At 66.0% G+C, this 56,962-nt stretch carries 54 protein-coding genes and 1 tRNA gene (1 of these 55 cut by a window edge); 27 read left to right on the top strand and 28 right to left on the bottom strand.

All coding sequences use genetic code 11. The features are described from left to right. Positions 1–274: 274 nt before the first annotated feature. From VFB33_00005 to VFB33_00075, 15 genes are all read right to left on the bottom strand, one after another. Positions 275–1,822: a helicase-related protein gene (locus tag VFB33_00005; protein HZO80049.1), complete on the bottom strand. Its 1,548-nt coding sequence runs from the start codon at positions 1,820–1,822 to the stop codon at positions 275–277. Beyond that, the gene (locus tag VFB33_00010) at positions 1,815–3,329 is read right to left on the bottom strand and encodes a hypothetical protein (GenBank protein ID HZO80050.1); all 1,515 of its coding nucleotides are present in this window, start codon (positions 3,327–3,329) and stop codon (positions 1,815–1,817) included. The genes VFB33_00005 and VFB33_00010 overlap by 8 nt, the downstream gene beginning before the upstream one ends. Positions 3,330–3,331: 2 nt before the next feature. After that, positions 3,332–4,255 carry a hypothetical protein gene (locus tag VFB33_00015; protein ID HZO80051.1) on the bottom strand — a complete coding sequence of 308 codons (924 nt, stop codon included), beginning with the start codon at positions 4,253–4,255 and terminating at the stop codon, positions 3,332–3,334. Between the two features lie 17 nt (positions 4,256–4,272). Next, positions 4,273–4,992 carry a hypothetical protein gene (locus VFB33_00020; GenBank protein ID HZO80052.1) on the bottom strand — a complete coding sequence of 240 codons (720 nt, stop codon included), beginning with the start codon at positions 4,990–4,992 and terminating at the stop codon, positions 4,273–4,275. A gap of 200 nt (positions 4,993–5,192) precedes the next feature. After that, positions 5,193–5,573: a VOC family protein gene (locus VFB33_00025; protein HZO80053.1), complete on the bottom strand. Its 381-nt coding sequence runs from the start codon at positions 5,571–5,573 to the stop codon at positions 5,193–5,195. Positions 5,574–5,637: 64 nt separating this feature from the next. Next, the gene (locus VFB33_00030; GenBank protein HZO80054.1) at positions 5,638–6,384 is read right to left on the bottom strand and encodes a carboxypeptidase regulatory-like domain-containing protein; all 747 of its coding nucleotides are present in this window, start codon (positions 6,382–6,384) and stop codon (positions 5,638–5,640) included. A gap of 106 nt (positions 6,385–6,490) precedes the next feature. Beyond that, entirely contained in the window at positions 6,491–7,108 is a 618-nt protein-coding gene (locus VFB33_00035; GenBank protein HZO80055.1) for a methyltransferase domain-containing protein, read from the bottom strand. 99 nt (positions 7,109–7,207) lie between these two features. Continuing rightward, complete coding sequence (locus VFB33_00040) at positions 7,208–7,402, bottom strand: helix-turn-helix domain-containing protein (protein ID HZO80056.1); 195 nt, start codon at positions 7,400–7,402, stop codon at positions 7,208–7,210. Between the two features lie 168 nt (positions 7,403–7,570). Beyond that, a complete protein-coding gene (secD, locus tag VFB33_00045) occupies positions 7,571–9,238 on the bottom strand; it encodes a protein translocase subunit SecD (GenBank protein HZO80057.1) in 1,668 nt (555 codons plus the stop codon). 45 nt (positions 9,239–9,283) lie between these two features. Next, complete coding sequence (yajC, locus tag VFB33_00050) at positions 9,284–9,649, bottom strand: preprotein translocase subunit YajC (protein ID HZO80058.1); 366 nt, start codon at positions 9,647–9,649, stop codon at positions 9,284–9,286. Positions 9,650–9,652: 3 nt separating this feature from the next. Further along, on the bottom strand, positions 9,653–10,801 hold the full coding sequence (gene tgt / locus VFB33_00055; protein HZO80059.1) for a tRNA guanosine(34) transglycosylase Tgt: 1,149 nt from the start codon (positions 10,799–10,801) through the stop codon (positions 9,653–9,655). After that, positions 10,798–11,817: a tRNA preQ1(34) S-adenosylmethionine ribosyltransferase-isomerase QueA gene (gene queA / locus VFB33_00060; GenBank protein HZO80060.1), complete on the bottom strand. Its 1,020-nt coding sequence runs from the start codon at positions 11,815–11,817 to the stop codon at positions 10,798–10,800. The genes tgt and queA overlap by 4 nt, the downstream gene beginning before the upstream one ends. Before the next feature lie 176 nt (positions 11,818–11,993). Beyond that, complete coding sequence (locus tag VFB33_00065; GenBank protein HZO80061.1) at positions 11,994–12,974, bottom strand: NAD(P)H-quinone oxidoreductase; 981 nt, start codon at positions 12,972–12,974, stop codon at positions 11,994–11,996. Between the two features lie 103 nt (positions 12,975–13,077). After that, on the bottom strand, positions 13,078–14,133 hold the full coding sequence (locus VFB33_00070; GenBank protein HZO80062.1) for a zinc-dependent alcohol dehydrogenase family protein: 1,056 nt from the start codon (positions 14,131–14,133) through the stop codon (positions 13,078–13,080). 177 nt (positions 14,134–14,310) lie between these two features. Beyond that, the gene (locus VFB33_00075; protein ID HZO80063.1) at positions 14,311–15,309 is read right to left on the bottom strand and encodes an LLM class flavin-dependent oxidoreductase; all 999 of its coding nucleotides are present in this window, start codon (positions 15,307–15,309) and stop codon (positions 14,311–14,313) included. A gap of 192 nt (positions 15,310–15,501) precedes the next feature. On the opposite strand from VFB33_00075, the gene VFB33_00080 reads away from it, so the two are divergent. After that, a complete protein-coding gene (locus VFB33_00080) occupies positions 15,502–16,266 on the top strand; it encodes a tyrosine-protein phosphatase (protein HZO80064.1) in 765 nt (254 codons plus the stop codon). Positions 16,267–16,381: 115 nt separating this feature from the next. On the opposite strand, the gene VFB33_00085 is transcribed toward VFB33_00080, so the two are convergent. From VFB33_00085 to VFB33_00105, 5 genes are all read right to left on the bottom strand, one after another. Further along, positions 16,382–16,921, bottom strand: a complete 540-nt coding sequence (locus VFB33_00085) for an HPF/RaiA family ribosome-associated protein (protein HZO80065.1) — start codon at positions 16,919–16,921, stop codon at positions 16,382–16,384. Between the two features lie 28 nt (positions 16,922–16,949). After that, on the bottom strand, positions 16,950–18,569 hold the full coding sequence (groL, locus tag VFB33_00090) for a chaperonin GroEL (GenBank protein HZO80066.1): 1,620 nt from the start codon (positions 18,567–18,569) through the stop codon (positions 16,950–16,952). 15 nt (positions 18,570–18,584) lie between these two features. Further along, positions 18,585–18,836, bottom strand: a complete 252-nt coding sequence (locus VFB33_00095; GenBank protein ID HZO80067.1) for a hypothetical protein — start codon at positions 18,834–18,836, stop codon at positions 18,585–18,587. Positions 18,837–18,876: 40 nt separating this feature from the next. Continuing rightward, positions 18,877–19,179, bottom strand: a complete 303-nt coding sequence (locus tag VFB33_00100; protein HZO80068.1) for a GYD domain-containing protein — start codon at positions 19,177–19,179, stop codon at positions 18,877–18,879. A 62-nt stretch (positions 19,180–19,241) separates the two neighbouring features. Continuing rightward, the gene (locus VFB33_00105; GenBank protein HZO80069.1) at positions 19,242–19,685 is read right to left on the bottom strand and encodes an Hsp20/alpha crystallin family protein; all 444 of its coding nucleotides are present in this window, start codon (positions 19,683–19,685) and stop codon (positions 19,242–19,244) included. A 250-nt stretch (positions 19,686–19,935) separates the two neighbouring features. On the opposite strand from VFB33_00105, the gene VFB33_00110 reads away from it, so the two are divergent. Together VFB33_00110 and VFB33_00115 are read left to right on the top strand one after the other, a co-directional pair. Continuing rightward, a complete protein-coding gene (locus tag VFB33_00110) occupies positions 19,936–20,505 on the top strand; it encodes a TraR/DksA family transcriptional regulator (protein ID HZO80070.1) in 570 nt (189 codons plus the stop codon). 32 nt (positions 20,506–20,537) lie between these two features. Then, on the top strand, positions 20,538–20,828 hold the full coding sequence (locus tag VFB33_00115) for a hypothetical protein (GenBank protein ID HZO80071.1): 291 nt from the start codon (positions 20,538–20,540) through the stop codon (positions 20,826–20,828). A 7-nt stretch (positions 20,829–20,835) separates the two neighbouring features. On the opposite strand, the gene VFB33_00120 is transcribed toward VFB33_00115, so the two are convergent. Genes VFB33_00120 through VFB33_00130 form a run of 3 tightly spaced genes read right to left on the bottom strand, consistent with a single transcriptional unit; the run spans position 20,836 to position 25,296 of the window. Then, on the bottom strand, positions 20,836–23,226 hold the full coding sequence (locus VFB33_00120; protein HZO80072.1) for an exo-beta-N-acetylmuramidase NamZ domain-containing protein: 2,391 nt from the start codon (positions 23,224–23,226) through the stop codon (positions 20,836–20,838). A 20-nt stretch (positions 23,227–23,246) separates the two neighbouring features. Next, a complete protein-coding gene (locus tag VFB33_00125; GenBank protein HZO80073.1) occupies positions 23,247–24,530 on the bottom strand; it encodes a putative glycoside hydrolase in 1,284 nt (427 codons plus the stop codon). Positions 24,531–24,552: 22 nt separating this feature from the next. Continuing rightward, positions 24,553–25,296: a polysaccharide deacetylase family protein gene (locus tag VFB33_00130; GenBank protein ID HZO80074.1), complete on the bottom strand. Its 744-nt coding sequence runs from the start codon at positions 25,294–25,296 to the stop codon at positions 24,553–24,555. 332 nt (positions 25,297–25,628) lie between these two features. Here VFB33_00130 and VFB33_00135 point away from each other — a divergent pair, with 332 nt between their 5' ends. From VFB33_00135 to VFB33_00165, 7 genes are all read left to right on the top strand, one after another. Next, positions 25,629–26,138, top strand: coding sequence for a hemerythrin domain-containing protein (locus VFB33_00135; GenBank protein ID HZO80075.1), 510 nt, complete (start codon positions 25,629–25,631; stop codon positions 26,136–26,138). 71 nt (positions 26,139–26,209) lie between these two features. Beyond that, on the top strand, positions 26,210–28,000 hold the full coding sequence (gene acsA, locus VFB33_00140; protein HZO80076.1) for an acetate--CoA ligase: 1,791 nt from the start codon (positions 26,210–26,212) through the stop codon (positions 27,998–28,000). Then, entirely contained in the window at positions 27,997–29,049 is a 1,053-nt protein-coding gene (pdhA, locus tag VFB33_00145; GenBank protein HZO80077.1) for a pyruvate dehydrogenase (acetyl-transferring) E1 component subunit alpha, read from the top strand. The genes acsA and pdhA overlap by 4 nt, the downstream gene beginning before the upstream one ends. After that, on the top strand, positions 29,046–30,056 hold the full coding sequence (locus VFB33_00150) for an alpha-ketoacid dehydrogenase subunit beta (GenBank protein ID HZO80078.1): 1,011 nt from the start codon (positions 29,046–29,048) through the stop codon (positions 30,054–30,056). Before pdhA ends, VFB33_00150 begins: the two co-directional genes overlap by 4 nt. Further along, a complete protein-coding gene (locus tag VFB33_00155) occupies positions 30,049–31,386 on the top strand; it encodes a dihydrolipoamide acetyltransferase family protein (GenBank protein HZO80079.1) in 1,338 nt (445 codons plus the stop codon). The genes VFB33_00150 and VFB33_00155 overlap by 8 nt, the downstream gene beginning before the upstream one ends. After that, positions 31,383–31,634 (top strand): phosphopantetheine-binding protein, encoded by a 252-nt coding sequence (locus VFB33_00160; protein ID HZO80080.1) that lies wholly within the window; start codon positions 31,383–31,385, stop codon positions 31,632–31,634. The genes VFB33_00155 and VFB33_00160 overlap by 4 nt, the downstream gene beginning before the upstream one ends. Positions 31,635–31,970: 336 nt before the next feature. Continuing rightward, positions 31,971–32,282 (top strand): hypothetical protein, encoded by a 312-nt coding sequence (locus VFB33_00165; protein ID HZO80081.1) that lies wholly within the window; start codon positions 31,971–31,973, stop codon positions 32,280–32,282. A gap of 362 nt (positions 32,283–32,644) precedes the next feature. On the opposite strand, the gene VFB33_00170 is transcribed toward VFB33_00165, so the two are convergent. Beyond that, the gene (locus tag VFB33_00170; protein HZO80082.1) at positions 32,645–34,936 is read right to left on the bottom strand and encodes a cbb3-type cytochrome c oxidase subunit I; all 2,292 of its coding nucleotides are present in this window, start codon (positions 34,934–34,936) and stop codon (positions 32,645–32,647) included. A 218-nt stretch (positions 34,937–35,154) separates the two neighbouring features. Between VFB33_00170 and VFB33_00175 the strand changes: the two genes are divergently transcribed. From VFB33_00175 to VFB33_00195, 5 genes are read left to right on the top strand one after another with little or no spacing between them, the layout of a single operon-like run. Beyond that, positions 35,155–36,183, top strand: coding sequence for an LLM class flavin-dependent oxidoreductase (locus VFB33_00175; GenBank protein HZO80083.1), 1,029 nt, complete (start codon positions 35,155–35,157; stop codon positions 36,181–36,183). Between the two features lie 45 nt (positions 36,184–36,228). Next, on the top strand, positions 36,229–37,032 hold the full coding sequence (locus VFB33_00180; GenBank protein HZO80084.1) for a 5-oxoprolinase subunit PxpA: 804 nt from the start codon (positions 36,229–36,231) through the stop codon (positions 37,030–37,032). Between the two features lie 9 nt (positions 37,033–37,041). Continuing rightward, positions 37,042–38,388 carry a glutamate-1-semialdehyde 2,1-aminomutase gene (locus VFB33_00185; protein ID HZO80085.1) on the top strand — a complete coding sequence of 449 codons (1,347 nt, stop codon included), beginning with the start codon at positions 37,042–37,044 and terminating at the stop codon, positions 38,386–38,388. 18 nt (positions 38,389–38,406) lie between these two features. After that, entirely contained in the window at positions 38,407–39,288 is an 882-nt protein-coding gene (locus tag VFB33_00190) for an allophanate hydrolase subunit 1 (protein HZO80086.1), read from the top strand. After that, positions 39,273–40,277: a biotin-dependent carboxyltransferase family protein gene (locus tag VFB33_00195; protein HZO80087.1), complete on the top strand. Its 1,005-nt coding sequence runs from the start codon at positions 39,273–39,275 to the stop codon at positions 40,275–40,277. The genes VFB33_00190 and VFB33_00195 overlap by 16 nt, the downstream gene beginning before the upstream one ends. 21 nt (positions 40,278–40,298) lie before the next feature. On the opposite strand, the gene lptB is transcribed toward VFB33_00195, so the two are convergent. Both lptB and VFB33_00205 read right to left on the bottom strand, forming a co-directional pair. After that, positions 40,299–41,108, bottom strand: coding sequence for an LPS export ABC transporter ATP-binding protein (lptB, locus tag VFB33_00200; protein HZO80088.1), 810 nt, complete (start codon positions 41,106–41,108; stop codon positions 40,299–40,301). A 142-nt stretch (positions 41,109–41,250) separates the two neighbouring features. Then, entirely contained in the window at positions 41,251–41,871 is a 621-nt protein-coding gene (locus VFB33_00205; protein HZO80089.1) for a septal ring lytic transglycosylase RlpA family protein, read from the bottom strand. 149 nt (positions 41,872–42,020) lie between these two features. Here VFB33_00205 and VFB33_00210 point away from each other — a divergent pair, with 149 nt between their 5' ends. Both VFB33_00210 and VFB33_00215 read left to right on the top strand, forming a co-directional pair. Next, positions 42,021–44,090, top strand: coding sequence for an NAD(+) synthase (locus tag VFB33_00210; protein HZO80090.1), 2,070 nt, complete (start codon positions 42,021–42,023; stop codon positions 44,088–44,090). 10 nt (positions 44,091–44,100) lie between these two features. After that, a complete protein-coding gene (locus tag VFB33_00215) occupies positions 44,101–44,610 on the top strand; it encodes a c-type cytochrome (GenBank protein ID HZO80091.1) in 510 nt (169 codons plus the stop codon). A gap of 45 nt (positions 44,611–44,655) precedes the next feature. On the opposite strand, the gene VFB33_00220 is transcribed toward VFB33_00215, so the two are convergent. Together VFB33_00220 and VFB33_00225 are read right to left on the bottom strand one after the other, a co-directional pair. Continuing rightward, positions 44,656–44,967: a hypothetical protein gene (locus VFB33_00220; protein ID HZO80092.1), complete on the bottom strand. Its 312-nt coding sequence runs from the start codon at positions 44,965–44,967 to the stop codon at positions 44,656–44,658. Positions 44,968–45,110: 143 nt separating this feature from the next. Continuing rightward, a tRNA-Arg gene (locus tag VFB33_00225) sits at positions 45,111–45,187 on the bottom strand. Between the two features lie 154 nt (positions 45,188–45,341). Here VFB33_00225 and VFB33_00230 point away from each other — a divergent pair. The 10 genes from VFB33_00230 to VFB33_00275 all read left to right on the top strand — a co-directional run. Next, positions 45,342–45,557 carry a hypothetical protein gene (locus VFB33_00230; protein ID HZO80093.1) on the top strand — a complete coding sequence of 72 codons (216 nt, stop codon included), beginning with the start codon at positions 45,342–45,344 and terminating at the stop codon, positions 45,555–45,557. Positions 45,558–45,701: 144 nt separating this feature from the next. After that, on the top strand, positions 45,702–46,721 hold the full coding sequence (locus tag VFB33_00235; protein HZO80094.1) for an LLM class flavin-dependent oxidoreductase: 1,020 nt from the start codon (positions 45,702–45,704) through the stop codon (positions 46,719–46,721). Positions 46,722–47,040: 319 nt separating this feature from the next. Next, positions 47,041–47,232 (top strand): hypothetical protein, encoded by a 192-nt coding sequence (locus tag VFB33_00240; protein ID HZO80095.1) that lies wholly within the window; start codon positions 47,041–47,043, stop codon positions 47,230–47,232. A 410-nt stretch (positions 47,233–47,642) separates the two neighbouring features. Continuing rightward, a complete protein-coding gene (locus VFB33_00245) occupies positions 47,643–48,140 on the top strand; it encodes a hypothetical protein (protein ID HZO80096.1) in 498 nt (165 codons plus the stop codon). Between the two features lie 146 nt (positions 48,141–48,286). Further along, positions 48,287–48,943 (top strand): helix-turn-helix domain-containing protein, encoded by a 657-nt coding sequence (locus tag VFB33_00250; protein HZO80097.1) that lies wholly within the window; start codon positions 48,287–48,289, stop codon positions 48,941–48,943. 1 nt (position 48,944) lies between these two features. Beyond that, on the top strand, positions 48,945–49,742 hold the full coding sequence (locus VFB33_00255) for an HAD-IB family hydrolase (protein HZO80098.1): 798 nt from the start codon (positions 48,945–48,947) through the stop codon (positions 49,740–49,742). Further along, a complete protein-coding gene (locus VFB33_00260; protein ID HZO80099.1) occupies positions 49,723–51,363 on the top strand; it encodes a lactate racemase domain-containing protein in 1,641 nt (546 codons plus the stop codon). The genes VFB33_00255 and VFB33_00260 overlap by 20 nt, the downstream gene beginning before the upstream one ends. Beyond that, positions 51,353–55,834, top strand: a complete 4,482-nt coding sequence (locus VFB33_00265; GenBank protein ID HZO80100.1) for an AMP-binding protein — start codon at positions 51,353–51,355, stop codon at positions 55,832–55,834. The genes VFB33_00260 and VFB33_00265 overlap by 11 nt, the downstream gene beginning before the upstream one ends. A gap of 8 nt (positions 55,835–55,842) precedes the next feature. After that, positions 55,843–56,784 (top strand): hypothetical protein, encoded by a 942-nt coding sequence (locus tag VFB33_00270; GenBank protein ID HZO80101.1) that lies wholly within the window; start codon positions 55,843–55,845, stop codon positions 56,782–56,784. A 12-nt stretch (positions 56,785–56,796) separates the two neighbouring features. Further along, a protein-coding gene (locus VFB33_00275) for a dual specificity protein phosphatase family protein (GenBank protein ID HZO80102.1) crosses the window boundary here: on the top strand, positions 56,797–56,962 show its 5' portion. The gene runs 449 nt beyond the window's last position; the window shows 166 of its 615 coding nt (coding positions 1–166); its start codon is at positions 56,797–56,799; the stop codon falls past the right edge of the window.

Consider the following 56,962-nt stretch of genomic DNA (forward strand, 5'->3'; position numbering starts at 1 on the left):
GGGAAAGCCCGCAGCGGGCAAAATACTGGAGATACTCAATTGAATCTGTGGAGTGTCAAAAACGCCGGCCAGACCGGCCTTGACCGGGCCACGCACCCGTTTTCTCTACTTCGACCTGGTACGCTTTTGCGGGGCATCTCATTCGCGTGACGGACTCTACCTCAAAACGCGGGGATCTTCGGGGGGCAGGCCACTGCACCGAGCCGAATGTCGACTAAAATCGAATAGCCAACAGGTCGCTCCCTCAAACCTTACGTGGCAGATAGCCGCCCCATCACCGGAGCGCTTCAACTAGATGAAGACTTGGGCCGCTCCCAATCAGTGAGCGGGCGAGTTTGGCGGGTGGTGCGGAAGTTGGCCATAGTTTCTCGTCGGCTAAGAAGTGTATCCGGCGCAACAGCCGATTTACGCGCTCTTCTTCAACGCTGCCGGGAACGATGACATGGGCTACTCGAACGTTCGAGTTGAAGCCCAGCCTTCCTTTGCGACGCGTCAGCCGCCCGACTCGCTGGAACAAGCGAAGCGGCGACCAAGGCAGCTCGTAGTGTACGAGCAACTTGCACGCCCACTGCAGGTCGACGCCCTCTGAAAGGACATCTGTGGCCACAAGAATATATGGAGGCGTTGCTCGCCTGTTAAAGTCATCCGTCACCGAATCGACGTCTTCTGCATCGACATTAGTCTTGGCGGTGTCATCGCCAAGTCGCTTGTTAAGTGTTTCGACCAAACCCAACGCTACGCCGCGGTGCGCACAGAAGACCAGCCCTTTGGATTTTCGAGTAAGCACCAGACCTTCCTTCGTAGGAGCCACCACGCCTTCGCACTCGAGCACCTTCAGCAGTCTAGCCAAACGCGGATGCTCGGAAAGATAGCACCATGCGGGCCGGCGCCTTTTGCCGTTGCTAACGACGTGGATAATCTTGTACGGCATTCCGAAGCTCTTACGCCGGCCTGCTTGTGCGCGGCTCAATCGGTGCATTTGCTTGTGGGGGTCCCATATAGTCCGCACCAGCCCAACCGCCCGTGCGTACTCAAGGGACCATTGGTCGTCATTGATTCCGCTATGAACGAGACGCAACTCGTCGTTCGTAGGACCGGCAACCGTTTGGTTGGCACCGCGTGGCAGCTTCCAGTGGAACCGGCCAGCTGCGAGCTTCCTCAACTTGATGCGCGCCGCAATCTCGAAGAACTGGCCATCGATTTCTTCGCGGCGACCCATGAAGCCTTGGATGATCGTCAGAGCTCGCTTAATCGCAATCGCGATGCGTTCGCGGAACAATTCCTCGTCGTAGGGCTCTGAATCAATCGCTTCTTCCTCCTCAAGGACCGGATTCACCGGGGTGGCGGACACAAAGAACAGGTCCTTTATTATTTGATGACCGCCCACATACCATGGGCGACGGCTCGGTTCTTTGGCGACCCAACGCTCGCACTGTTCGATGATCTTATGGGTGGAGCGGTGCCATTCGTCGAGAACCACGTAATGCCAACGACCCTTCTGTTGCCTGGCCAACAATCGGTAGGTTCGATAAGTTGGGATTCTGATTCCCTCACGGGTTAAAACACGATGAAGTCGCCTGAACGACATGCTCCGGATCTGCTCTTCGTTTAGGTCCTGAACAAGTCCACGATCACCGGCGAGCAGCAATAATTCTCGCAGCCAAACTTTTTGAATGTGGTGGTTTGGCCCGACGATTAGTGTGCGCTTTAATCGAGAATTGCACGCAGCCACGCGCCACCCGGTCCCGTGAAGTATCTTCCTGAGGACGAGTTGGGTCTTGCCAGCGCCCATCGGCAGAGAGACAAGATAGGCGTTACGCACCGTCAAGCCGCCGGAGTTTCGGAGCCAGGTCTATACACCAAGACGGGATAGCGGTCGCCGCGAGGTTTGGGCTGAGTCCAGCGAGCCAGGCTTGCCACTCAAGCTCTTGATGGCCGAGTTTCGGATTGTCGTAAGAAGTTCTCCTCGCCGCCCGCACGTCGGTGTAGGTTGGTATAGTTGTTTTCGAGATCTTTCTTTTGCCGTTGACCTTTTCCAGAGCCTTTCGAAACTCAACCAATCGATCCGAGTTCATTTCTAGAATGGCCCAAAGGCTTGCACAGTCGAGCTCTCTGACCCAAACGTCTTTGCCCTGGCGACACCCACGCACCTCAACTGGTGGCGCTAACAGGTGCTCAGCGAGCCGCAGTTGATTTGTGTGAGATTGGAAGCGCAGGCGCTCCGCAGCACGGACCCTGAGCGGCGCGGGACGGGGTTCTGTTTTCGACACAACGACAACTTGGCGAGCGCCGGCGAGTGAGCCCTTGAGGCGAATTTCCGCCCGCCCATCCACCATGACGATATCCGCCGTGGCAGGCCCGTCGATCGCTAGCTGCCGACGTTCGCTCCAGTTTTCCATCAGGTCATCGTCCTCGTCTGGGTCGCCCGGCTGCTCCGGTGCACGAAGAGTTCGATAATCCTCACGCGGAAATCCCCGAAGCAGCGTCGATAATTTCAGTCTACCGCGACGCACGACTACAACGGTTTCGTGATTAAGAAATTTCCCGATGCCCAGAGCTTGACCAGTCAAGTTCGTCGATCCGAGGACGAGCAGCCCTTGTGTTTCTATCAACTTGGCGTGGATGCTCGTTCCATCGCGGCGAGCGCCCGTCCAGACTTTCGGAACCTGTTCGCGGGCTATCGTTGTTGGGCACAGCGTTTTGATGGCAGTCTCTGATACGAAGGGTGCAGCACAGCCGATGGGTTCCTGGCCGTCGAGAAGTTCTTTGAGCACATCGATCACCAGCAAGCGACGGTTCTGAAGTTTCGCCGGCGCGCCATTACGAGCATCCAAGACAAAGCTTCCGCACTCCAGCCTCTGTCGGATCAGCCCGCGCTTTTTAAATAGCAAGTTGCTTTTCATCCAGCCGATCTGATTGAGCGGAATCGACGAGTTGGGCCACCACGGAAACGTCTCGAAAGTCTGGTAACGCTTGTCGAGGTGATAGCGTGTTACGTTGAGCGATGGAGCCGCAAGTGTCTGGCAGCGAAGTGGACGACGCTTAACCGCAAGCCAAATCTTGCTGTGGAATACCGGACAACTGTTCGCGACCGGCCGGTGTCCCGTGATCTCAACCGCGACGATTAGCGAGTTCGGGTAGTGCTGGCGCAAGAACCCGGGCGCGTGATGCTTCATGACATCGTGAAGGACCACGATCCGCTGATGCGCGGGGACCCGATGAGTGCGTAATAGTTCGGCCAAGACCTGCTCGTCCAGGGAGAACGTCGTGAAGAGGAGCGCATCGCAACCAGCTGTTGCTTTAAAGAACGACTCAATGGGCAACGGCACAGCTATTTCGTCCCGGCAGGTGTGTGTGCGATGTATAGGTTGTAAAATACATGGAACCCGAGGCCAGCTAGGACGATCCCATTCTCCGCGCGCGTTCGGCGATGCAACTGCTCAAGTGCAGGCTTCTCAACGGAAGCCTGCACCAACGGGAGAAAGCGCCGGTACGGTTTGAAATCGCGCGATGGTTGCGCCAATACGCGTGACAAGAGTTTCGCCCAATCTGTAACCGGGATGAAGGATGGAATCCCTTCCACGCGAGACGCAATGCCATATACGCAGCGCAAGAACGCGTAGCAAAATGCTCCGCGCCGGAGCATACTGTCGTATTTTGTACGCTTCAAAAGCGCGGTGAGCGCTCGGTCAACAACGCTTGAATCGTCCTGATTCTTTGAAAGGTGGTCGAGAAGCTTCGCGAACTCCCTACCCGGTCGGGCCATTGAAACGCGCAATGCTTTTCGCCATTCAGTGGCATGATCTGTGAAGAACTTAGGACTTCCGCGATATCGCAGGCGCGTTCGCAGTAGGGCCTGTAAGTTTGACAACTTTTTCTCTTGCGCAGAGATCACCTTTTTGTACAAGCTGCGGTACGCATTGAAGGTGCTGATCCTGGTCGGACCAAACTCCCGCGTATATAGTCCTTGTTTCTGATAGTCGCGTTGCCGCCGGTGGATTGCTCTCAGCTTCTTTTCCACTACCGCTTTGTTGCGCTCGTCACGAAGTTCGTGCGCGACCAACAGATACGGCCAGAAGCGAACACCTGTTTGCACTGTAGGAAATATACTACCGCTGAGTTCAAGTACGCCGATCGCTTTGCGCATCTCGGCAGGGTCATACTTCCCGAACATCGATCGCCCGCGCGCTGGTCGCAGCTCCGGACAATTGAGAGAGTTCGCGCTGCCGAAATTATCTACGCTGATGCCGGACATCGGCGGTCCCCTTCTGCTTAAGAATTCACTGCGCCTTTCGGATGGGTTTTCGTTTCCGTGAAAAGATCGTCCAGCGATCGCGCGACCCTATAGCGCGCCGGGTTGTCGCCGACCGCCAGCGCCTTGAAATGCGCTTTGCCGCATTCGATCTTGGCGCCTTCCGTGCTGCGAAGATCGTCTTTGAACAGGCTACCCTTGGTTTCCACCACTAGATAGAGACGCTCCATGCCGTCCTGCTCGATGAGAACCGCCCAGTCGGGATTGTAGCTGCCTAGCGGTGTGGGGACTTTGAACCATCCGGGGAGCTTCGCATAGAGCTTCACCGCTTCGTTTTTCTCCAAGTCCTCGGCGAAGCCGCGCTCGATCCCTTCGGAGTCGTAAACGACGCGCTCGTGAACTGATTTTGTTGCCACCATGCTCTGCTTCAGGTAGCCGCTCAGCTCTTCTTGCGCGAACAGCTCCTGCGCATAGTATTCCTGATCACCGATGCGCTGGTACTTGATGCCGTCCACAAGCGCGAGGCGCTTTGCGCGATTGATCGCTTCGGCCGCCAGCTCGATGAATTGTTGCGGATTGCGCTTGAAGTCGTCCAGCCGCTCGCTCTTGATCAGGATGTATGCGATGCTCTTGCGGGTCAGTTGCGTCCGGTCCTGCAAGTCCGTGAGAAGGTCGGGCAGCTCGATGTCGGCCTCATCCAGCCGGGTAGCTCGGACTTGAACTTCAGAAGAACCAGCCACTCTTGCCCGCCCCCCCTGATGTCGCAAGAAGCGAGTGAGATTAGCGATGGGGAAAATGCGCTCTGATAAAATAGCGCAAAGTCGGCGCTAAAAGAAGGCGAAGATCCATTCCCTCATGACACCGCCTCAATAGGCTGTGCTGCGCCGAAATATACAGACGCGCCCGCATAAACGCGCCGCCGCTCGTTGCGACGCCGCGTCTACGGCTTGCGGTCGAAGATGAAGAGCGGGACCTGGTTGGCGACTTTGGGGTCGATCGCGAGGATGCGCCGACCGGCTTCGACGCGCAGCGCCGGCGGCCGGATTCCCGCCTTGCCCAGCGCCGCTGCGACCCGCTCGACGTCTTCCGCTTCCAGCCATATCGCGGCCAGCCCCTCGCCGGTGGCGGCAATCGTCGCCGCGGCGGCCGGGTCCGCAAGCAGCCGAATCTCCGCGTCGCCAATCTTCAGCGTCGCGGCTTCGCCGCTTGAGCCGTCCTTGAGTTCAAAGCCGAAATTGCGCTGGTAGATCGAAACCGCGTCGGCGAGGTCGGCGGTCGCGACCTCGAGCCTGTCGAAGCGTTTGAGCAATTCCTTTTCCACCGGTTGTTGTCTTGGCGCCGCGCTGTCGCCGTCATCTGCGAAATCGCTCGGCGCCGTCGCAGCTCTATTTCTTGTCGAGGCCCATCGTGAAGTCAATGCTGACCGTCTTGCCCGGCTCGACGATGACCTTGTGCGTCCGGGTGCCGAGCTTCTCCTGCCACGCGGTGAGCGTGTACGTGCCGGGCGGCACGTCCTTGATCGTGAAACTGCCGTCGGCGCCGGTCACCGCGTAGTACGGATTGCCCGCGACGAACCAGTATCCGTGCATCCAGCCGTGCGCGTCGCAGCTGACGTGGACAATCTCGGGTTCGTTCAAGGTGACCGCGATGATCTTCTTGAAACCCGGCTGCGCCATGTCGAGCGGCGGGTTGCGCCGCGATTCGGTGCGGACGCTGTGCAAAATGCCGTCGGAGTTAACGACGTCGACCGTGCTGCGGGCCGGAAAAGCGAGCACATGCGGCACGTACTCGCATCCCTTCTGGTCGAACTTGACGCCTTTTTGCGGGGTCAGCGGAGCGCCCTTTTCGATGTCCGAGATGCTCACGACGGCGTTGGCAATCCCGCCCGCGGCGTCCACAACCAGGCTCTCGTCGTAGTGCTGCACGGCGCCGCATACGTCGCGGTCCTTGCTGATTTCGACCGGCGCGCGCGCGGGAGGCGCGCCGTCGAAGCTGACCTTGCCGGTGATCGTGCCGCCATCCTTGACGGCTTCGGCCCGGTAGGCGCGGGCCGGCGCCGCCGTCACGGCAATCCAGGCCGGCGCCGCCGTCGCGGCGCACATCAGGGCTGCGAGGAAAATACGGAATCTCATGGAGAATTAGACGGCGCGGGCGGCGAAACTATTGAGCATAACTGCGCGGCGCCGACCGCTTCTGCCGCGGCGTATGTGGCTGGCGACGCCGAAAGCGCGTGCCGGCTCAACCGAGCTTGGTCGCGATCACCAGCCGATGGACCGACAGTTTGGACAGGCGCTCGTTGCGCTCGACTCGGATGTTCTCGCCCTTGATGACGTCGCTCACGCGCAGCCGCGTCGTCCACCCAAGATGCTTGGTCACCGGATTGGCGAGCCAGACCAGCGAGTACAGCAGCGGGTTCTCGCTCGCGAAATGATTGACGTGCACGATCTTGCCGCCGGGCTTACACACCCGCACCATCTCGCGCATCATCCGCAGCGGATCGGGCACCACCGTCATCACGTGGAAGCTGAGCACCCAGTCGAAGTTGTTGTCGGGGAAATCGAGGTTGAGCGCGTCGCCCTGGCGGACCTCGATATGGTTCCATCCCTGCTCGCGGGTCTTCTTGACCGCCTGCGCGAGCATGTCGGCCGAAGGATCGATCCCGACGACGTGGACGTAGGCGGGATAGGCTTCGAGCGAGATGCCAGTGCCCACGCCGACCTCGAGTAGCTGTTGGTCGGGGCGCAGGTTGAGCGACTCGATTACCTCGTGTTCGTGATCGACGAAGACGCGGCCGAACGTGTGGTCGTAAAAACGCGCCAGATCGGAATAGACCCGGCTCTCATGCGGTTCGCCCATCAGTCACACCTCGCAGTTGTCCGCGGTGTGAACCCGGGCCGACCCGGCGCGGCGCGCGCGGTTCACCACCTCCCCCACCCCAGCGTCCCGTCCTGACCGTCAAGCGGCCGCGTTGATGCCCCGCGCCTGGCGCTTGAACGAAGCGATATCGCGTTTGCGGAAACGCCATTGCCGGCCCTTCTTGAAGGCCGGCAGGATACTGCGGCGCGCGAACTCGTTGACGGTGTCGGGGCTGAGATCCAACAGGAAGGCCACTTCCCTGGAGTTGAGGAGCACGTCGTCTTTGTCGGCCATGGTCGTGCCGTTGGAACGCGATAAGCTCGCGGTTTGTAATACGGGCGCTTCCGTCAAGTCAAGGCGATTGTGACAAAACGCATCAGCCGCCGCTACGCCTGGGCGGAGCGCATGCCAATGCGGGTGATTTTTCCGCATTCTCACGTCGGTTAACGCCTCAAACTGCTATTAAACGCTAATAGTATTCAGTTTGCGCATCGCGATTCGGTAATCGTACCACGCGCGTGTCACGACAAAGCAGGAAAATACGCCCGTCAGTACGCCCACGCACAACGTCACCGCGAATCCTTTGACCGGGCCTGTGCCAAACTGGAAGAGAATCAGGCCGGCGACGAAAGTCGAGATGTTGGAGTCGCGGATCGCCGACCAGGCGCGCTCGTATCCGATTCGGACCGCCTCACGCGGCGTCTTGCCCGCCCGCAACTCTTCGCGCATCCGTTCGTTGACCAGGACGTTGGCGTCCACCGACATGCCCAGCGTCAGCACGATGCCCGCGATGCCGGGCAGGGTCAGCGTCGCCTGCATCGCCGCCATCACGCAGATCAGCAGCAGGATATTGAGCGAAAGGCCGAAGTCGGCGAGCACGCCCGCGCCGCTGTAATAGACCGCCATGAAGATCAGCACCGCCGCCGCGCCGACCACGAAGGACAACTCGCCCTCGCGGATCGAGTCGCGCCCCAGCGAAGGGCCGACCGTGCGCTCCTCGGCGATCTCCACCGGCGCGGGCAGCGCGCCCGAGCGCAGGACGATCGCCAACTCGTGCGCGTCGTCATAGGTGAAGTTACCGGTGATCTGGACGTGGCCGCCGGGTATTGGCTCCTTTATTACAGGGTCGGAGTAAACCACGTTGTCGAGGATAATCGCGAGCCTGCGGCCGACGTTGGCCGAGGTTATCGCCCCGAAGATCGTCGCGCCGCGCTGGTCGAGGTCGACCGTCACGTAGGGCCCCTCAAGCTGGCCGCCCGGACGCACGCGAGCGTCGGTTATCGTGTCGCCGGTCAGCAGCACCGGTGTCTCGACCAGGTACGGCACACGTCCGCCGCGGCTGGCCGGCCCGTAAAGGATCTCATCACCCGGCGGCGGCCCGTCGCGCAGCGCATCTGAGATCGAGTGGCTGTCGTCGATGAGCTTGAACTCGAGCACGCCGGTCTTGCCGATCAGCTCCTTGGCGCGCTCGGGGTCCTGGATGCCGGGGAGCTGGATAAGAATCTCGTCGTCGCCTTCCTTGGCGACCGTGGTTTCGCGCACCCCGAGCTGGTCGATCCGGTTGCGGATGGTCTCCAGCGCCTGCTCCATCGCCTGATTGCGCACCTGCGCAAGCTCCATCGGCCGGTACATCATCTTGTACGTCGGTCCGGTCTCGCCCGCGCCGGGGACGTAGCTCACGACCATGTCGGGAAAGATGCGCTGAGCAATGTCGAGGAAAGCGCTGCGCTCATCGGCGCTCGGCAGCGTGACGAGCAGCGCGCCCGAGGCGTCCTGGGCGATCTTCTTGACGTCGAGCTTGTTTTTCTTGAGCTCGAGCTTGAGGTCGTCGCCGGCGCGGCGCAGTTGATTCTTGACCGCGTCGTCGAGCTTGACCTGCAAAAGCAGATGGGTGCCGCCCTGAAGGTCGAGCCCGAGCTGTATCTTCGGCGTCGGGATCGCGTTGACCCACCAGTCGGGCAAGGGAACCTGGAGGCTGGGCAGCAGGATCAGCACCGCCAGCAGGGTCAGCGCTCCCCCCAAATACAGCCGGGTGAGTCCGCTGCCGCCGGTGAAGTGCAGCCACAGGAAGGCTACCGCCACCGCGAGCAGCACGATTATCGGGATGAAATCGGCGTTTGCGTTCTGCACGTTAACTCCGCGAAAGCTCCGATGCGGGTGCGCGCCGGGGCCGGCCTATTCCGCCTTCTCCCGCTTGCCGGCCGAAGGCGTCTTGCCGTAGTTGGAGAGCGCGGCGATCTGGGCGCGCTCGACCCGCACCCGGACGTTGGGCGCTATCTCCAAAGTCACAATCCGGTCGCCGATTTCGTGGATCCGTCCGAGCATCCCGCCCGAAGTCACAACTTCGTCGTTGCGCTTGAGCTTGGCGAGCATGTCGCGATGCTCGGCGGCCTTCTTGGTCTGCGGCCGGATGAAGAACCAGTAAAAGGCAACGATCAGCAGGGCAAACGGCACCGCCGGGCCGTACAGAAGCTGATCGACGAGCGTCGCCTGCCCGCCCGCGCCGGCGTCCGCCGCCCACGCTATTCCTTCCCACAGCATCGCTTACTCTTTCTGCGCGCGATCCGCGCCGCTGGCAAGCCGCCCGAGCGTCGCGGCGGCATATTCGCGCCATTTGCCGGCGGCGATCGCGGCCCGCATCCCCGCCATCAGGCGGGCGTAAAAGTACAGATTATGTTCCGTCAGTGCGCGCGCCGCCAGAATCTCACCCGAGACATACAAATGGCGCAAGTAGGCGCGGCTGAGCCGCGCACACGTCCGGCATCCACACTCCTCGTCGAGCGGTCGCCGGTCGCGCGCATAAGCCGCCTGCTTGATCGAGATCCGACCCACGGCGGTGAAGGCGCCGCCATTGCGCGCGTTGCGTGTCGGCAACACGCAGTCGAACAAATCGTAGCCCATTCCTACCGCCGCGATAAGGTCCTCCGGCGTGCCCACGCCCATCAGGTAGCGCGGGCACTTCGCCGGCAAAAGCTCGGCGCTGAGCGCCGCCATCTCGCGCATCTGCTCGCGCGGCTCGCCCACCGCCAGCCCGCCCGCGGCGAAGCCGTCGAAGGCCAGCGCGGTTATCCGCGCCGCGCTTTGCCGCCGCAAGTCGGGATAGACGCTGCCCTGGATTATCCCGAACAACGCCTGGCTCGGGCTGCGGCGAGCCCCAACGCATCGCTCGGCCCATCGCGCGGTCAGCTCGAGCGATGAGCCGGCTCGCTCGTAATCGGCGGGATACGGCGTGCATTCGTCCAGCGCCATCATCAGATCGGCCCCCAGCCGCTCCTGGATTTCGACCGCGCGCTCGGGCGTGAGCATCACCTCGCTGCCGTCCAGATGCGAGCGGAAGCGGATTCCCGCCTCGCTTATCGAATTGAGCCGCGCAAGGCTCATCGCCTGGAAGCCGCCGGAGTCGGTGAGTACCGCGCCCGCAAAGCCCATGAAGCGCCCCACCCCGCCCAGCTCGGCGATCAACTCCTCGCCCGGGCGCACCGCCAGATGGTAGGTGTTGGCGAGCACCAGCCGATAGCCGAGTTGCCACAGCTCGTCGGGCGCCATCGCCTTGACCGCCGCGCGGGTCCCGACCGGCATGAAAGCGGGCGTGGCTACCTCGCCGTGCGCGGTGCGCATCAGGCCCACGCGCGCGGCGCCGTCGCGCGCGACGACTTCGAAGCTGAAGTGCGCCCGGTTTTCTCTGCCGCTCACAGGATCAACATCGCGTCGCCGTAGCTCAGGAAGCGGTAGCGACGGCGGATCGCCTGCTCGTAGGCGTCGAGGATAACCTCGCGCCCTGCGAACGCCATCACCATCGCGAGCACGGTGGAGCGCGGCATGTGAAAGTTGGTGATCATCGCGTTGACGACACGGAAACGGAAGCCCGGCGCGATAAACAGCCCGGTCCAGCCCTCGGCGTCGCCAGTGATTCCCCACGACTCCAGCGCGCGCACGCTGCTGGTGCCGACCGCGATTACCCGTCCGCCGGTACGCCGCGCCAGGGCCAGCGCCTCGAGCGCCGCGGGCGAAATCGTGTACCACTCGGCCTCCATCGTATGCGCCTCGACCTGGGGCTCGCGCAGCGGCGTGAAGGTCCCGGGGCCGATATGGAGCGTCACGAACGCGTTGCGGATTCCGGCGGCCGCGAGGTCGGCCAAAAGCTCGCGCGTGAAATGCAGTCCGGCGGTGGGCGCGGCAACGGCGCCCGGCCGCGCGGCGTAGATCGTCTGGTAGTCCTCGCGGTCTGCGGGGCGCGGCGGGCGCTGGATATAGTGCGGCAGTGCGGGCACGCCCGCGGCTTCGAGGATCGTTTCGATCGGCACGGAGTTGTCGCTCGCCACCAGCGGGCGGCCCGAGCGCACGAAGCCGACGACGCGCAACGCGTGTCCGTCGTCAAGCTCAAGCCGCGTCCCCTCGCGCAGTCCGCGATGGGTCCGCGCAAGCGCCATCCATGCGCCGCGCGGCTGCTCGACCGGGCGGACGATCAGGAGCTCGACCGCGCCGCCGGACGGCTTACGTGCAAACAGCCGCGCTGGGAAGACCCGCGTGTCGTTGAGGACCAGCAGATCGCCGTCGCGCAGAAAGTCACGAAGCTTGTAGAAGCGCGCATGCTCAAGGGTGCCGGCGCGGCGGTCGAGCACCAGCAGACGCGCCTCGGCACGCCGCTCCAAGGGCTCCTGCGCGATCAGCTCGGGCGGCAGATGGTAGTCGAGTTCGCTAAGACGCATCCGGCGGCGGGGCAGCAAATCAGGCGCTCGCCCGCCTTCAAGAATAGCATTTCCGCGCTCTGCCCAAATTATCCTGGCCGCAGCTCCCACTGAACCTTCGCGCAACGTCCACGGGCCTCTCCCAACGCGGGTGAGACATGGAAGTTTCCCTGCCGCAACTGCGGGCGCTGCGCCGACTAGGCGATGCGCAGAACTATCTTGCCGAAGTGCTCGCTCGCCGCCATCATGCGATGCGCCTCGCCGGCCTGCGCCATCGGCACCACCTGGTAGATCGGCGGACGCAAGCGTCCGGCTTCGAGCGCCGCGCCAAAGCGCGCGAGCAGCGCCGCCACAATCCGCGCCTTCTCCCCGGCTGGACGGCTGCGCAGGGTCGAGCCCATGATCTTGAGATGGCGGCGCAAAACGGGATTTAGATCGATCTCGCCGCGCGCGCCTTTCATCAGGCCGATCAACACCAGCCGGCCGCCGGGCGCGAGCGCCTCGAGATTCTGCCCGAGGTATGCAGCGCCGATATGGTCGAGCAGGACGTCAACGCCGCGGCCGTTGGTTGCAGCCTTGACCGCTGGCGCAAACGGCCCCGACTTGTAATTGATCGCAACGTCGGCGCCGAGCTGCCGGCACCGCTCGCACTTGGCGTCGCTGCCCGCGGTCACAATTGAACGGATGCCCGCCTCCTTGCACAGCAGGATCGCCGCCGTGCCGACGCCGCTGCCGCCGCCATGCACGAGCACCGACTCGCCGGGCTGCACCTCGGCGAGCATGAAGATGTTGAGAAAAGCGGTGAGAAAAACCTCGGGGAAGGCGGCGGCCTCTTCGTCGCTCATCCCCGCCGGCACACGCATCGCGGAACCGGCGTCAACCACCGCGTGCTCGGCGTAGCCGCCGCCCGCAAGCAGCGCCATCGCCCGCTCGCCGACGCGCCATCCGCTGACCCCAGCGCCGAGCGCGGCGACTTCACCCGCGCATTCGAGGCCCAAAATGTCCGAGGCGCCGGGCGGCGGCGGATAGAAGCCCTGGCGCTGCATCAGGTCGGCGCGGTTGACTCCGGCGCACCTGACCCGGATTAGCAACTCGCCCGCACCGGGTCTTGGGTCGGCAGCTTCGCCGACCTTGAGCACGCTTTCGTCGCCGGGCTTGTCGAAGATCACCGCCTTCATCGTGCAGCCGCCTTTCCGCCGCGCGCCCCGCGGGGGCGCGCGCAAAACGCGAAGAGGGCCCGCGTCGGACCCTCTCCGCAGCAAATCGCTTATCCCGGTCGCGTCAGATCTTGTAGTCGATGATCGTCACACCGACGTTCTGGAAGTTGGTCATCTCCTCGAGGATTTTCGAGGCGCCCCCCAGGTCTACGGTGCCGGTAATCATCGACTTGGGGTTAAGCTTCTTCGCCTCGACCAACTGGAGCATTCCGGGATAGTGCGACGCCTGCATCCCCAGTGTTCCGATCAGTTGCAGCTCCATCAGCACCACCTTGTCGATCGGGACCGCGACTTCGCCCTTCTCGGCCTGGGTGGTGAGGCCAATCTGGAGATGGCGTCCCTGCTTGCGCAGGCTGTTGATGGAGTTGCGGCAGGTGGCGGCGACGCCCAGCGCGTCAACTGAGACGTGCGCCCCGCCCTTGGTGATGTCCATGATCGCCATCGCCGGGTCGCCGGCCTTGGCGTTAACGATGTGGCTTGCGCCGACCGACTTGGCCAGCTCGAGCTTGCGTCCGTCAAGATCGACCGCGATCACCTGCGCGCCGATCGCGGCCGCGATGTGGACTGCCGCAAGCCCGATCCCGCCGCAGCCGTGCACGGCGACCCATTCGCCCGGCCGCACCTGCGCGCGATCGACAATTCCGTGGTAGGAGGTCATGAACCGGCAACCCATCGAGGCGCCTTCGAGAAAGCCAACGCTGTCGGGCATGGGCACCAAGTTGAGATCAGCGAATGGGACGCCGACGTATTGGCCGTAGCCGCCCCAGTACGTCACGCCGGGAACGAACGGGGTGTTGCAGATATTGGAGTTGCCGTTGCGGCAGAACTCGCAGGTGCCGTCGCCCTGGCTGAACGGCACCAGTACGCGGTCGCCCTTCTTGAAGTCGCGCACGTCCGGGCCGACTTCCTCGACCACGCCGCAGAACTCGTGGCCCATCACCAGCGGCAGCGCGGGGGTCAACCCGACCCACGACCAGTCGCCCGACCAGATGTGCCAGTCGGAGCGGCAGACGCCTTCGGCGGCGGTTCTGATAATCGCGCCGTTGGGCGGACACTGCGGATCGGGCACGTCCCTGACCACCAGCGGCTTGCGAATCGCTTCCAAAACTGCGGCTTTCATCGAAGTCCTCCTTGCAGACGAATCCGGCGGCCGGCGGCCCGTCGGTCCGATTTCCGTGGGTACAGCCAAGCGCCATGCGCGCCGGCTTATGCGCGCCGCGCGGATCAACCTTTAGCGCCGCGTCCGGTGGCAGGCAAATCGACGCGCGCGCGCTGGTCCGCGTGAGACCGCTGCGGGTTACTGCGCGAGCGCTTCCACAACGCGCGCGTAGCTCGCCAAATCGGGCGCATCGATCTCCACGCGATGGATATCGGCGCCGGCCGCGGCCTCGGCCGCCAGTCGCTCGCGCGCGCCGGCGACGTCGCCGACGTACGTCATCTCGTCGAGCAGCCGGCGCGATACCGCCTCGGCGCCGGCCTTCGAACCGCCGGCGGTCCATGCCTCGCGGATGCGCCGCACGTCGTCGCCGAAGCCAAAGCGAGTGAGTTGCTCGGCGTAAAAGGTGCCCATCCGCGCCGCGTAAAACGAGAGCGTGCCGGCGTAGGCAGCGCGCGCGCGCTCAGGATTGTCGGTCACGTGAATCGTGCCCGGCGCTTTGACCGCGATTGCCCTGGGGTCGCGCCCCGCCTTCGAAATCATCGCGCGAAACGCGGCGATCGTCTCACCGAGACGCCCCAGCGGAACCATCACCGGCAGCCATCCGTCGGCCTGCCGTGCGGTGAACTCGACGCTCTTGCGATTGAGCGACGCGATATAGATCGGGATGTGTTTGCGCGGCGGCTCGAAGCGCAGCGTGAAGCCGCGCGCGAGCTTGAACAGTCTGCCGTTGTAGTTGAGCGGCTGGCCCGCGATGAGCATGTTGATGATGTCCACGTACTCGCGCATCCGGCTGAGCGGCGGATTGAACGGCACGCCGTGGAAATGCTCGATCACCTGCGGTCCGCTGGTGCCGAGCCCGATGATCATCCGCCCGCCGCTCAGCTCGTCGAGCGTCGCGAAATGCTGCGCGAGCGCGCCCGGGGTGCGCGAGTAGGTGTTGACGATCGCGGTGGCGAGTTTCACGCGCGAAGTATGCTCGGCGAGCAGAGTCAGCGTGGTAAAGGCGTCGCGGCCCCACGCCTCGGCGACCCAGATCGAATGCATCCCGGCCTGGTCGGCGGCGCGGGCGCGCTCGATCAGCCCTTTGAAGTCGGGCTTGCCTTGCCAGTTGATACCGGCCGAAATGTTGTAGGCCATCGTCGCTGCACCTCGCGGGCGCCCGCAGTCCAGCCAGGGCGCCGGGCGTGCGGCCACTTTTAGCCTCACCGCGCGCCGCCTGTCGAGCGCAGAAGCCCGGCGAACCCGCGCTTTCAGAGCGCCTGCGAAGCCGCTAGGATTATGGATGGTGGTGTGGACGGTGCGGGGTCTCCGGCCCGCCGCAGATCCGACGTGTCAGCCGACGCTGAAAAGAAATCCGCCGCCAATCGCGACAATCCTCCCTCATCGCGCCGGGTCGTCGTCGATTTCAACCTGCTGCGCCGCTTCGGCGGCCGCAATTTCCGCGATCTCGGCGGCCATCCGGCCGCCGACGGCCGCCGCGTGCGGCGCGCGCGGGTCTATCGCTCGGCGCATCTTTCCGAACTGCCGAACGAAACCCCTATCAAATCCGCGGGCCTGCGCACGGTCGTCACCCTGCAAAGCCGCACCGAGATCTCGATCCTTGGGCCGCCGCACGCCGACCTTTTGCGCTCGGTTCGGTGGGAGCATATCCCGATCGGCGACCGCTGGTTCCAAGAGCGCGAGCCGATAAGCCTGGTCCCCGGCCGCGAGCATCACGCGATCGTTGACAAGTTCCGCGACGACTGGCGCACCTTTTTTAAAATCCTCGCCGAGCGCGATGTTTACCCCCTGCTCTTCCACTGCTCGGCCGGCCGCGACCGCACTGGGGTGGGGGCGGCGATGTTGCTCGAGCTGCTGGGCGTAGCGCGCGGACGGATCGTTACCGACTTTCTCGAAAGCAACTTGGTGTTTCCGAAAATTCCGCTTGCGCCCACGCAACTCGACCCGGTCTTCGAGTTGATCGACGAGGCGGGCGGAATCGAACCGTTCATGTGCGAGGGAATCGGGCTCGACCGCTTCGACCTCGAAGCGATTCGCGCCGACCTGCTCGAAGACGCAAGCGCCGGCGACGAGCGCGATTCCAACGGCGAGTAGCCCCTGTGACAAGCCCTCCGCGGCGCGACGGCGCGTTACGGCCGCGGCCGCTCGCATCAACGCCGCGCCCCGCTCCAATCAACAAGAAGTAGCTGTGCGAAGCGCGCGCGGCGCGCTAGGACTTCCCCACGATCGCGACCGAGCTCGCCTGCGGCCCCTTGTCGCCCATCTCCTCGGCGAACCTGACTTCGGTGCCGACCTTGAGGCGGTCGAAGCCGTCGTTGAGCACGCTGTTGCGGTGGAAATAAATCTCGCGCCCGTCGGCGGTGGTCAGAAAGCCGTAGCCTTCGAGCGGGAAGAGCTGCGAGACGCGCGCGTGCGGCGGCGCCTCGATCGTTTTAACGTCGCGCCGCTGCTTGCGCGCGTAGTCCTGCAATTTGCGCCGCGCGGCGTCGAAGGCCGAACGGATCGCGACCGCAAGATCGTCTTCGGCCTGGCGGTTGACGCTCAGCTCGGCGCCAGGCAGGGTCATATCCACGCGGACCTTGAACGGGCCGCCGCGATGATGGTGGTCGACGGTGCCCTCGACGATCACGTGGCATCCGCTGATCCGTTCGTAAAAGCGCTCGAGCATAGCGACCTTCTCGCGGATCTCGGCCTCCGCGGCCGGGGTCAGCGCGAAATCGCGCGCGGTGATTTGCAATGACCGCTGCATCCTCAATCCCTCATTCTATCGCGCGCGCTCACATCGCGGCCGCGGGCGGCTTTGCTTCCTTGGGTTCCTCCAGTTCGGTCAGCGTCGCCTCGCTGAGCAGAAGCAGGCTCGCCACCGAAACCGCGTTCTCCAGCGCGATCCGCACGACCTTGGTGGGATCGATAATCCCGGCCTCGACCAGGTCAACGAACTCCTTGCGCGCGGCGTCGAAGCCCATGTTGCCCCTGCCCGTGCGCATCTGATGGACCACGACGCCGCCGTCCACGCCGCAGTTCTGCGCGAGCTGGCGGGTCGGTTCCTCTAGCGCACGCCTGAGAATCTGCACTCCGGTGCGCTCGTCGCCGGGCGGGCATCTGCCCTCTTCGGCTTCGAGCGCGTCGATCGCGCGCAGCATTGCGAGACCGCCGCCGGGGATGATGCCCTCGGCCACCGCTGCCTTGGTCGCGCTGATCGCGTCCTCGAAGGCTTCCTTGCGGCTCTTCATCTCGGCCTCCGAAGGCGCGCCGACGCGGATTACCGCCACCCCGCCCGAGAGCTTGGCCAGCCGCTCCTGGAGCTTCTCGCGGTCGTAGTCGGAGGTGGTCTTGTCGATAAGCTGGCGGAGCTGCTGCTTGCGCCCCTCGATCATCGCCTTGTCTCCGAGGCCGCCGATAAGCTTGGTTGATTCGCGATCGACGACCACGCGGCGCGCCTTGCCCAGGTGAGAGAGGTCAATCGATTCGAGCTTCAGCCCGAGCTCCTCGGAAACCACGTGCCCGCCGGTCAGGATCGCGATGTCCTCGAGCATCTCGCGCCGGCGGTCGCCGAAGCCTGGCGCCTTGACCGCCACGCAGCGCAGCGCCCCGCGCAGCTTGTTGACCAGCAGCGTGGCCAACGCCTCGCCCTCGATATCCTCGGCGATCACAAGCAGGGCGCGGCCGGCCTGGACGATCTGCTCGAGCAGCGGCACCAGGTCCTTCATCACCGCGATCTTGCGGTTGGTGATCAGGATCGACGCGTCCTCAAGCACCGCCTCCATCTTGTCCGGGTCGGTGACGAAATAGGGCGAGACGTAGCCGCGGTCGAACTGGAGGCCCTCGACCACGTCGAGGTTGGTTTCGGTGGTCTTGGATTCCTCGACCGAGATCACGCCTTCGCCGCCGACCTTCTCGATCGCGTCAGCGACCAACTCGCCCATCGCGGGCTCGTTATGGGCCGAGATGGTGGCGACCTGGGCCTTTTCGAGCCGGCTTTTGACCGGCCGCGAGAGCGCGCGCAGACTGTCCACCGCGACCTTGGCCGCATGGTCGAGGCCGTGCTTGATATCGATCGCGCTGGCGCCGGCGACCACGTTGCGCACGCCGTCGGCGAAGATTGTTTCGGCCAGGATCGCCGAGGTGCTGGTGCCGTCGCCCACCGCGTCGCCAGTGCGCTCGGCGGCTTGGCGGATCATCTGCGCGCCCAGGTTTTCGATCGCGTCCTTGAGGTTGACCTCTTTGGCGATCGTGACCCCGTCGTTGCACACAAGCGGCGGGCCATACGAACGCTGGATCAGCACGCACTTGGACTTGGGGCCGAGCGTGACCCGGATCGCGTCTGCCAGCGCCCTGGCGCCGCGCAACAGTTTCTCGCGCGCCTCCGAGCTGAAGAGCAACTGCGTGTGTTCCATCGAGGCGTCTCCGCGCTAGCGCAGTTCGCGCTCCTCTATCAGCCGCTCGTAGCAGGCCTCGCAAAGCGGCGTCATTTCGCCCGCCTCTTCGAGCACCGCGACGACCTCGGCGGCTGGCTCTTCGGCCGCCTTGGTGCGCGCAAAGGCGGCCGCGCACGGAGCGCACCGAAAGGCCCGCCCGGCGCGCTTCTCGTAGTCGCGGGCGAGCTCGGCCTGTTCGATGTCGCTTAGGCCGTCGAGCAGCACGAAGTTGGAGTTGGCAGCCATCTGAGTCTCCTGCTCTGATTGCCTGATCCTGACGCCACGCCTAGACCTTCAGCCCCTGCGCCATGCGCAGGAAGCGTTCCCACGGCGTGGCCACCCAGGTCTCGGTCGAGGCGTGGCCGATTGACCTGACGAGCAGCGCCACTTTGGTCGCGGTCTCGGTGTCAGGCGCTTCGAAGATGTCAAGGTAGTCGCATCGCCCGAGCACGGCGTAATTGCCCACCCACTTCACGTTCGGGCATTCCTCGCGGATGCGCTCCTCGACCTTGGCGTTGAGCTTTTCCACCGTCCCATGGCGCGCGAGCGCCTCGGGCGAAAGCCTGGTCAGCATCACGTAAGTTCCCATCGTCGCAACTCCCTGGATTTTTGCGCCGGCCCAGAACCCGAGGCGCTCGCTGCGCGGCCGGTCTAGTGCTTTTCGGCTTCCAGCGGAATTTTCTTGGCGACCGCCTCCTTGGCCATCGGTATCGAGATCTCGACCACGCCGTTCTCGAATTTGGCCTTAACCTTGTCGGTCTCGACACCCTCGGGCAGGGTCATGCGGCGCTCGAAGGCCCCGTAGGAGATCTCGCGGCGGAAGTAGTGCTCTTTCTTGACCTCCTTCTTGTCCTTGCGCTCGCCCTTGATGGTCAGGACATTGCCCAGCACGCTGAGCTCGAGGTCCTTGGGGTCGAGGCCCGGGACGTCCGCGCGGACGATCAGGTTGCCGTCCTTGACGAAACTCTCGACCGGCACCGTCAACTGCTCTTCACCGTTCTCGAAATCCTCGAACAGACGGGGGAAGCGCAACTCGAAGTCACGCGCCCATCGCTCGAGCTCGCGGAACGGTTTCCACGGCATCAGTGCTCCCATTTTCCTTACTCCTTATGTCGGTTTTGCCAGATGGCACGCCGGCCACCGGCCGATCGGACCTAAAGCAAAGAGCGCACCATCAAAAATAATTGATGCTCCGGTAGTTCAAGTGGGTATTCCTGGCTCCCACTGGGGCAGCGATGTCTCAAGAGATGTCGCCGAATGACCCATGCGAGCGTTGCCCAAATCTCCACGATTGATGGCGCGCCTCTTGCGTCGATTATTTCGCGGAAAAGGGGACACGAAGACGATGCCAACAGATTCTGACCGCGAGCGGGTCGAAAAGCTCAAAACCATCCTTGCCAAGGAGAGAAACCGAGCGCTTGCGCGCGTACGCGAGTACCGCCGCGACCAGGACGATGAGGCGATTCCGCCGCCCGCCGACGAGCTCGACGCCGCCCGAAGCCTGGCCGAAGTCGAAACCCATGCCAGCCTGATCGAGCAGGCGGAATTTCGGATCAAGCAGATAGACGACGCGATGCTTCGCCTAGAGCAGGGACGCTACGGCGTATGCGAGGATTGTGGAACCGAAATCGCGCTCAAGCGTCTGGAGGCCCTGCCCTTTGCCACCCGTTGCGTGGATTGTCAGACCAAGCGGAATCGGACGCGCCGCGGCGAGGGCGGCATGATCGAACCGTTCGACCGCCAGTGGGAGATACCGACCGAGGTGGACGAAACCACCGAGGGCTCACGTGACGAGTTCGTTCGCCTGCCCGAAGAGGAGCTGATCGTCCATCGCGAGGAGCCGCTCGGCCCCGAAGAGGGGGAACTCGAAAGGCCCCCCGCGATAACCTCGCGCCGGCCCGGGCGCCGGCGCTAAGAGCTTGTGCGTCCAGCACTTGGAGGATCGTCGTGCGCCTGAACATTCCTGCGAACCTGGCCTTGGCCGCTGCGGCCTGGGTTCTGCTTGCTCCGCCTCACACTAGCGGCACGCATGCTCCGCTCAACCAGTGGTCGCGCGTCGGAACCTACGAGACCCAGGCCGCCTGCGAGCATGAGAAAAAGCTCTGGCGCTCGGGCACGCACCGCATCAAGGAAAATCCCGGCGAGCTACGCGAAGGCGACGTCTACGGCAAGATCGCGCCGGAATCGATGGTGTGCGTGAGCGACGACGACCCCCGGCTCAAGCGGGCGTCGCGCTAGAGCCGCCTCAGTACAGCAGGTATTCCGCGCGGAGCGCGCGAAAGCGTTCGAGCGAGGACTGCCAGCGCTGTTCGATCGCGCGCGGGTCTTCGCCCTCCTTGATCGCGTTCACCACCCATCGCGCGCCGATCATCCCGAGCGTCCGGTCCAGTTGAAATCTATCAGGATAAAGGCGCCTGAGCGCGGCGGCTAGTTCGATCCCCAACTCGGGCGAGTTGAGCCGCTCGCGATCGATGAGCACGATGCGCGCGCCGTGACACTGACGCCCGCGGTAGGGAGGCTGCGCGGGAATAAATTCGGCCGCCGCGAAGCGCACGCCGGCAATTTTCCGCCGGTTGAGATAGGCGGCCATTCGTTCGGCGTCGATCCACGGCGCGCCGACCAGCTCGAACGGTGCGTCGGTGCCGCGCCCGACGCTGATGTTCGCGCCCTCCACCATCGCGACGCCCGGATAAAGCACAGCCTCGTCGAGTGTGCGCAGGTTGGGCGACGGGGAATGCCAACGCAGCCCGGTCTCGTCGAACCATTGACTGCGCCGGTAGCCGCGCATCGGGATTACGTGCAGGTCGGCGCCGATCCTGTTCTCGGCGTTGAACATGCGAGCCAATTCACCAATCGTCATTCCGTGCCGGGTTGGCAGCGGGAAGTAGCCGGTGAACGATTTCAGCGCGGCATCCATCACCGGCCCTTCGACGACGGCGGCGGTAATCGGGTTGGGCCGATCCAGCACGTAAAACGGGACGCGTTTGCGCGCTGCCGCTTCCATCGCATAGGCCATCGTCGTCGCGTAGGTGTAGAAGCGCGCGCCTGAGTCCTGCACGTCGAACACCAGCGCGTCGAGGCCGTCGAGCATCGCGGCCGGCGGCCGCGTACGCGGGCCGTAGAGGCTCAGCACCGGCAGCCCGGCCGCCCAATAGCGCCCCGAAGAAATCTCGCCGTCGAGGTCAGCGTAAAAACCATGCTCGGGACTGAAGACCGCCGCCAGCCTGACGGCGGGTGCGCCGCGCAACAATTCGACAACGTCCTTGCCCTCTGAATCGACGCTGGCCTGGTTGGTGATTACGCCGACGCGCATCCCGCGCAGGGATGCGAGGCCGTTGGCGGCCAACACGTCCGCGCCCGTGGCAACCACTCGCGGCGCGGCCGGGCGTATCGGTGCCCCGGCCAGGAAGCGCTTAAGCGAGGGCTGGTCGGCGGCGACCTGCGCCTCGCTGCGCGGACCCAGCGCGTCGGCAACGAGCGCGAGCACCGCCTCTCGCAGCGCGCCGGCATCTCCCCTGCCGTCGGGATAGACGCGGCTGGTCAGGATAATCACGAACGTCCGCGCCGACGGGTCGATGCGTATCAGCGTCCCGGTGAAGCCGGTGTGGCCGTAGCTGCCCAGCGGCGCGAGCGCGTGGCGATTCGACGCCAGCGGGGCGTAGAGATCCCATCCGAGCCCGCGCAGCCGCGCCCCGCTTGTCGGCGACTCGGGCGAGGTCATCGCAGCGACCGTCGCGGGTTCGAGAATGCGCACGCCACCGAGGGTGCCACCGCCTAGTAGCATCCGCGCGAAAATCGCCAGGTCATCGGCGGTCGAGAACAGCCCGGCGTCACCCGCCACACCGCCCATCCGGTAGGCGGTAGGGTCGTGCACTTCACCCCGGCGAAGCACCCCGCTGATAACCTCGGTGGGCGCGACGCGCGCGAGCTTCGCCGGGGGCGGCCGGAAGCCGGTGTCACGCATCGCGAGCGGGCCGAAAATATGCCGCGCGCAGTAGCGATCGAGCGGTTCGCCGGAGACGCGGCGCACGATCGCACCGAGCGCCTCGAAATTGATGTCGCTGTAAATGTAGGCGGTACCAGGCGCGCGGATCGGATGAACTGCCGCCACTCTCTCGATCGCCGCGCGATACCCGGACCATTTGCGGCCGAGGTCGAGGTCGGGAGGGAGGCCCGAGTAATGGGTCAGCAACTCGCGCAGCGTGATCCTCTGCTTGCCGTTGACGGCAAAGGCCGGCCAGTAGCGCGCGGCGGGCGCGTCGAGCTCGAGTTTGCCGCGCTCGACGAGTTGCATCACCGCCGTCGTTGTCGCGACCACCTTGGTGAGCGAGGCAAGGTCGAAAATAGCGTCGGGCCGCATCGGCGCCGGATGCGCACCGAGCACGAGATGGCCAAAGGCCCGGCGATAGACAACGCCGCGGTCGTTGCCGATCAGGATAACCGCGCCGGGGATATGGCCGCTTTGAATTTCGCTGCGCGCGACGTCGGCGATCGATGCGAGCGCCGCCGGCGTAAGCGCCGTAGGCGACGGAGCGGGAGCGCTGACTTCGGCGGCGAGCGCCTTCGCTGGCGGCGACTGCACCAGCACAAGCGCCAGCGCTGCGGTTGTCAGTTTTGCCCTGAGACGGGTCGGCATCCCTGCTTCACGCCGGCCTTCTAAGGTCGTCTGAGCTTCAGGCCCGCCTCAGAATAGCGATTATTCGGGTTCCAAAGCATCCACCCGTCGGCGCCGGCCCGCTCCGCGGCATCGATCTGCTTGCGGATTTCGACCCCACCGAATTGCTGCCGGCTAAAGGCGTAGTCGCGGAAGGCCTGAATCCACGGGCGGAAGCGCACTGCCGGCACGCCCGTGCGCTCGATGGCGCGCATCAGCGACAGATGCACGATTTCATACGGATGCTGGACGGGATTGCGATAGCCCGGGATGCCGAACTGGAAGCCCGACGGGTAGAGCATCGGACATACGTAATCGGCGATACCCACGACGTTGGGCAGCATCTGCCCAATCTTGGTGTCGTCGAGATTCCAGATCACGTAGCCGAAGATGTCGACGCCGAGAAAAACGTTGTATGGCACGAGCGCGCGGCGCGCGGCGCTCAGAAAGCCATCGATCGCGCTGACCCGGTTCGCCAGCGTCCACGGCCGCTGGTAGCGCAGCCCGCGCGCGTCGGGCAGGCGCACGTAGTCGAACTGGATTTCGTCGAAGCCGGCCCTGGCCGCCTCGACCGCCACCGCGATGTTATAGTCCCAAACCTCCTTGCTGAAGGGATCCGCCCACGCAAGGTGCTCGCGGTCGTGGTAGATTCCGCCGCCGGCGTAACGGACGGCGAGGTCGGGCCGCGCGGTCGCGAGTGGATTGTCCTTGAACACCACGATGCGCGCGATCGTGTAGATACCTTGGTCGTGCAGGCCCTTCACCAGCCCCGGCAGGTCGGCGATGGTGATAACGCTCTGCGCGCCGACCTGCGATGCGAGCGGAATCGCGCTGCGGTAGGCGATCATCCCGCGGTCGCCCTTGACGTCGATCACTAGCGCGTTCAGCTCGGTGCTGCGGATAAGCGCGAGCGCCGACTCCCGCAGCGTGCGGCTGCCGATCCCGTAGAACGAAAGATAGAGCGCCTTGGGCCTGAAGTAGTCGAGTGCGACCTGATTGTCGGTCGCGGCAAGGCTGCTTATGGGGATCTGCTTGCGCCGATGGCCGTAGGCACGCACGCCCAGCACGCGGCCCTCGCCCCGGATGTGAAACATCCCGTTGTCGTCGGCGCGCACCACCGTATCGCCCAGGGTCACGAAGGCGCCGGTGAGCGGTTCGCCGGTGGTCGAGCCGATCACCCTGCCGCTGATGTCCGCGGCGAGCGCGCATCGCGCGGCGAGTGCGAGCATGCCCATCACGAGCGAGCCCATAACGATCACGCATAGAGGCCATTTCGGAATGCTCATCGGTGCACTTGGCTGTCGGCCATCAGCGCGCCCTTCCGCGTACGATCGCGGCGAAGGTGGCGAGGCTTACGTTGCCCGCCATCAGGTAGCGCGGGATGGCCATCGGGTTGTCGGGCTGGCCCGCCGGCCGCCGCTCCAGGGTAAAGCCGCCGATGTAGCCCGTTTGTTGCGCGATCCGGATCAGCTCGGCGTCGTAAATTCCAAACGGCCACGCGAGCAGGTTCACGGTGCCGCCGGTGCGGCGTTCGAGCACGGTCCTGGCCTTGGTGAGTTGGTCGCGGACGAACCGGTCGTACGTCTCGGGCGAAAGCCGCCTGCGCTCAACCTTGAAATTAGGGTGCCAGTAGGTGTGCGACTGGATATTGAATAGGCCGCTGCGCTGGAGTTCGGCGAGCTGCTCCCACGTCATCGCGTACGACGCGTTCGAGACCGCCGAGGGATAAACGAACAGCGTAACCGGGACTTTGTATTTCTCGACCAGCGGAAGCATGTCGCTGAAGACCGAGCGATGGGCGTCGTCAACGGTGATGACGACCGCGCGCGCCGGCGGCGGCGCTTGCGCGCCACGGAGATAATCGACCAGCTGACGCGCCGGGATTACTGGGTAGTGGTTCTCGTGCAGGTAGGCGAGCTCGGCAGCGAAATCGGTAGTCCGCATCGTCATGTTGTCGGCGAGAGCCGGCCCGAAGCGATGGTAAACGAGCACCGGCACGCGCACGGGCTCGGTTTGCGCATACACACCTGCCAGCGGCGCCCAAATGACCATCGCCAGCAGAACTGCCGCGACAGCGGAGCGTGCAGTTAGTTTGCGAGGACGCTCGCCCGACGCCTCATCCGAAAGGGTCGGTCCAAACGACTGGCCGGGCCCCAAGAGTCTGCGCATCTTCAACCAATACTTTCACCGCGGCCGCATCTCCTCGCCACCCGAGATTGTCAGCGCTCGACGGCACCCGAACGTGGAGCATCAAAGATGCCAACCGGTGTTTGACCAAAACCACCGCGCGGCAATCAGCTGCTGGCGGGGCAAGGCGAGACCGCGATGGCACGTCGAATGCACCACTCTTTGGCGAATCGCTCTGGTGCCAAACGGGGAGAATGATGGAACCCAAGCAGACAGAGAAGGCCGTCGCCGTCGCAAACAAAAGCTTCCAGATGAAGTTCACCCTGGCCGAACTCGCCGAGGAAGACGCAAAACTGAGACAGCCGCTCATGGAAGCGGCCACCGTCGCCGCACGCCTGGCGCTCGATCCCGCCGACCGCGCGCTGCGCCACAGCGCCGCCAAGGCATGGGAACGCGTAGATTCGATGATGGTGGAGCATCTCAGGAAGGAGGATCGCAGCGTCCTGCCTTGGGCCGAATCGCGCACGGATTTCCCGCACTACCTAGTCGAGCGCGCCAAGCGCAAGCACGAGCAATTGATGGCCTTGCGCGACATGATCCTGACGAGTTCGTTCGAACGTGACAGCGACCACGAAGTAGCGGCCGCGGCGCGCAACCTTTGCGTCTTCGCCACCACCCTCGATGACCTCATTGCGGGCGAGCAGCGCGAACTGTTCCCCCTGATGCGGCGTCTGCTGTTCCCACACCGCGAACGGTCAGCCCCGTAGCTGGACCGATGGCTCCATCCGGAACACTCGACGCGCAAAGTGGTGCACGTGGATACATCTGACGGGCAACGGTGAACTGGAAAACTATCGCCAAGCCCCGGCGCGGTCTGGCCGTCGTCCCTAACCTGGCCGACTACAATCGCACGCGCGCCGAATTCTCATGGGAGGCCGCGCGCCGCGCGCTCGACGGCCTGCCCGCCGGTGGCCTCAATATCGCCCACGAAGCTGTCGACCGCCACGCCGGCGGAGCACGCCGCGACCATCTGGCCCTGCGCTTCATCGCCAGGCGCGGCGCAGTCCGCGATTTCAGCTACGCGGAGCTATCCACACAGAGCAATCGCTTCGCCAACGTGCTTCGCCTCCTCGGCGTCGCCAAGGGCGAGCGTGTATTTGCGCTCGCCGGTCGAATCCCCGAGCTGTACATCGCGGCGCTGGGCACACTGAAGAACCGGAGCGTCTTCTGTCCGCTATTTTCGGCCTTCGGCCCCGAGCCGATCCGCCAGCGTATCGCTATCGGCGACGGCCGCGTGCTGGTGACCACGGCGGCGCTGTACGAGCGCAAGGTCGCGGAAATACGCGGCGCGCTTGGGGGGCTGCGGCACGTATTGCTGGTCGGCAGCTCTGAGGAAATCCATGGACTCGCCGGGACGCTCGACCTCAATCAACTGATGGCCGAGGCTGGCGACCGCTTCTCGATCTCGCCGACCGACCCCGAGGACCTCGCCCTGCTCCATTTCACCAGCGGCACCACCGGCACGCCGAAGGGCGCGATGCACGTTCATCAGGCGGTCGTGGCCCACCACATGACCGGCTACTACGCGCTCGACTTCCATCCCGAGGACGTGTTCTGGTGCACCGCCGACCCCGGATGGGTGACCGGAACGTCATACGGGATCATCGCGCCGCTGACCCACGGCATCACCAGCGTGATCGACGAGGCCGACTTCGACGCCGAGCGCTGGTACGGAATCCTGCAAAACCAGGGCGTGAGCGTCTGGTACACCGCGCCGACTGCCGTGCGGATGCTGATGAAGGTCGGCACCGTGGTGATTCGCAAGTTCGACCTCCACCGCCTGCGTTTTATCGCCAGCGTCGGCGAACCACTCAACCCTGAGGCCGTCGTCTGGGGCCAGGAAGCGTTCGGTCTTCCGATCCACGACAATTGGTGGCAGACCGAAACGGGCGGAATCATGATCGCCAACTACTTGGCGATGGACATCCGGCCGGGCTCGATGGGCCGTCCGCTGCCCGGGATCGAGGCGGCGATCGTGCGCCGGCGTGCGGACAAGAGCGTCGAGGTGATCGAAGAACCCGACGTCGAGGGCGAGCTGGCGCTGAGGCGCGGATGGCCCTCGATGTTTCGCGGGTACCTCAATGAGGAGGAGCGCTACCGCAAGTGCTTCGCCGACGGGTGGTATCTGACGGGCGACCTCGCCCGGCGCGACGCCGACGGCTACTTCTGGTTCGTGGGCCGGGCCGACGACGTGATTAAGTCCTCGGGGCATCTGATCGGGCCGTTCGAGGTCGAAAGCGCGCTGCTCGAGCATCCGGCGGTCGCCGAGGCCGGAGTGATCGGCAAGCCCGACCCGGTCGCTGGCGAAGTGGTCAAGGCGTTCGTCTCGCTCAAGAGCGCCTATGCGCCGAGCGAGGAGCTGCGCCGCGACCTGCTCGGCTTCGCACGCAAGCGCCTGGGCGCGGTGGTCGCGCCCAAGGAGATAGACTTTCTGCCGAGCGTGCCGAAGACGCGCAGCGGCAAGATCATGCGCCGCCTGCTCAAGGCGCGCGAGCTGGGATTGCCCGAGGGCGACCTTTCCACCCTCGAAACCGATCCGGCCGCATCGCCGGAGACGGCATCGTCGTGAACCGCAAGGTCAATCAGGCGCCGGAGCCCGGCCCGCGCAGCGCGGCCGCGCGAACTCAGGCGGATACGGCCGATCCCGCGCTCGAGCGCGAACACGCGCTGGTGCTTCTGCGCCAGATGATTCGTATTCGCCGCTTCGAGGAAAAATGCGCCGAGCTTTACAGCGCGGCCAAGATCCGTGGCTTCCTCCATCTGTATATCGGCGAGGAAGCGGTCGCCGTGGGCGCGATGCAGGCGCTCGAGGCCGACGACGCGATCGTCGCCACCTACCGCGAGCACGGCCATGCGCTGGTGCGCGGGGTGTCGGCGGCATCGGTGATGGCCGAGATGTACGGCAAGCAGGAGGGATGCAGCCGCGGACGGGGCGGTTCGATGCACCTGTTCGACGCCGCCACGCGCTTTTTCGGCGGCAACGCGATCGTCGGCGGCGGACTGCCGCTGGCGGTCGGGCTCGCCCTCGCCGACAAGCTGCAGGGGCGCGCGCGCCTGACCGCCTGCTTCTTCGGCGACGGCGCGGTGGCCGAGGGCGAGTTTCACGAGTGCATGAACCTCTCCGCGCTGTGGCGGCTGCCCGTGCTGTTCTGCTGCGAGAACAACCTTTACGCGATGGGCACGGCGCTGCGGCGCGCGCAGGCGCAGACCGACCTTGCGCTTAAGGCGAGTGGCTATGCAATGCCCGCGTGGGCGGTGGACGGGATGGACGTCGTCGCCTGTGAGGAGGCGGTGCGGCGGGCGGCAAGCGCGATCCGCGCCGGCGGCGGACCGCACTTCATCGAGTTCCGCACCTACCGCTTCCGCGCCCACTCGATGTTCGATCCGCAGCTCTATCGCGACAAGCAGGAAGTCGAGGAGTGGAAGAAGCGCGACCCGATCCCGATGTTCGAGGCGCGCCTGCGCGCGGCCGGACTGCTCGGCGACGACGACCTCAGGCTCATCGAAGACGAAACCGCATCCGAGATCGAGCAGGCGATCCGGTTTGCCGAGGCCGGAAGCTGGGAGCCTGTCGAGGAGCTGACGAAATTCGTTTACTCGGAAAGGGCGGCGCGATGAGCGAACCGGCGCCGCAACCCGCGCTTGTCCGCACCACGTATCGCGAGGCGATGCGCCAGGCGATTCGCGAGGCACTCGTCCGCGACCCGCGGGTGTTCCTGATGGGTGAGGACGTCGGGCGCTACGGCGGATGCTACGCGGTGAGCAAGGGGCTGCTCGAAGAGTTCGGCCCCGAACGGATCCGCGACACCCCGCTTTCCGAGTCGGCCTTCGTCGGCGCGGGCATCGGGGCTGCGCTCGGCGGGATGCGGCCGATCGTCGAGATCATGACGGTCAACTTCAGCCTGCTCGCCCTCGACCAGATCCTCAACAACGCGGCAACGATCCTTCACATGTCTGGCGGCCAGTTCAACATTCCGCTGGTCATCCGGATGACGACCGGCGCGGGACGCCAGCTCGCCGCCCAGCACTCGCACAGCCTCGAAGGATGGTACGCGCATATTCCGGGGATCCGGGTGGTCGCGCCGGCCACGCTGGAGGACGCCCGCGGCATGCTGTGGACGGCGCTCGAGGATCCCGACCCGGTGCTGATCTTCGAGCACAACGCGCTATACAACATGGAAGGCGAACTGGCGGCCGACGCCGGCGCGGTGGAGATCGACCGCGCGGCGATTCGCCGCCCCGGCGCCGATGTCAGCCTGATTACCTACGGCGGTACGCTTGCGCGCACGCTTCGCGCCGCCGAGGAGCTTGCGGCCGCCGGCATCAGCGCCGAGGTCGTCGACTTGCGCACGCTGCGCCCGCTCGACAACGACACCATCCTGGAGTCGGTCGCGCGCACCCACCGCGCGGTGATAATCGACGAGGGATGGCGCAGCGGCAGCATCTCGGCCGAAGTCAGCGCGCGGATCATGGAGGGCGCGTTTTACGAGCTCGACGCGCCGGTGGCGCGCGTGTGCAGCGCCGAAGTTCCGATTCCGTATCCCAAGCACCTCGAAGACGCCGCGCTGCCGCAGTCCGCGCGCATCGTCGAGGAAGTGCGCGCGATGATGGGAGACCGTGGCTGAATTCCGCATGCCCGCGCTCGGCGCCGACATGGAAGTCGGCACCATCCTTCAGTGGCTCGTCAAGCCGGGCGATGCGGTCAAACGCGGCGACATCATCGCCGTCGTCGATACCGAAAAGGCCACGATCGAGGTCGAGGTCTTCGAATCCGGCGTGGTCGAGAACATCGTCGTCCCCGAGGGCGAGAAGGTCCCGGTCGGAACCGTCCTGGCCTTGATCAGGACCGAGGGCGCGCCTGCCGCCGGGCCCGAGGTGAAACCCGCGCCGCCGCCCGTCGCGCCCGCTCCCGCAGCCGCGCCTGCGCGCCCTGCCCCGCCGCCGCTTGCGGCCGTGCCGCGTCCCGCACGCGCGGGGGCGCCCGCCATCGCCAAACCGCCGCCGGTCGCCAAGCCGCCGACCGCAGCACCTGCGGCCCGGATGCGGGTCTCGCCGCTTGCGATGCGCACGGCGCTGGAGCTGAAGGTCGATCTTTCGACGGTCAGGGGGACCGGGCCCCACGGCGCGATCACGAAGGCCGACGTCGAGCGCGCTGCCCGGGCCGCTGCTGGCGCCCCTGCCCCGCCGGCCGCCGCGCCCGCGCCGGCGCCGCCAGCGACGGCTCCCGCAGCGGCCGCGGCGTACAGACCTGCACCGGCGGTCCATCCGGCTGTTTCGCCGGAGGAGCGGCGGGCCTCGATGCGCAAGGCGATTGCGGCGGCGATGGCGCGCTCGAAGCGTGAAATCCCGCACTACTATCTCGCCACGCGGATCGACGTGAGCCGTGCGACGGCGTGGCTGACGGCGGAAAATCTCAAGCGGCCGGTGGCCGAGCGGATGCTCTATTCGGTGCTTCTGCTGAAAGCCGTTGCGCTTGCGGTCCGTGAGTTTCCCGAGATGAACGGCTTCTGGATCGACGGCGGCTTCAAGCCGAGTGAAGCGGTCCACGTCGGCGTCGCGATCTCTCTCCATCAGGGCGGCGGACTAATCGCGCCGGCGATCCACGACGTCGACAAGAAGAGCCTCGGCGAGCTGATGGTCAACCTGCGCGACCTCGTAAAGCGCGTGCGCGCGGGCGTACTGCGCAGCTCGGAGATCGCCGACGCGACGATCACCGTCACTAGCCTCGGCGAGCAGGGCGTCGAAACCGTCTTCGGCATCATCTATCCGCCGCAGGTGGCGCTGGTCGGCTTCGGCAAGATCGTCGAACGGCCGTGGGCGGCGGACGGGATGGTGGGCGCGCGTCCGGTGATCAGCGCGACGCTGGCCGCCGATCATCGCGCCAGCGACGGCCATCGCGGGGCGCTCTTCCTCGCCGCGCTGGAGCGGATTTTGCAAAAGCCCGAGGAGTTGTGAACGACGACGAAATAAAGGCGCTCATCCTGCGCGCGCTCGGCGACATCGCGCCCGAGGCCGGCGCCGACATTGATCCCGAGGCCGACCTGCGCGAGCAGATCGACCTCGACTCAATGGATGTGCTCAACCTGATGATCGCGATCCACGAGGCGACTGGCGTGGATATCCCCGAGGCCGATTACCCCAAGCTGGCCACGCTCAACGCCGCCGTTGCCTATCTGCGCGACCGGATCAATCCGACGCAATAGCTGCTCCGGCCCTTTGCCGTTTCCGCGCGGTCGCGTCGGCGCGAGCGGTCCTGGACTGCGCTCGGTTGAGCGAGCCTGCCTCCGGCTCTCGGTCGCTCGCACCAAGTGCCGCCGAACCCGCGCTCGCCGCCTTGACAAGCATTCCGCTTTGAGAAACCCTACAAAGAGCGAGGACCGGTTGTTCGCGGGCCTCGGAATCCCACACATAACTTCGAACCGCAGCCGAGCAGCGTCCGGATTTCGTCCGGCAGCGGCGCCGCACACGTTGTTTTTGTCGATTCACGAACACCATCCACGATGCACCAATGACTGCTCCAAACCCGAAAAGGACTTCAGATGAAACCAATCCGGGAGGCTGAACATATGCTTACCGTGACGAAGAGAGCAGCTGCGCTTCTGAAGGCTGCGAAAGCCGCCGAAGGAGGAGATGCCGGCGCTGGAATCCGGATTCGACGCGGTGCGGTGTCTGACAACTCAGGACGGGTGGCGGTCGGATTCACGATCCGTAACGAGCCGGAGCCGGGTGATCAGCAACTCGAGCAGCAGGGGCTGCGCATCTTTGTCGAGGACGTCCTCGTCGAACCGCTCGATGGTCGCACGCTCGATGTTCGCGATGAAGGCGGCGGCCCGGAGTTGATCTTCCGCTAGTTCGAAGCGGCTCCGCATGGGCCACCAGCCCGCTCACGGGCAGAGGCAACGAGCGACTGTGCCGGCGTCGCCGTCGCCTCCCGCCCGTCAGCGGGCCAAGGGCCAGCGGCTCTTCAGGCGAAGCTCTCGCCCACGCCATAGGCGCGAGCGGGTGCGGGTGGCCCGTTCGCGCGCACCTCGACGGTCTTGCCGCGTGCCGGCCGAGTATTCCGGCAAGCTCGGCTCAGGATTCTACGCGCGCTCCACAACGAACCCACGGGGGCAGACCCCCACGCCCGCCGCAGCGGCAGGCCGCAGGCCGGGAGAGGCCAAGTCAGTAACACCATTGTTGGCCCCAGGCCTGTTGGAGTCCGCGAACGCCCTCACGCGGCAGCGCGCTCGCCGGCCTGCACGTCGGTCGGCGCGCGCCACAGCGCGAGGTAGGTCTTGATGCTCGCGATCACGAGCGGCAGGACGCCGAGCAGGATGAAGACCAAGTCGCCGGGCATCCGCGCCCATTCGATCGCCCGCATCAGCGGCTCGTCGCGAAACAGCATACTGCGCGCGTGCCAGTAGCCGTGATGCAGAACGTCGCGCAGCTGCACCACGCCGCCCGGAAACAGGTTGGCCGCCAGCATCAGCGCCAGGCCCAGGTTCAATCCCCAGAACGACACGCGAACATATTTCTCCAGCCTCGCCCATGCCTCGCCCGACAGCACCTGCCGGTACGCGAATACCATCAGGGCGACCGCGAGCATCCCGAACACTCCCATGAAGGCCGCATGCCCGTGATTCGGCGTGAGCAGCGTGCCGACTTCGAAATAGCTCACGATCGGCAAATTGATCAGAAATCCGAAGACGCCGGCGCCGACAAAGTTCCAGAACCCGACCGCCATCAGAAAATAGAAAGTCCACCTGTGCGGCACCGTGATCGACTCGCCGCATAGCCCGCATTGTCGGCGCGTAAGTTTCACGAAGTCCCACGCGTCGAGCGTGAGCAGGGTCAGCGGCACCACCTCCATCGCCGAGAACATCGCGCCCAGCGCCATCGTGACTTCCGGCTGGCCGGTGAAGTACCAATGATGCGCGGTGCCGATGATTCCGCTGCCCAGGTAGAGCAGCGCATCGAGGTAGATGACGCGCACGGCCGTCGCCCGCTTCACCATCGCGAGGTGGTAAAAGATCAGCGCGACCGCGACCGTCACGAATAACTCGAGGAATCCCTCGACCCAGAGATGGATAATCCAGAACCGCCACAGGTCCACGACTGCGTAATTGGTGTCGACCCGGTAGAAGAAGGCGGGCACATAGAAGACCGGGATCGCGGTTGCCGAGCATAGAAACAGCGACGACAGCTCGCCGCGCTCGGCGTCCTTGAGCGCGGGCCGGATCCCGCGCCATATCAGCCACAGCCAGAGCAGAAGCCCGACCGCGAGCATCAGCTGCCACGCGCGGCCGAGGTCGAGGTACTCCCAGCCCTGGTTGCCGAACCACATCCAGACCTTGCCCATCATCTCGTGCATCCCAAACCACTCGCCGACCAGGCTCCCGCCGGCGACCACCACCAGCGCCCAGAACGCGAGATGCACCCACGCCGCCTGATGCGCGGGCTCGGTGGCGCCCACGGTGGGCGCCAGGAAGAGCCCGCCCGCGACGAAGGCGGTCGCAACCCACAGGATGGCAAGCTGGAGGTGCCAGGTGCGCAGGAGCTGGCTTGGAAACAACCATGAGATGTCGATGCCGTAAAAGCTCGACGGGTCGGCGCGATAGTGCTCGACGCCGCCGCCGACCAGCACCTGCGCGAGCAACAGCAGCGAGACGATAACGAAGAACTTGACCGTGGCCTGCTGGCTCGCGGTCGCCGCACCGAGCATGTGCGGGTGGACGTGCTCGCTGGTGCCGCGCCATCCGAGGAAATCGAAGCGGCCGAAGGCGAACAGGATCGCGGCGGTCGCGCCGAGCAGCATGATCAGGCTGAGCGCGCTCCACAGGATCGCGCCGCTGGTCGGCACATTGCCGGCGTCGGGATCGTAGGGAAAGTTGTTGGTGTACGAATGGTCGCTCCCGGGGCGATCGACGACCGAAGCCCATGCGGCCCACGCGAAGAACGCCGCCAGTTGGCGAATTTGCGCGGGATCGGAGATATAGTCGCGCGGCAGGCCGCCGTTGGTCGCGGGATCCCTGAAATAGTCAGTCCATTGCGCAAGCTGCGTGCGGAACGAATCGACTTCGACTTCCGTAAGCCGCAGCGTGCCGGTTTGCGGATCGTAGCGATTTTCCTTGAGCAGGCGCGCGACGTCGGTCCTGACGATACCGCGCTCCTCAGGGCGAAGCGCCGCGTACGTGATCGCGCCGCGCCGCCGCACGATCGTGGTGCGCGCCTCAAGCGCGAGCCGATGAAGATAGAGCGCGGAGAAATCGGGGCCGAGATAGGCGCCGTGGCCCCAGATCGTGCCGTTCTCCATCAGGCCGTGCTTGAGAAATATCTCCTGGCCCGCGGCCACGTCGGCGGCGGTGTACACGACCTCGCCCGACGGGTCGACCGCAGCCTTCGGTATCGGAGGCGCGAAAAGATAGGTTCGCCGCGACACCAATCCCAGTACGCAGAAGCAAGTCAGGACGACGACTACGACCGAGCGTCTCCACCACGGCGACAAGCTGTCGATCTGGTCCATGGTTCCACCTACGCTAACCACCGCAAGCCCCTACTAACGTCGCCGTTTAGCTTGGGCGCGCGCCCAGCGTCAAGCAAGCGTTTCACTCCGGTGGCCGCCGCCGCTATGCGATCCGGCGGCGGTTCCGCGACGCTCGCTCGCGGGCTATCTGCTCATCGGCTGCTGTGGTATAGAGCGCGCAGCGGTGCGCCGCCATCACCCGACCAACGGAGCAAGCTATGCTTTTCGGCCTCCTCTATTCCCTGCAGACGCGGCCCGATCGGGCGATCTCCCAAGCCCAGGTCTACGGCGAGATGCTCGATCAGATCGCGGCGGGCGAAGAGATGGGCTACGCGTCGGCCTGGCTGGTCGAGCATCACTTCCTCGCCGACGGCATCTGCCCTTCGCCGCTGGTGACCGCGGCCGCGATGGCGGCGCGCACTCGCCACATGACCATCGGCACCAGCATGTATCTCCTGCCGCTCCATCGCCCGGTCCAGTCGGCCGAGGACGTCGCCGTGCTCGACAACCTCTCCAATGGCCGCTTCATCCTCGGTGTCGCCGCCGGCTACCGGCCCGAGGAATTCGCCGGCCACGAAGAGGAACGCGCCGGACGCGAGCAGCGGATGGAAGAGCAGCTCGAAATCATGATCAAGGCCTGGACCACCGCGTCGTTCTCCCATCGCGGCCGCTATTACAACATCCCCGAGACGATGGTGACGCCCAAGCCGGTGCAGAAGCCGCGCCCGCCGCTCTGGATCGGCGCCTCGACGCGCGCCGGATGCCGGCGGGCGGCGCAATGGGCCGACGCGCTGGTCGCCTCGCCCCGCCATCACATCAACGAGCTCAAGCAGCATCAGGCGATGTACGGCGAGTACCTCCAGCGCTTCAACAAGAGCCCGTCCTGCGTACCGGTGATCCGCGAGGTCTACTGCGCGCCGACCACCGCACAGGCCGAGGCCGAGGCGCGCGACGGCGTGATGTACATCCACGGCGGGATGTACGGCAAATGGTCGGCGGTGCGACCGTTGCGCGACGACTCGGGCGCGCTGGTCAAGGACCCGGCCACCGTCACCTTCGAGAGCCATCGCGACCGCTTCATCATCGGCAGCCCCGACCATTGCGTGCGCGAGATAGAGCGCTACCGGCGCGAACTCGGGATGGACTACCTTATCTGCTGGATGCAACTGCCGGGCGTTGACGCCGACAAGACGATGGCGTCGATGCGGCTGTTCGCGAAAGAAGTGATGCCGCACTTCAAAGGCTGAAACCGGCGCCGTGCGCGAGCCGCGCCGCAAGGAGGTTCGTCAACGATGCGTACCTGGATCGATCTCAACAGCGACATGGGAGAATCCTTCGGCAACTACGTCCTCGGCCGCCCCGAGGAGGTGATGAAACGCATCAACCACGCCAACATCGCCTGCGGCTTCCACGCCGGCGACCCGGTCTGGATCCGGCGCACGGTCGAGGCCGCCAAGCGCTACGGCGTGACGCTGGGCGCCCATCCAGGCTTCCCCGACATGATGGGCTTCGGGCGCCGTCTGATGAATATCTCGCTCCAGGAGGCGCGCGACTACGTGGTTTACCAGGTCGGCGCGGTCAAAGCGTTCGCCGACGCGGCGGGCGTGCGGCTGGCGGCGGCCAAGCCGCACGGCGCGTTTTACCTCTGGGCCCAACTTGGCGAGGAGAACTCGCGCGCGATCCTCGAAGGCTTCCGCGAAGTCGATCCCAACTTCGTATGCTACCTGCCCGCGCTGCCGCGCTACCCGATGCTGGAGACGGCGGAGCGGATGGGCTTTCGGGTGGTCAAGGAATTCTACCCCGGCCTGGTCTATTCCGACGACGGCTCGATCGGCGTCAAGCGCACCTACGGCGAAGAAAATATCGACGAGATGGTCGCGTTGGTGATGAAGTTCGTCACCCAAGGCAAGGTTACGACCTCCAGCGGCGGCGAGATCGACGTCGACGCCGACAGCATCTGCGTGCACGGCGACGTGATCAACGCGCCCGAAGTGCTGACCGCGCTCCATCAGGCGCTGCGGCAGGCCGGCGTCGCCGCGCGCAGCGCAATCGCCCAACTCGGCGGCAACGGCCACGTCGCCCACGCCGAAGCCTGAGGCGCGACCATGGCGCTGCAGAAATTCCTCGACGCCTACGTCGCGCGCACGCCGCGCTCGCGCCGGATTTACGAGGAGGCGCGCAACTACCTGCCCGGCGGGGTCAGCGGCAACGCCAAGTTCCTCAAGCCCTACCCGCTCTACCTCAAGCGCGCCGCGGGCGCGCACGTCATCGACGTTGACGGCAACGACTATGTCGATCTGCTCGACGCGGTGGGCGCGGCGATCCTCGGCCACGGCCACGAGTCGATCCGCCGCGCGGTCAAGCATCAGATCGACGAGGCGATCCTGCCGCTGATGGCGACCGAGCTGGAGGTCGAGCTGGCCAAGCGGGTCACGCGCCTGATGGACTACATGGAGATGATCCGCTTCGTGAACAGCGGCTCCGAAGCGACCCTGATGGCTTTGCGGGCGGCGCGCGCGTTCACCGGCCGCGAACGGATCGCCAAGTTCGAGGGCAACTACCACGGCCAGCACGATTGGTCGCTCATCGGCGGCGCCGCGGCGGGCCTCGGCCCGAACAGCGAACCCGCCTCCGCGCCCGACTGCGCCGGCATCCCGCACGCGGTAGTCGATAACGTCCTGATGCTGCCGTACAACGACATGGCCGCGATCGACCTCGTGCGCCGGCACGCACGCGAGCTCGCCGCGGTGATCATCGAGCCGGTGGCCGCCTTCTTCACCGGCGCGGTGCCCGCCGAGCCGGAATTCCTGCGCGCGCTGCGCGGGGTCACCGCCGAAAACGGAATCATGCTGATCTTCGACGAGGTGGTCACAGGCTTCCGGCTCGGGCTGGGCGGCGCAGCGGCACACTTCGGCGTGCGCCCGGACCTCGGATGCATCGGCAAGATCGTCGGCGGCGGCTTTCCGATCGGCGCCTTCGGCGGCCGGCGCGACCTGATGGAGAAGGTGATCACGCCGACCAAGCAGCCGTCGGACCTCAAGGAAAAAAGCTTCGCGTCGGGGACCTTCTCCGGCAATCCGATCAGCATGGCCGCGGGGATCGCCGCGCTCACCGAGCTCGAGCGCAACCCGGTTTACGAGTACGTCGGCGCGATGGGCCACGCGGTGCGCGAGGGGATTGCAAAGAGCGCCGCGCGCCGGGGCTTCCCGGTCCAGGTCACCGGCGTCGGCTCGCTCTTCCACGTCCACTTCGCCGATGCGCCGATCACCGGCAAGCGCTCGGCGATGCGCGCCGATCACGCGCGCCAGTACGAATTCAGCATGGGACTGATCTCCAAGGGCGTCCTGCTCACGCCCAACCATCCGGGCTTCCTCTCCGCCGCCCACACCGCGGACGACGTTCGCGAGGTCATCCGCGTGGCGGACGAGGTGCTGGGCGAGATGGCGGGCTAGCGCGCGAGGCGGCCGCCGATGGAGACGCGCTACGACTACGGCGGGGACGAATACATCTTCGTCGACTTCGCCATCGAGATGAGCCTTGAGGTGAACTTCAAGGTGCTCTCGATTTGCCAGGATATCGGCCGCGAGAAGCTCCCCGGCGTGGTCGAGGTATGTCCGGGCAACGCGTCCTACCTCGTGCACTACCGGCCGGAGGAGATTGATCCCGACAAGCTGATCGCCGAGCTGCGCAAGCTCGAACACGCCGCCGCCCATATCACGACCATCAGCTCGCGCCTCGTCGACATCCCTGTGCTCTACGACGACCCGTGGACCAAGGAGTGCGCCAGGCAATTCGCCGACCGCCATCAGGACCCCTCGGTCACCAATCTCGAATACCTGATGCGGATCAACGGCTTCAGCGACAAGCGCGAATTCATCGAGGCGCATTCGGGGCGCCCATATTGGATTTCGATGGTGGGCTTCGTGCCCGGCACCGCCTGGGGCTACCAGATGGTGGCGCGCGAGCGCGCCTTGCAGGCGCCCAAGTACGTCCGCCCGCGCACCGACACGCCCGAGCGCACGGTCTCCCACGGCGGCGCATTCATGGCGATCTATCCGGTGCGCGGTCCCGGCGGCTACCAGTTGATCGGGATGACGCCGGTGCCGGTGTACGAGCCCGAGGGCAGGCTCGCCGATCTGCGCGAGACCCGCATCCTGGCCAAACCCGCCGACCGCTGGAAGCTGCGGCCGATCGACCTTGACGAGTTCAACGCCATCCGCGCCGAGGTCGAGGCCGGAACCTATCGCTACGGAATCGTCGAGCAGGAATTCCGCCCCGCAATGTATTTCGAGGACCCCGAGGGCTATCTCAACCGCCTGCAGGATGAGGCCCGCGCATGCTCAAAGTCCTGAGGCCCGGGCTGCTGACCACCGTCCAGGACGCCGGCCGTTTCGGCTGGTACCACATCGGGATGCCGCCGGCGGGCGCGATGGATCAGTTCTCGTTCCGCGCGGGAAACCTGCTGGTCGGCAATGACGAAGGCGCGGCGGCGCTCGAGACCACGTTCCTCGGGCCCGAGCTCGAAGCGGGCGCCGACCTGACGGTCGCGGTGACCGGCGCGCCGCTCGAACTGCGGCTCAACGGCGCGCCCGCTCCGATGTGGGTCGCGCTGGAGCTCAAGAAGGGCGACCGGCTGGAGTGCGGACAAGCGCTGGCGGGAGTGCGCTCGTACGTCTGCGTCGCGGGTGAAATCGACGTCCCCGAACTGCTCGGCAGCCGCTCGACCTACCTGCTCGGCCGCTTCGGTGGGCTCGGCGGCCGCGCGCTTGCCAAAGGCGACGCTCTCCGGGTGGGCGAGCCGCGGCGCGCGGCGCGCGAGCTGACGGGACGCCGGCTCGACCCGCGCTTGCTGCCGACCTTCCCCGAAGTCGCCGAACTGCGCATTCTGATGGGCCTGTGCGGATATCGGCTCACCGAGGACAGCGCCGCGCAGTTTCTGGAAACGACGTGGACCGTCTCCACCGAGGCCGATCGAATCGGCTACCGAATCCAGGGCGTCGAGTTCAGCTTTCGCCAACGCGAACAGCCCTTCGGCGCGGGCTCCGATCCTTCCAACGTGGTTGACGTCGGCTACCCGGTGGGCTCAATCCAGGTGCCCGGCGGCAAGGAAGGAATCCTGCTGATGCGCGACGCAGTGACCGGCGGCGGCTACGCCACCATCGGCACCGTGCTCCAGTGCGATCTCGACCGCGTCGCACAGGCCGCGCCGCGCGCGCGCCTGCGCTTTCGCGCGGTCACGATCCGCGAGGCGCTCCAGATACGCGCGCAGTACCGGGCGCGTCTGCGCGCGCTCGCCGACTCGCTCGCGCTGTTCGACAGCGTCGGATGGCTCGGCCAGTAGCGAGTCTGGCCCAAGCGGGCTTTATCTGGCGAGGCGGAAGCGCTCGCCGAGGAAGACCTGGCGCACGACCTCGCTGTCAACGATCTCGCGCGGGCCGCCGTGGAACAGGATCTTGCCCGCGTGGATCACGTAGGCGCGGTCGATGATCGACAGCGTCGCGTGGACGTTGTGGTCGGAGATGATGATCCCGATGCCGCGCTCCTTGAGGTAGCTGATGATGCGCTGGATCTCGACCACGGTTATCGGGTCGATTCCGGCAAACGGCTCGTCGAGGCATAGAAAGAGCGGGTCGAGCACCAGCGCGCGCGTGATCTCGACCTTGCGCCGCTCGCCGCCCGACAGCACACTCGCCTTCGAGCGCGCCAGGCGCGCGATATCGAGTTCGTCGAGCAGCGATTGCAGCCGCGCCTGGCGCTCCTCCTCGTTGAGCGGCAGGGTTTCGAGCACCGCAAGCAGGTTCTGCTCGACCGTAAGCTTGCGGAAGACCGAGGGCTCCTGGGGAAGGTAGCTGATGCCGCGGCGCGCGCGCTGGTAGAGCGGGAGCATCGTGATGTCCTCACCGCCCAGGCGCACGGTGCCGGCGTCGGGCTTGATCAGCCCGACCACCATGTAGAAGGTCGTGGTTTTGCCGGCGCCGTTGGGACCGAGCAGGCCAACAACCTCGCCGCTACGCACCTGCACCGCGACGCCGTCCACCACCGCGCGGCCGCCGTAGTGCTTGGTCAGCCCCTGCCCCTCCAGCGACGCCTCTCTGGGCTTGGGCGCGGGCGTTGGGCGCGCCTGCTGCTCGCGCAGTTGCTCAACCTTGGCCATCGTATGCGAGGCTGCCACGGTCCTTCAGCAGCTAGAACTTATCGGGTTTGCAGCAATGAAAGAAGAAAAGGCAGACCCGCTATCCACAATACGGACGACGCGCGACTTGGTTTCACCCGCCGCACCCGCTACGCGACGCGATTTTGCGCACGCCCCCGCTCTAACGAACCATCTCGAGCAACCAGTCGCCGACCGGGTTAGCCACCATCCGGCGCGACGGCGGCGCCCCCGCCGCCGAGGCGTAGGCGTAATGATGGATCGGGCGGTGATAGCGGCGGCGCATGCGGTAGCGGCGCACATTGACCTGCCCGCTCCATCGCGCGGGCGCCGCCGCGTCCGCCGACGCGGTCGTATCGAGCCGGTCGATTTGGACCCGAGCGACGCCGCGGCGGGCCAGTCCGATCCGCTGCGCCGCCCGCTGGGAAAGGTCGATCCCGCGCCCCCGCACGTAGGGTCCACGGTCGTTGATACGCACTACCACCGACTGTCCGGTGCCAAGGTTGGTGACGCGCACGCGCGTGCCCAACGGCAGCGTGCGCGAGGCGGCGGTCAACTGGTTGCGATCGAAGACCTCGCCCGAAGACGTGCGCCGCCCCTGGAATCCGGGCCCGTACCAGGAGGCGACGGTGGTGACGTGTCCGCTGGAAGGCGCGGCCGCGGGCAGCGGCGCGGGCGCCGGAGCAGCGCGCCGCGCGCTATAGGCCGAGCATCCTCCCAGCCACAGCGCGGCGCCCGCCGTCCACGCCAGGCGCGCCGAGCACTGCCCCAGATACCTCCGCATCCGACCAACCCCGAGCGCGCCGGCCCGCGCGCCTGTCCGCAGTCTAGTCACGACACGCCCCGCAACGCCATAGCCGCGCCGATTCATTTTGCGCACCGCGCGTTATAGGCTGAAAAGACGCGGCGCAACGCGTACGGCGAGGAGGCGACGTGAGAGCGGGCGAGGAGTTCTTCAACTTCCACAACCACGACATGGTGCGGGTCGCGGTTGGAGTCCCCGCGCTGCGCGTGGCCAATCCCTCGTTCAACGGCGAGCAAACGCTAGCCCTGATGCGCCAGGCGGCCGAGCGCAAGGCCGCGGTCGTGCTGTTTCCCGAACTGGGTCTCGCCGGGTACTCCTGCGACGACCTCCATCAGCAGCGCGTTGTGATCGACGGATGCGCCGCGGCGCTGGGCCGGATCGTCGAGGCCAGCCGCACGTTCAACACCGTCGGGGTGGTCGGCCTGCCGCTGGTCGTCGATAACCTGCTGTATAACTGCGCCGCGGTGGTCCATCGCGGACGCCTGCTGGGCGTCGTACCCAAAACCTACCTGCCCAACTACCGCGAGTTCTACGAGCTGCGCCAGTTCACGCCCGGCGACGTCGCGCTGCGCGAGGAGATCGAGCTGCTCGGCCAGTCGGCGATCCCGTTCGGCGCGCGGCTGCTGTTTCAGGTCCAGGAGCAGCCGCTGATGGTGATGCACGTCGAGATCTGCGAGGACCTATGGGTGCCGATCGCGCCGTCGTCGTACGCGGCACTCGCCGGCGCCACCGTCCTGCTCAACCTCTCCGCCTCCAATATCACGATCGGCAAGGCCGATTATCGCCGCGCGCTGGTCGCAAGCCAGTCGGCGCGATGCATGGCGGCCTACCTTTACTCGGGCGCCGGACCGGGCGAATCGACCACCGATCTGGCGTGGGACGGCCACGCGCTCATCTCGGAAAACGGCAACCTGCTCGCCGAATCGCGGCGCTTCGCCTACGCGCCGCAGCTCGTATGCGCGGAGATCGACCTCGAGCGGCTGGCGCAGGAGCGGATGCGCCAGAACAGCTTCGGCCAATCGATCCGCAACCAGCGCGACGCGCTGCGCGGATTCCGCACGATCAGCTTTTCCTCCGAGCTCGCGCGGCGCGGCCGGATGCTCCCGGAGCGGCGGCCCGAGCGCTTTCCCTACGTCCCCGCCGATCCGGCGCGCCGCGACGAGCGCTGCTCGGAGGTCTATCAGATCCAGGCCCAGGGGCTGGCGACCCGCCTGCGCGCGACCGGTATCAAGCGCGTCGTGATCGGCGTCTCGGGCGGGCTGGACTCGACCAACGCGCTGCTCGTGTGTGCGCAGGCGATGGACCATCTCGGCTACCCGCGCAGCCACATCCTGGGCTACACGATGCCCGGCTTCGCCACCAGCGCGCGCACGCTCGACCAGGCACACCGGCTGATGGCGGCGATCGGATGCACCGCGCACGAGCTCGATATCCGGCCGGCGAGCCGCCAGATGCTCGCCGACATCGGCCATCCCGCCGCCACCGGAGCCGAGCTTTATGACACCACCTTCGAGAACGTGCAGGCAGGCGAGCGCACCAGCCGCCTTTTCCGCCTGGCCAACATCAACGACGCGCTCGTCGTCGGCACCGGCGACCTGAGCGAGCTGGCGCTGGGATGGTGCACCTACGGAGTGGGCGACCAGATGTCGCATTACGCGGTCAACGCGAGCGTGCCGAAGACCCTGCTCCAACACATCATCCGATGGGTTGCCAATAGCGGGCGGCTCGGCGCCGAGGCCACCGCCACGCTCATCGACATCCTCGCAACTCCGATCAGTCCCGAGCTGGTGCCCGCCGCCGACGGCGGCAACTCGCACCCGGCCCAGGACACCGAGGCGATCATCGGGCCGTACGAGCTGCATGATTTCAGCCTCTACCACACACTGCGCTTCGGCTATCCGCCGTCTAAGATCGCGTTTCTGGCGTGGTGCGCATGGCACGACGCGCGGGTGGGCGGATGGCCCGATATTCCGGCCGACCAGCGCCGCCAGTACGACATCGGGCAGATAAAGGCGCATCTGCGCACTTTCGTCTACCGCTTCTTCCAGACCAGCCAGTTCAAGCGCAGCGCCATCCCCAACGCGCCCAAGGTCGGATCCGGCGGCTCGCTCTCGCCGCGCGGCGACTGGCGCGCGCCCTCGGACAGCGAGGCCGCGGCGTGGCTCGCGGCGCTCGAACTCGTGCCCGACCGTGAGTAAGCCCGCCGCGATGGACACGACGAAAGCCGCCGGCGCGGCGGCCGCAATGGACTCCCCGGCCGGAATCGCGATCAGGCGTGCTGCAATCGGCGCCGCCGTGGCTCTGGCAATCGCGCTTTTGGCCGTATGGCCGCGCTGCGCGCTGGCGCAGACGCGCCCCGGTGCGTCGCCAACGCCGTTCGTGCTGAGCGGCGAGCAGGAGTACCTGTTCCACTGCGCGTCGTGCCACGGGCTTAGGGCGCGCGGCGACGGGCCCGCCGCGCACGCTTTCAGGGTCCGGCCTCCCGACCTGACGCTGCTCGCGTCGCGCAACGGCGGGGTCTTTCCCGAGCAGCACGTCTTCGCAACCATCGACGGCAGCGCGGTTATCGCCGCGCACGGCACGCGCGAGATGCCGGTCTGGGGCCAGATCTTCGAGCAGCAGGGCTCCTATACCTACGACCGTGCGGCGACCTCGCGCGAGGTCCGCGAACGCATCCAGCGCCTGGTCGACTACCTCAAGTCGGTCCAGCGCAAGTAGAACCGCCGACGCGCTGCGCCGCGAATCCCGACCGAAGGAGGACGCTCAGTCGCGCTGCTGGGAGAATTCGCGATTGGTGACGTAGCCGGTGCCCGCGCCGCTCAGGCCGCCGGCGATCGCACCGCCGAGCGGACCACCCACTGCGGCGCCCACCAGCGCTCCCGCGCCGGCGCCTGCGACGCCGCCCGCCGCCGCGCTGGTCTCCGGCGACTTGGTCATCTGGCCCGACAGGAAGCCGGCGTCGGCGCCGATGATTCCACCGAGCAGCCAGGCGCATCCGGAAAACAACACTCCGAAGGAGACAAACAAAGTGGCTGCGACGAGAACGCGCGTCGCACGCGGAAGTGCCCTGCCCATCGTCCATGACCTCCACCACCGGCTTCGGAGCCTCGCTCCGAACCGACACTACAGTATCAACCGAACCGCAATTTTCAGGTGCGGTCAAGCTGCCAGCGACGCGCGGCTGCGGGACGCACGCACGTTCGCGTCAGGAAAAAAACTGGCGCGCCCGAAGGGAGTCGAACCCCCAACCCTCGGATCCGAAGTCCGATGCTCTGTCCAGTTGAGCTACGGGCGCGCCCGAACCAAGGCGGAACGTTTGCTTTCTAACACGAGGGCGCGGTTGACGTCGACGTCGCAGCGGTCAGCCCTTAGACGGCGCCGCAGTGTTCGCAGCCTCGGCATGGTCGCTATGTTCTTACGGCAAAGGCTCGCTGCGGAGCCGGCGCACAATGAAGCGGCGGTATCAGTCCGCAATGCTCCTGGCGCTTGCTTTGGCGGGTGTCGTGGCCGCGCAGACGATCGAGCCGGCCGCCAAGCCGATTCAATCAGCGCATCGGACCGTGGTTCGTCTCGCTGGCCGTCGCAAGCTCGACAGCTGCGATTGCTACCACTATCTGCCGCCAGCCAAGCCCGATAGGGTAAGGGCGCTGGACGCAACGCAGTGAAGCGCTCCCTGCTCTGTTCACCGGCATAAATCGCGGGCCGGTTACGCTCGGTTAGGCGCTTGCCCCAAAGCGGTGGTTTGCTCTACGCCTAGGGCGGACCGCGAACCCATAGCCCTGAGCGCAGGGCGAACAAGGAGACCGGCGATGAAATTCGGCGTGATGTACGACTTCCGTAATCCGCGGGCATGGGCGCGCCCGTATCCTGAACTCTACCAGAGCCTGTTCGATCAGATCGTCCGCCTCGAGGAGCTCGGCTTCGACAACGTCTGGCTCACCGAACATCACTTCTTCGAGGACGGCTACAATCCGGCACTCCTGCCGACCGCCGCCGCGATTGCCGCGCGCACCCGTCGCATCCGTATCGGCAGCTTCATCCTGCTGTTGCCGTTCCACGCGCCGGTGCGCGTGGCCGAAGACGTGACCTGCGTCGACATCGTCTCCAACGGCCGCTTCGATTTCGGCGTCGGCCAGGGCTACCGCGCGGAGGAGTTCGCTGCGCTCAAAATCCCGCGCACGGAGCGAACGGCGCGCCTGCGCGAGGGGATCGAGCTTATCCGCCGGCTGTGGACCGAGCCCAGCGTCACCTTCTCCGGCAAGTTCACACAGGTCCAGGAGCTCTCACTCCATCCCAAACCGGTGCAACAGCCGCATCCGCCAATTTGGATCGGCGCCCGCACGGAGAAGGCCGCGCGGCGGGCGGCTCGGATGGGGTTCCATCTCATGGCCACACTGGGGCCCGACCCCGCGATTCCCTACTATGACGAACTCAAGCGGGTTGGACGGGACCCGGCGCAGTTTTCGGTCGCCCAGCTGCGGGCCGTTTACGTCGCGAAGTCTGCCGACCAGGCGTGGGCCGAGGCGGCGCCGCATCTGCACTACATGATGGAGAACTACGGCCATTGGCTGGCTGAAGCCAACGACGCCGCCGGTGACCAGCACGTGTGGGACTTCGCCAGCCCGGACGAGATTCGGAACTCGCCGGTCGCGGATTCGCTGATGATCGGAACGCCCGCCGAATGCATCCGAAAAATGGAGGATTTCCGCCGTTCCTACGCCTGCACGCACTTCATCATGGCCACCCAGCTACCCGGCCTCGATCCGCGCCGGACGAAAGCCTCGCTCGAGCTGTTTGCGGCTGAGGTGATGCCGCATTTTCGGGGCTAGCCGGAGCGCTACAGGTTGGGCCTAGCTGGCTCAATCTGCCCGCGCCTCGCTCACAATGTTTTTCTGGCTGAATTTTGGCCACTTGGAAGTCAGACAAGGACATAGATGCGTATAAGCTCTTGACTCATGCCACGATTGGTCGTCGGCCAAAAATCGCCGATCTCTTTCTATATCATCGTCTAATCTTGCCAGTATGGAGCAAAATTTGGTAAGTGTCTTTGCATAGACTACGGCATTGCGTCGCCTTGCAGCTTGGGCCGTGGCCGTACCGCAGTGGGGTTGATGGGGTTCTTGTCGGAATTCCCGAGGGAGGATTGAAATGGGCCGGATCCAACGTCTTTGGCGCAAGGCAGGGTGCTTCGGCGATGCCCAGACGATGACCGAATACTCGCTGATCCTGGCGCTGGTCGCGATCGTCGCGTTTTCGGCATACCTAGTGATGGGCAACAATCTCGATACCATAGCCAACCAGATCGACGTATTCGTCAAGGGCGCGCTCAGCGTCTTTTAGCCAAAATCCTCCAAGTTTTGCCTTGACCTCCGCCGCAGAACCCGCGGCGAGGCAAGGCTGCCATCTGCGCAGTCGGCAGAGGGCTGAAGTCTGCGTGGCGCACTTCCCGAGACCGGGCGCGATCGCCGCGGTTGAATAATCCCGCAAACGTCTTCGTCGAATCGATCGAGTGCGGCTCCTGAGGACTCTCCACCGCACTTCGGTTGCGATGCTCCTCCCAGCAGCCGAGTGGCCGCCCGTCGCGAGGCGGGCGGTGAACAGGCGGGCATCGGAGAGCCTCCCCCCTCTCTCGATGCCCGCCGTTCTTTTTTTCTCACCTACGTTTGCGCGCCTCTGAGCACCGCTGTTTCAAATCGACAAGCACGCTTCCTTGACATCGCCGGAGCCGCCACGTCATAGCTGGATGCTCAATGTGGCGTAAGAGATGTCTGGTTATCGTTCCGGTGGTGGGCTTTGTGGCAAGCGCGCTGCTTTTGAGTTGCGGCGGCGGCAGTTCGAACCCGATACCGTTGCCAACTGCGACTCCGGTCACCTTGGTAGGGGTCCGCATTTGCTCCAAGTTTCCGTCGGCCACGGCGGCCTGCCCGGTACCAACTCCAGTCGGCGTTGACATTTCGACCACATTCGGGCTCTTCGCCCAGGGGCAATTCAGCTCCAACGGCGTGATCAGCTACGAGGACATCACCCAGAATGCCAACTGGTTTTCGAACAGCTCGGCGGTGACGATTAGCGAACCACAGCCGACGACCACGCCGATCCGGGAGGAGTTCACCGCCGGCCCGGCCGCGGGATGCGCGTGCATCACCGTCGCTTCCGGTTCGCTCGTGAGCGCGCCGCTCAAAGTGACGGTCATCGATCCCAGCGCCAGCCCCACGGCGACCCCCTGTCCGCCGTGCCCCCCGTTCTAGAGGCCGGCTTCCAGATGCTCTTGGCCAGCTATCGCAGGCAATTTGCGCCTCTGTACCGCCTTCCTTAACTGCGCGGTTATCCACAGGGGACGGGTTTGACTCTGCCTCGGCGGGCCGATAGGGTCTAGCCCCGCCGGGGACCTCGGATGGAACGACAGGCCAGGCGCGCCCAGGTGCTTCGCCATGCGAAGCGGATCTTCGCGCGCAAGGGATACCACCGCACCAACGTCGCCGACATCATCTCGCGCGCCCGTATCGCGCGCGGCACCTTCTACCTGTACTTCCAGAACAAGAAAGATCTTTTCGAGGAACTGCTGGCCCAGGTGCTGACCGAACTCTCTCATCGCATCCAGCGACTGCGGGTGGGCCCCGACGAGCCGGATCCGATCGACCAGCTGCGTAACAACCTGCGGCGAGTGCTCAACTTCGTGCTCGCCGAGCGCGAACTGACCGACATCCTGCTCAACCACTCGGTCGGCTTCGACCGCGAGCTCGACCTGCGCATCCTGGAGTTTTACGAGCGTATCGCCGACGCCATTCAGCGCTCGCTCGACCTCGGCATCCAGATGAGCCTGGTGCGGACGTGCGACACGCGGATGGCCGCTTACTGCATCCTGGGGGGAATCAAGGAAGTGGTGGGCCAGATCGCGCGGCGCCGCCCGCGCAGCATCGACGCCGTGGTCGAGGAGATCCTGGCCTTCGGACTGGGCGGCGTAGCGCGCCCGGAACTGCTCGAAAGCATGCGCCGGCGCTCGCAATCGAGCACCGCCGAGCGTCTTGTTTTCGGGCCTAAAGTAGACTGACATGTCAGTTTACGGAAAGAGAGGCGGACGCGCCGCCCGCGGCAGGCCCAGAGCGTGCGCCTTTTATGACCTCGACGGCACCCTGGCCGACCTCAACCTGCTCCACGCCACGCTCTTCTTCATGGCGAACCTCGGCGAATGGAGCGGACGCGTGGGCTACCTGGCGCGGCTGGCGCTTGGCCTGCCACGGCTCTATCTCGCCGAGCGTAGCGACCGCCGCCTGCTCAACATGGTGCTGTTCGAATCGTACAAGGGCATCTCGCGCGACAGGCTCAGCGAACTCGGCGACGAGTACTGCGAGCGCGTGCTGGTACGCCATCTCTATCCGCAGGCGATCGAGATGCTCGAGGCCAATCGCGCGGCGGGGCTCGAACCGGTGCTGGTCACCGGCTCGCCCGACTTCCTGGTCGCCCCGCTCGCGCGCCGGCTCAATATCGAGCACATTGCCGCCAACCGCCTGGTCTTCAGCCGCGGCCGCGCCAACGGCAGGATGCGCGAACCGGTGATGGCGGGAGCGGAGAAGGCGGCGTGGTGCGCCGAGTTTGCCGAGGCGCAGCGTCTCGACCTCGACGCCTGCTGGGGCTACGCGGATTCGTACTACGACCTGCCCTTTCTCTGCGCGCTGGGCCATCCGGTGGCGGTCAACCCGGACCGCCGCCTGTTGGCCGCCGCGCATAACCGCAAATGGCCGATTGTCCGCTTCAGCCACGACGCCGACCAGGCGCGCACGAGCGCGGCGGCGGGCGCCTGGCTGATGGGGTGGCTGGGAGAACTGACCGATGGCGCGACCGGAAAGTAAGCTCAAGGAGCTGAAGAGCGCCGAGCTGAGGCACGAGCCGGGCGCGCGCCGCGATTTGGTGGTGACACTCAACCGCCGCTCGGCGCCGCGGCTCATCGCCTACGGCGACGACTTTTGGTACGAGCGGCTGCCCGCGGGCACCCGCGTGGTCTATCCGCCGCCGCCACTGGAGCCGCTCGCCGACCCCGACGCCGCGATTCGCTACGCGCTGCTGCGCCCGGAGAACGCCGATCCGCTCTTCGCTCAGCTCGACCCCAACATGCGCGTCACCATCGCGATCGACGACATCAGCCTGCCGCTGCCGCCGATGCGCCGGCCGGATATCCGCGAGCGCGCGCTCAACATCGTGCTCCAGACCCTTGCCGACTACGGCGTGGACGACGTCCATCTGATCATCGCAACCTCGCTCCACCGGCGGATGACCGAGGCCGAGATCCGCCGGATGGTGGGCGAGCGCGCGTTTCGCCAGTTCTGGCCCGAGCGTCTGTACAACTTCGACGCCGAGAACCGCACCGAGCTTGCGATGCTGGGCAAGACCGAGCACGGCGAGGAAGTGTGGCTGTCGCGGCGCGCCGCCGAGTCCGACCTGCTGATCTATCTCAACATCAACCTGGTGCCGATGGACGGCGGGCACAAGTCGGTGGCAGTGGGGCTCGCGCCCTACCAGAGCCTGCGCCACCATCACAACCCCGCCACTCTGCGCCAGTGCCATTCCTACATGGACCCGACGCGCTCGGCACTCCATCACACGGCCAACCGGATGGGGCGCGTGGTCAACCAGCACGTCAACGTCTTCACGATCGAGACCGCGATCAACAACCAGATGTATGGCGGAATGCTCGACTTTCTGCAGAAGAACGAGGACCGCTTCTCCGACTGGGACCGGATGCGCCTGCGAGGTTTTCGCTGGACGCTGGGCAACCTATCCGACCAGCTCCGGCGCCAGGCGCTTAACCAGTACGCCGCGCCCTACGGGATGACCGGGGTGTGGGCGGGCGAGACCGAAGCGGTCCATCGCAAGGCGCTGGCGCGCGTCTTCCAGCAGTACGCGGTCCCGGTCAAGGGCCAGTCCGACATCCTGATCGTCGGCGTGCCCTACATCTGTCCCTACAACGTGAACTCGATCATGAATCCGGTGCTCGTGCAGTGCACCGGGCTCGGCTACTTGTTCAACATGTTCCGCGGCAAGCCGCTGGTGCGCGAGGGCGGCACGATGATCATCTGTCATCCGCTGCGCGACGAGTTCCATCCCGAGCATCATCCGAGCTACATCGAGTTCTTCCATCGCTGCCTGCGCGAAACCACCGACGCCGCCGTGCTCGAGCGCAGCTTCGAGGCCGAGTTCGCGCGCAATCCGACCTACATCCACATGTACCGCTACGGCCACGCCTACCATGGGGTGCACCCGTTCTACATGTGGTACTGGGGCGAGCCGGCGCGCCAGCATGTCGGGCGCGTGATCGCGGCCGGATGCGAGGAGCCGGAGGTCGCGGCGCGCCTTGGATGGGAAGCGGCCGACACCCTGGACGAGGCGATCGCGATGGCGACCTCTGAGCTGGGACGCTCGGCCTCAATCACCTACCTGCACCTTCCGCCACTGGTGATCGCCGATGTCGAATAGCAACGGGGCCAACGCTGCGGGTGGGCGCGCGGCGATGCCGCCGCTGGAGCAGATTCTGCGCCGCCGGCGCATCCTGCTCACGGGCGCGACCGGCTTCCTCGGCAAGGTTTATCTCTACCTGCTGCTGCGCTGGCATCCGGAGCTCGACCGCATCTACCTGCTCATCCGCGGCGATCGCCGGCTCGCGCAAAGTCGCTTCCGGCGCGAAATCCTCGACTCGCCCGTGATGGGTCCGCTGCGCGAGCATCTCGGCGAGCGCTTCGAGCGCTACGTCGAGGAGAAGCTCGCGGTGGTCTGCGGCGACATCACGGAGCCCGAGCTGGTTTCCGAAGGCGAGGCGCCGGGACGCGGCGAGCTTGACGCGGTGGTGCACTGCGCGGGGCTGGTCAACTTCGAGGCGTCGCTGGAGAAGTCGCTGGCGGTCAACACCACCGGCGTCGCCAACGTGATCGAGTTCTGCCGCAAGCGCGGCGTGGCCCTGCTCCACGTCTCGACCTGCTACGCGGCGGGCGACGCCGACGGCCATCGCTACGAGGACGACAAACCGATCGACTGGAGCCCCAACGGGCGGCGCAACTTCAACCTGCGCCGCGAGATCCGCGATGCGCTCGCCGCGATCGCACGGGTCGAGGCCGAGTCGCACGACCAGGCGCGCCACGCCGACGCGCCGCACGCGGTTGCCGACACCGAGGGCGACGGCGCGCACGACGCCCACGAGGCCGCCGCCGAGCGCTGGCGCAAACGCTGGGTCGAGGAGCGGCTCAAGGAGGTCGGGCTTGCGCGCGCGCGGCGCTGGGGATGGCCCAACACCTACAGCTACAGCAAGAGCCTGGGCGAGCAGCTGGTGTTCGCCGCCGCGCGCGACGGGCTGCGCGCGACCGTGGTGCGCCCGTCGGTCATCGAAAGCGCCCTTGCGGACCCGTTTCCCGGATGGAACCAGGGAGTCAACACCAGCGCCCCGCTGACCTACCTCTCGGGGCGCGGCTATCGTTTCTATCCGGCCCGCAGCGAGTTGGTGCTCGACGTCCTCCCGGTCGATCTCGCGGCGCACGCGATGATCCCGATCCTCGCCGCCCTCCTGATCGACCGTCACAAGCCGATCTACCAGCTCTGCACGTCCGACGTGAACCCACTGCCGATGCGCCGGCTGGTTGAGCTGAGCGCGCTCAGCAACCGCCGCGAGCATCGCCGGGTAGGCGGCCCGATGGGCCGGCTGGCGCCGCATCTGGAGGCGGTGGTCGTATCGCAGAGCACCTACGACCTCGTCAGCCGCACGCTGCCCGCGCTGCTCAAGCAGGGCGCCGGCGCGGCGCGCCAGCTTTTGGGCGAAAGCTCCGAGCGCGCGCGCAGGTTGGAACAGCGAATCGAGCAGCTTAGCGCCAACACGGAGATGGCGCGCGGGCTGGTCGAGGTGTACCGCCCGTACATCCAGGAGCTGGTTTACACCTTCCACGGCAGCAACATCCGCGCGCTCTACAAGTCGCTGGCGCCGGCCGACGCCGAACGGCACCCCTACGCGCCCGAGCGGATCGACTGGGCCGACTACTGGATCAACGTACACCTGCCCGGACTGCGCCGGCACATCTTCGGCTCGCTCGACCTTCATACGCGCGGCCGCCCGAGCGCCCCGGCGCGCCATCGTACGCTGGCCGAACTGCTCGAGCGCGCGGCCGAGCGCTACGGCTCGCGCCCGGCGCTGGTCGCGCGCCATCCCTCGGGCGAGCGCGTCACCACCACCTTTCGCGAACTGCGCGACGGCGCGCATCGCGCCGGCCTCCTGCTCGGGATGCGCGGGGTCAAGCCAGGCGACCGTGTCCTGCTCATCGGGGAGAATTCGCCCGAGTGGGTGCTCGCGTATTTCTCGATTATCGCCGCAGGCGCGGTCGCGGTGCCGCTCGACCATCTGATCTCGCCCGACGAGCTGGCGTCGATCTGCCGGATCGCCGCGCCCAGCGCGGCGCTCTGCTCGGCGACCGTCGCCAGGCGCCTTGACGGCGCGCTCGGCCAGGTCGTGCGCGGGATCGTCGAGCTGGAATTCGCCGAGCTTACTCGACCGTTCGTACTCAAGGGGCGGCCGCAGACTCCGCCCGCGCCGGAGCGCAGAACGCTCGCCTCGATCGTTTTCACCTCGGGCACCACCGGGGCGCCCAAGGGCGTGATGCTGACGCAGGGGAACTTCGCGGCCGAGGTCGCGATGCTCGCGCGGGTGTTCTCGCTCGAGCCCACCGACGTCGTGCTCTCGCTGCTCCCGCTCCATCACACTTTCGAGTTCACCTGCGGGATGCTGCTTCCGCTGGCGCTCGGCGCCACCATCGTCTATCCGCTCGGCGTCGACGCGGCGAGCCTCGCGCGCACGCTGGCCGACGTACGGCCGACCGCGCTGATCGGCGTGCCCGCGCTGTGGGAGGCGGTCCATCGCCGCATCGTCGACGGCGTGGAGGCACGCGGCCCGTTCTTCCATGCGCTGTTCGACCGCCTGCGCGAACTCAACCGCGGACTCGATCGCGAATGGGGGCTCAACCTCGGCGGCCTGCTCTTCCGCCAGGCGCATACCGCGCTCGGCGGGCGGCTCAGGCTGGCGGTAAGCGGCGGCGCCGCCCTGCCCCAACGCATCGCCAGCTTCTTCAACGACATCGGCATCCGCCTGCTCGAAGGCTACGGGCTGACCGAGGCGGCGCCGGTGCTGAGTGTGGCGCGCCCCGACGAGGCGCTGGCCCCGGGCTCGGTCGGCAAGCCGCTCAACGGCGTAGAGATCAGGCTCGACTCCAACGGCGATGGCAGGCTCGGCGAGATCCTCGCCCGCGGGCCGAACGTGATGGCGGGCTATTACCGCAACCAGGCCGCGACCGACGAGGTACTGCGCGACGGATGGCTGCGCACGGGCGATCTCGGGCGCCTCGACGACGAGGGACGGCTGTACATCGTCGGGCGCGCCAAGGAAGTCATCGTCGATTCCGGCGGCAACAACATCTACATCGACGAGCTCGAAGAGGCCTACGGCCATTCGCCCTACGTCAAGGAACTCGCGATCGTCGGCCTCAAAGTCGCCCAGGGCGAGCAGGCGGCGGCGCTGGTGGTCCCGGCCTACGCGCGCGGGGAAAGCCGGCGCTCGGTCGAGGACAAGCTGCGCGCGCATTTCGAAAAGGTCGGCAACGGGCTCAGCCCGCACAAGCGCATCCGAATCCTGCGCTTCACCGACGCCGAGCTCCCGCGCACGCGCACGCGCAAGGTCCGACGCTCGGAGGTCGCCGCCATCCTGGAGCGGATGCTCCAGAGCCACGCCCAGGAGCGCGCGGCGGTCAGCGCCGAGGTCGAGCCGTGGCTCGCGCAGGCGCTCGCCCAGGTCTCGATCGGCGCCGATACGATCACGCCGGCGACCCGCCTGATCGAGGACCTCGGCCTGGATTCCCTCGCGCTGGCTGAGCTGGCCGAGCATATCGCAGCCCACGCCGGGCGCGAACTGAGCCCCGAGGAACTGGCCGATCTGCGCACGGTGGACGATCTCCAGCGGGTGGTCGGCCAGGAGAAGAACCGCCCCCGTTTGCCCTCGTACGCGAAGTTTGCCGAACCGTTCACGCCGGCGCTGCCGGGTCCGCTACGCCGCCTGGGCGAGGCGGCGTTCCGCTCGGCGCGACGCCTCGCATTCGACGGCTGGCTGCGGCCACGCGTGCTGGGCGCGGGCAACGTGCCCGCCAACCGCAACTTCCTGGTCGTCGCCAACCATGCGAGCCACCTCGATTTCGCGCTCGTCACCTACGCGCTCGGCGCGGCCGGGCGCGACCTGGTGGTGCTCGCGGCCAAGGACTATTTCTTCAACACCAGCGCGCGCCGCTTCGTCTTCAGCAACTTCACCCGCCTGATTCCATTCGATCGCGAGCGCGCGCAGCTCGACTCGCTCGACGACGCCCTGGCCGAGCTCGCCGCCGGACACAGCGTGCTGATGTTCCCCGAGGGCACGCGCTCACCCGACGGCGCGATTCACGAGTTCAAGAGCGGCGCGGGCTACCTGGCGCTGCGCAGCGGATGCGACGTGCTGCCGATCCGAATCAGCGGCACGCACGAAGTCCTGGGCAAGGGCGCCATCATTCCGCACCGCCATCCGGTCGAGGTCCGCATCGGACGCGTCCTGAGCAACGCCGAGGTGCGCGCGCTCGCCGACAACGGCGAAGGCGCGGGCGCCTATCGCAAGCTTGCCGACGCGATGCGCGCGGCGGTGCTGAGGCTGGGCGAACGGATGCCGGCCGAGGTCGCGCGCGTTGGCGCCGCGCGCAAGCCGGCGACCAGCGTCAACGGCGCCGCCGCCGGCGCGCATCCGAGCGGACCCGCCGAGGCCGCGAACGCAGACGCAGCGCCGCAAGCGCCGGCGGATACACCGCAACCGAACACGGGCGCGCATACGCTGGCTGAGCCGCGCAATGGCAATCGCAACCGCCGCGGCGCCGCGCGGGCCGGACGGCGCGCCAAGGGCTAGCCGCGTCGATGGACGGCGCCCGGCGCGCGCGGCTGCGCCGCCGCATCGGATGGATGGCGGGCGCGCTCGCGGCAGCCGCCGTAACTTTGGCCGCGCCGGCCTTGGCGTGGGACCATGAAACCCACCGTCTGATCGCGCGGCTCGCGCTCGACGCGCTCGCGCCCTCGCCGCTTAAGGATTTCCTCAGCCGCAACGAATCCCAGCTCGAATATTTCACGGTCGAGCCGGATCGGATTCCGGGCCGCGTGGAGAAGCGCCGGCACTACGTCGATCTCGAAATGTACGGCCGCCGCCCGTTCGAAGCGCTCGACCCAAGCCGCGCCGCGATGGAACGCGAATGGGGGCGCAGGCGCTTCGAGCGCAACGGCACACTGCCGTGGACGGTCGAAAGGCGTGCCGCCGAGCTCGGCCGCGCATGGCGCGCAGGTCAGTGTGCCAGCGTGCTCAAGCTCAGCGGCTACGTCGCCCACTACGTCGGCGACGCCAGTCAGCCGCTCCATACCACGGTCCACTACGACGGTTACCGCGACAACTACGGCGACCGCGGAATGCACGCGCGGCTGGAGGGCGCGGCAGACAGCGACGTCGCTGCACTGGCCGCGAGCGCGCGCCCGCGGGTGAAGCTAATCCCGATCACGTCCGTCTGGAGCGCTCTCGTTGAGGAGTTGCGCAGCGCACACCAGCTGGTCGGCTTCGTCGTCACCGCCGACCGCGAAACGCGAGCTGAGGCGCCACCTGCCAGCCGCGCGTTCAAGCGCAAGCTCGTCGCACTTGAGCAGGGGATGATGGCGAGTCAGGTCGCGCGCGCGGCCTCGGTGCTGGCCGCGATCTGGTTCTACGAATGGGAACAGGCGGGCCGTCCGGCGGTGTGCGCCTCCACCGCGTGCAGCCGCCCGCCCGCCGTCTGTGGATCGATGACCCGCCCCGTCTTAGGACGGCGGCCCGCATAGGATAAGATTGTGATGGAAGGGGCGCGCCCCGTGCGCACAGTCCGTAGCGAGGACTTTGCGGGCGCACCCACTTTTTGCATTACTGCCAAGATGGACTGGTGGACCAGACGGCCCGAGCATGATAATCGCCGCGCAGTGCGCGTCTATGGCCGGCCCTCGGTGAGCGAGCTTCGCCGCG

It is taken from the genome of Candidatus Binataceae bacterium, assembly GCA_035650475.1.
In the GTDB taxonomy this organism is placed as follows: Bacteria; Desulfobacterota; Binatia; order Binatales; family Binataceae; genus JAKAVN01.

What these genes read in the sequence shown, in the direction of transcription:
- VFB33_00065 (HZO80061.1), bottom strand. Translation starts at nt 12,974, where the DNA reads ATGAAGGCGGTGATCTTCGACAAGCCCGGCGACGAAAGCGTGCTCAAG.
- VFB33_00185 (HZO80085.1), top strand. Translation starts at nt 37,042, where the DNA reads ATGGCGCTGCAGAAATTCCTCGACGCCTACGTCGCGCGCACGCCGCGC.
- VFB33_00255 (HZO80098.1), top strand. Translation starts at nt 48,945, where the DNA reads ATGTCAGTTTACGGAAAGAGAGGCGGACGCGCCGCCCGCGGCAGGCCC.
- VFB33_00240 (HZO80095.1), top strand. Translation starts at nt 47,041, where the DNA reads ATGGGCCGGATCCAACGTCTTTGGCGCAAGGCAGGGTGCTTCGGCGAT.
- VFB33_00235 (HZO80094.1), top strand. Translation starts at nt 45,702, where the DNA reads ATGAAATTCGGCGTGATGTACGACTTCCGTAATCCGCGGGCATGGGCG.
- VFB33_00130 (HZO80074.1), bottom strand. Translation starts at nt 25,296, where the DNA reads ATGGTCATTTGGGCGCCGCTGGCAGGTGTGTATGCGCAAACCGAGCCC.
- VFB33_00265 (HZO80100.1), top strand. Translation starts at nt 51,353, where the DNA reads ATGTCGAATAGCAACGGGGCCAACGCTGCGGGTGGGCGCGCGGCGATG.
- VFB33_00195 (HZO80087.1), top strand. Translation starts at nt 39,273, where the DNA reads ATGCTCAAAGTCCTGAGGCCCGGGCTGCTGACCACCGTCCAGGACGCC.
- VFB33_00030 (HZO80054.1), bottom strand. Translation starts at nt 6,384, where the DNA reads ATGAGATTCCGTATTTTCCTCGCAGCCCTGATGTGCGCCGCGACGGCG.
- VFB33_00095 (HZO80067.1), bottom strand. Translation starts at nt 18,836, where the DNA reads ATGGCTGCCAACTCCAACTTCGTGCTGCTCGACGGCCTAAGCGACATC.
- queA (HZO80060.1), bottom strand. Translation starts at nt 11,817, where the DNA reads ATGCGTCTTAGCGAACTCGACTACCATCTGCCGCCCGAGCTGATCGCG.
- VFB33_00270 (HZO80101.1), top strand. Translation starts at nt 55,843, where the DNA reads ATGGACGGCGCCCGGCGCGCGCGGCTGCGCCGCCGCATCGGATGGATG.
- VFB33_00105 (HZO80069.1), bottom strand. Translation starts at nt 19,685, where the DNA reads ATGGGAGCACTGATGCCGTGGAAACCGTTCCGCGAGCTCGAGCGATGG.
- VFB33_00245 (HZO80096.1), top strand. Translation starts at nt 47,643, where the DNA reads ATGTGGCGTAAGAGATGTCTGGTTATCGTTCCGGTGGTGGGCTTTGTG.
- VFB33_00120 (HZO80072.1), bottom strand. Translation starts at nt 23,226, where the DNA reads ATGCCGACCCGTCTCAGGGCAAAACTGACAACCGCAGCGCTGGCGCTT.
- VFB33_00150 (HZO80078.1), top strand. Translation starts at nt 29,046, where the DNA reads ATGAGCGAACCGGCGCCGCAACCCGCGCTTGTCCGCACCACGTATCGC.
- VFB33_00220 (HZO80092.1), bottom strand. Translation starts at nt 44,967, where the DNA reads ATGGGCAGGGCACTTCCGCGTGCGACGCGCGTTCTCGTCGCAGCCACT.
- VFB33_00040 (HZO80056.1), bottom strand. Translation starts at nt 7,402, where the DNA reads ATGGCCGACAAAGACGACGTGCTCCTCAACTCCAGGGAAGTGGCCTTC.
- VFB33_00260 (HZO80099.1), top strand. Translation starts at nt 49,723, where the DNA reads ATGGCGCGACCGGAAAGTAAGCTCAAGGAGCTGAAGAGCGCCGAGCTG.
- VFB33_00170 (HZO80082.1), bottom strand. Translation starts at nt 34,936, where the DNA reads ATGGACCAGATCGACAGCTTGTCGCCGTGGTGGAGACGCTCGGTCGTA.
- VFB33_00125 (HZO80073.1), bottom strand. Translation starts at nt 24,530, where the DNA reads ATGAGCATTCCGAAATGGCCTCTATGCGTGATCGTTATGGGCTCGCTC.
- VFB33_00230 (HZO80093.1), top strand. Translation starts at nt 45,342, where the DNA reads ATGAAGCGGCGGTATCAGTCCGCAATGCTCCTGGCGCTTGCTTTGGCG.
- yajC (HZO80058.1), bottom strand. Translation starts at nt 9,649, where the DNA reads ATGCTGTGGGAAGGAATAGCGTGGGCGGCGGACGCCGGCGCGGGCGGG.
- VFB33_00135 (HZO80075.1), top strand. Translation starts at nt 25,629, where the DNA reads ATGGAACCCAAGCAGACAGAGAAGGCCGTCGCCGTCGCAAACAAAAGC.
- VFB33_00205 (HZO80089.1), bottom strand. Translation starts at nt 41,871, where the DNA reads ATGCGGAGGTATCTGGGGCAGTGCTCGGCGCGCCTGGCGTGGACGGCG.
- VFB33_00100 (HZO80068.1), bottom strand. Translation starts at nt 19,179, where the DNA reads ATGGGAACTTACGTGATGCTGACCAGGCTTTCGCCCGAGGCGCTCGCG.
- VFB33_00015 (HZO80051.1), bottom strand. Translation starts at nt 4,255, where the DNA reads ATGTCCGGCATCAGCGTAGATAATTTCGGCAGCGCGAACTCTCTCAAT.
- VFB33_00075 (HZO80063.1), bottom strand. Translation starts at nt 15,309, where the DNA reads ATGGCCTACAACATTTCGGCCGGTATCAACTGGCAAGGCAAGCCCGAC.
- VFB33_00180 (HZO80084.1), top strand. Translation starts at nt 36,229, where the DNA reads ATGCGTACCTGGATCGATCTCAACAGCGACATGGGAGAATCCTTCGGC.
- VFB33_00070 (HZO80062.1), bottom strand. Translation starts at nt 14,133, where the DNA reads ATGAAAGCCGCAGTTTTGGAAGCGATTCGCAAGCCGCTGGTGGTCAGG.
- VFB33_00110 (HZO80070.1), top strand. Translation starts at nt 19,936, where the DNA reads ATGCCAACAGATTCTGACCGCGAGCGGGTCGAAAAGCTCAAAACCATC.
- VFB33_00215 (HZO80091.1), top strand. Translation starts at nt 44,101, where the DNA reads ATGGACACGACGAAAGCCGCCGGCGCGGCGGCCGCAATGGACTCCCCG.
- VFB33_00165 (HZO80081.1), top strand. Translation starts at nt 31,971, where the DNA reads ATGAAACCAATCCGGGAGGCTGAACATATGCTTACCGTGACGAAGAGA.
- VFB33_00175 (HZO80083.1), top strand. Translation starts at nt 35,155, where the DNA reads ATGCTTTTCGGCCTCCTCTATTCCCTGCAGACGCGGCCCGATCGGGCG.
- VFB33_00250 (HZO80097.1), top strand. Translation starts at nt 48,287, where the DNA reads ATGGAACGACAGGCCAGGCGCGCCCAGGTGCTTCGCCATGCGAAGCGG.
- VFB33_00190 (HZO80086.1), top strand. Translation starts at nt 38,407, where the DNA reads ATGGAGACGCGCTACGACTACGGCGGGGACGAATACATCTTCGTCGAC.
- VFB33_00035 (HZO80055.1), bottom strand. Translation starts at nt 7,108, where the DNA reads ATGGGCGAACCGCATGAGAGCCGGGTCTATTCCGATCTGGCGCGTTTT.
- groL (HZO80066.1), bottom strand. Translation starts at nt 18,569, where the DNA reads ATGGAACACACGCAGTTGCTCTTCAGCTCGGAGGCGCGCGAGAAACTG.
- VFB33_00085 (HZO80065.1), bottom strand. Translation starts at nt 16,921, where the DNA reads ATGCAGCGGTCATTGCAAATCACCGCGCGCGATTTCGCGCTGACCCCG.